Here is a 57,671-nt window from a genome sequence, read left to right on the forward strand (position 1 = left end):
ACTTGAATGGTGTATAAAAATCTGCTCGCCGTCTTTACTCTTACTCACTCCTGTGTAGTAGGTATTGTCTAGCTCTTCGTACACCAATTCGTCTTGCTCTTGTGAAGTGCCCAATGTATGTCTAAACACTTGAGTACCGAGCAAAGACACAGGGTCCTTCTTAACGTAATACAGTGTTTTATTATCATTGGCCCAAATCACACCACCTTGCGTTCCGGTCAATTCATCACTTAACAACTCACCAGTTTCAAGATTTTTAACCTTAATGGTATATATTCTACGGCTTAATGTATCTTGTGAATAAGCCATTAACTTAGCGTTTGGACTAACTTCAATATCTCCGATAGCAAAATATTCATAAGCTTTTGCAAGCTCGTTAATATCAAGTAACAGTTCAGGGTTTTCGCCTTTTACATTGATGCTGCGATAAACCGACGCATACTCCTGCTCTCCAACTGTTTCGTAGAAGTAAAAAAAATGTCCTTTTCGAACAGGAACCGAACGGTTGTCTTTAACAATTTTTGACTTAATCTCTGTGAATAACTGTGATTGAAGCGCATTACTTGGGGCTAATACTGAGTCAGTGTAGGCATTTTCCTTTTCAAGATGGGTAATAACTTCTGGTTTTGAACGAGTGTCATCTCTTAGCCAATGGTAGTTATCGACAATTTCATACCCATGTATTTTTGTTGTATGTGGTATTTTTACCGCTATAGGAGCTGTTGTGGCCTCAGCTTGAGTGAGGCTTGTATCATTTACTGGCTTAGTTAAGTGACATCCTGTAGCTAAAACAACCGATGACAGTGCAAACTGCCAAAGTATTAAACGTTTCATTATTATAATATCCTTGTTTGATATATTAGGTGTAACTGTTAAAAATAGAGTTACTTAATCGTAAATATAATTGAATTACAGGGGCATTAACAGTACCCTACTGTAAATAAAAGTGAACCATTTATTGTATATGAAACAACTAACTCTCAGTATTATTGCGCTGTTTATACTTGCAGCTTGTAAAACAACAAACACAGAAAACGAATCCAACATAAAACTGTGCGAAAAAACCGTACATGATTATATTCAATATCGAGATCTAGGGCCCGTCGAACACTATCAGTCACTATTCACTGACGATGCAACCTTTTTAGTACCCAAATTAAATATTTCGCTAAACTCTAGCGAAGCGATTGCCAACAGAGCAAAAAAAGCGCTTATGAGTAAGAAAAGTATTCATATGATAACCAATACGAATATCAAACAGGTATCACAAAATACCTATTCCAATGTGGCGCATTTTATTCTTCATTTAAGTGATAAAAACACTCCAAGTGCAGAGAAAAAAATATTCAATGGACGCTATGTTGATACCTTAATTATTGACAATGGCAAGTGTCTAATAAAAACGCGTGATGTGCTCATTGATAGAATGGACACATTACCCTAAATAGATTTGCTAGAGCGTTTGTGCCAGCGGATCAGTTCCGCTTGGTCTCTAGTAATGCCGTGGCCTTGTGATTCAAGGTCTTCGGCACTTTGAGCCAATTTAGCTTCAGCACGCAGTTCAATCCTCTCAAGCAAGCTCAGCAACAAACGTTTTTCTTCTTCTGTAACATCAGACAAAACATATGCTTCACGTTGGCGCATGTGCTCAATCACTTGCCGATATAAAGGCAAGCCCAAGTCACTCAACTTAACCAGCTTACTTCGCTGTTTTACATGATCATTATCTGGGCAGATCAAGCCTTGTTTGAGTAATGTATTAATAGCTCTATTCACCGAGTAAGGGTCTAAGCGTGATTGGTACGCTATATCTGCCGCATTTATTGGACCGTACGAACCAATATTCAGTAGCACGCGAATTTCACGTGTTTCAAGCCCCGTAAGGCTTTTGACATATGCATCCCGATCCATTGCCAGCAAGTTACTTGCTACGGCGATACGATAAGGAACATGATTATATAAATCATAGGGTTGCTCTATATTTTTGGATAGCTCAAAGGCCGCTTTTCGTGCTTTATTATTCATATACTGACCCTATTTTTATAATTCAATGTCTAATTTTTGTAGACAGACGCTTTAAAAGCCTTTAGATTATGTTGCATATGCAACACATAAATATCAACAGGAATACATTATGGCTTTAGTTACACCACTGGCACAAGATGCAAACGCTGAGGTTGCTGAGTTAGCAAAATTTTTCAATGAAACGTTGGGTTTTTGTCCAAATAGCGTACTGACCATGCAGATCCGTCCTCATATCGCAAAGGCTTTTATCAACTTAAACAAGGCGGTCATGGAAAACCATGGCAGAGTAACCAGTGAATTAAAAAGACTGATTGGTTACATCACCAGTGCAAACACTGGGTGCCGTTATTGCGAAGCGCATACAATTCTAGCGGCACAACGCTATGGAGGTTCTGACGAACGCCTCCAAAACATATGGCAATTCAGAGAAAATTCGCTTTTTAACGACGCTGAAAAGGCTGCGTTTGAGTTTGCACTTGCCGCATCTAGCGTACCAAATGCTGTTGATCAAACCATTGAATCGCAATTAAAAGCTCATTGGGATGATGGCGAAATCGTTGAAATTCTTGGTGTGATCTCTTTGTTTGGATATTTGAATCGCTGGAACGATTCAATGGCGACCACATTAGAAACAGGCGCTATTAATGCAGGTGAAAGCTACTTAGCACACAATCAATGGCAAGTAGGCAAACATCAAACCAGTAACTAATTACTGTAATTGAGCATACTGGGACATTCGCTTATTTTTAAGAGCACGCGCACATAATAATAATAAGCGCCGAATTATCGAGCCACTCGCATATCGTGCTTCCCAGTACGCTCACTCTCACATCATTTGCTTCTATAAAGTAAAGCTCCCCCTTCATCTGACTAACCACTTAATTATTTCTCGCTACAATCAATTGGTCGCATATTAACCAAATATGCGAAAATGATGAATAAATATTAATTTTGTAAAAAATACATGCAAAATTCCCTGTTAAATTATTAAAAAAAAAATTTAATTCAAAATTCCACTATATTTTTTTTATAACCCGCCCTAAAATGCATGAAATTTCAAATTTAAAGAATATAAATTCACACCTGTGTTTCTGCTTACTTGGCGCATTTCACGATTTGTGCTTTCTTTGTGTGCATAAAAACAACAAGGGTAACAATGGGAATGAAAATAATGTTTAAACCTAACATACTTTCACTGGCTGTATATGGCGCGCTAACTTCAACGCTTGGTACCTCATTCGCGGTTGTCGCAGATGAGGGAATTAACAAAGATAAGTCGCTTGAGGTTATTCAGATAACAGCAACGAGGCGTTCTGGTTCTATCCAAGAAGCGCCGCTTAATATTACAGCATTAGACAGCGACGTTATGCGCGACCAGAACATTGGTGAATTAGCCGATGTGGCACGCTGGGTACCGGGACTGACCGTCACAGATCAAGGTGGTCGTTCGGGGTCACCCATCATAGTCCGTGGATTGAATACTAATTCATCTGGCCCAGCCTCCGATGGCGGCACTGTTGCAACTTACATCAATGAGATCCCTGTCGCCATTGATATGCGCCTCACTGATGTTGAGCGTGTGGAAGTTTTGATTGGTCCACAAGGCACACTCTATGGTGCCGGAACACTAGGCGGTGCAATTCGATACATTTTGAAAGACCCAGAGCTTGATTTTACAACAGGTAAAGTCTACGGCGATGCATTCCAAAATAGTGAAAGTAATTCATTTGGCGGTGAGACCGGTTTTATTTTCAACACGCCAATTATCGAAGATAAGCTGGCTGTTCGAGCCAGTATCAACGTATTTAAAGACCCCGGCTTTGTTGACTACAACTATGTGGTGCGTGAAACAGGTGTCTCTAAACCAGACCCAGATTGGAGCGACTTAGACGATATCAATCATCATTTGCGCCAAGAAGAAGACAATAACGGAGAAACAACGACAACCGCTCGCATATCACTACGCTGGGTACCGAATGATTGGTTAGATGGCACCCTTAACTACTTCTATCAAAAACAAGACAGCGCAGGTCGCTCCATTGTTCACCATGGCGCTTTAAATTCTGAAAATGGCTTGAATAAACGTATCGGAAAATATGAATCTGCCTACCGCTATGAAGAGCCAAGAGAAAAAGAAGACTCGCTACTGAGCCTTGAAGTAAAAGCCGATTTAGGCTTTGCTGAGCTTGTCTCTGCTACTGGTTATTCTGAGTTTGAAGCCGATGGGCAACGTGACCAAACTGACTTATTGATACGCCTAGACTACGGTTATGAAGAGTTCCCCTCATTCTCATCATTTACTCGTGAACTGGATGAAGAAGAAAACTTTACTCAAGAGCTTCGTTTAGTCTCAAAAGGTGATTCTGACCTAAACTGGATCGTGGGTGGCTTTTACAATAAGAGCAAGAGCAATGGTTCTAGTAAAGAATATACACCTGGGTTTAGTCAGTTTGCCGTGGCAAACTTTGGTGCCACGCTAATACGTCCTGATAGTCTGGAGTATTACTCAGTAGATCGCAGTGAAGTTACTGAGCAAGCAATATTTGGTGAGGTCGGCTATCAGGTCAGTGATAAACTCACAATTACAGTGGGTGCTCGTTTCTACAAATACAAAGTAGATGCGGATTCTGCCGTTGACTTCCCGCTACTGAACACCGTTTTCGGTGATGCAGGACCGAATGACATTAGTTTGAACTTTAAAAACAGCTACGCAGAAGACGATGGTAGCCTATTCAAGTTTAACGCCAGCTATCAATTTTCCGATAGTGTAATGGCTTATGCAACAGTCAGTGAAGGGTTTAGAATTGGCGGTTCAAATGGTTTGGCTCCTTGCCCAGATCCGCTCCCTGCAAATCAGGCAGGTTGTGGTAAACCAAACGAGATGCTCTATAAAGACGATACCACCACCAACTATGAGCTTGGCTTGAAAAGCACTTGGATGAAGAACCGCTTACACTTCAATGCCGCTATTTTTAACGTCGATTGGGAAGATGCACAAATAAGTGGAGCAACCGAAGTAGGTCAGCTTCCTTATACTTCTAATGCGGGCTCTGCAAATGCAAAAGGGGTAGAAATTGCTACTCGTGCTATGTTGAGCGATTCGTTCACCGCCTATGCGACCTATGCATATACAAAAGTTGAGCTAACAGAAGATGCACCCTTTTTGTTTACATCACCAGGGCCTGATGGAACTGTTATTGGCATAACAGGTAAAAAAAGTGACAGACTGCCAGGCTCACCTGAACAACAGTTTTCGCTTGGTGTGAACTATCAAACTGAAATAATGGACAATAAGCTGCTAGATATTAACTATGGTTTAACCGCCCAAAGCGACGTTATTTCTAAAGTAGGTCTGCTTGATAATGGTGAAACACTACCTGGATATGCATTGAGTAATATTTCAGCGAAGATCACCGGAGATCAATGGTCAACCACTCTGTATATCAATAACTTATTCAACAAATATGCGTATACGTCTGTTCGTCGTAGCGATGCAGATATTACCACAGCCAACGGTGCTGAAATTCAGCGTAACTACGGGCATTACATCAATCGCCCACTTACAATCGGTGTTAAGTTCGATTACCAATTTGAACTATAACTAAGTTACCGTTACTCTAAAGGCTCAAACTTAGTTTGAGCCTTTTTATTTAATAATAAGAACAATCTCGTTATGACGCTCAACGTAAAACACCTTCATCAGCAGGCCATAAAGGCGTTTAATAAAGGCCAAGTTCAACAGGCGCACCAATGTTTAGTACAACTCATACAAACAACGGCTGAGAACAGCCCTGAGCACGCTGATGCTTACTTTTTGATGGCCATGATCAATGTCCAAGTTGGGCAAATTAAAAAGGCCATTAAACTTATAGAAAAAGCGCTAAGCTTGAGGCATACCATTGAGTATTCTATTCATTTAGCCAAGTGTTACGCATTAGACGGTCAACTGAATGTAGCTAAGAAAATAGCCCTATCGATTAACATTGATGATCTAGCATCTGCATTGAATGCCGACACTTTGGGTGTCACATTCAGCCATATTGGTCTACATGATAATGCCCTACAGTGCTACCAAAAGGCGCTAGAACTAAACACCTCCAATCCTCAGTTCTTTTACAACTATGGTGTGTGTTGCAAATTTTTGGGGTTATTTAAAGAAGCAGAAAGCGCATTTGAGCAAGCCATCACACTCAACCCAACCTATCATCAAGCACATTTTGCTCTATCTGACTTAATGAAAGTTAACGCGCAAAATAACCATATTTCACGTTTAAACACCGTATTTAATCAAGTTGGACACCCCGATGCCAAGCTGCACTTAGGTCATGCACGAGCAAAAGAGCATCAAGATTTAGGGCAGTATGACTTAGCCTTTAAGGCACTTGAACAAGGTAAATCAAGTAAGCTACAACAAACTCGCTTTGATGATGCAAGTTCACAAAAACTATTTGCTTTGATCCAACACTTAAGTGAAGAGCCTAAACAGAGTACGAAGCTGGGTGCTACGACCAATGAGCCCATCTTTGTGCTGGGAATGCCACGCTCGGGGACAACTCTGGTGGAGCGAATTCTATCCAGCCACAGTGATGTCACGTCCGCGGGAGAATTACAAGATTTTGGCATAGCCACCAAGCGTTTGAGCCAAACTTCTACGCCTCAAGTGCTTGATGAAGATACCCTCAAAGCGGCCTACACCTGTGATTTTAAGCAATTAGGACAAAACTATCTTGATGCCACGCGAGTAGTAACAGGGCAAAGCCAACATTTTGTCGACAAACTCCCCTTTAACTTTTTTTATGTGGATTTGATCCGCAAAGCGCTACCGAACGCTAAAATCATTTGTTTGCTGCGCAATCCACTGGACACATGCATCGGCAACTATCGTCAGTTATTTACTATAAATAACCCTTACTACAGGTACTCGTTAGATTTAATGGATACCGCTAAATTCTATGCGCGCTTTTATAAACTGATGCAACACTGGCAGGCTTTACATGGCGAACATTTTAAGTTGTTAGAGTACGAACAACTCGTTACAGAGCCAGAAGCACAGATAAGCAGTTTGCTCAGCTATTGCCAATTACCTTGGCAAAGCCAATGCGTTGATTTTCATTTGAATAACGCGCCGGTTTCTACCGCAAGTAAGGTGCAAGTCCGTGAACCACTGAACGCTAAATCAATTGGCCGCTGGAAAAATTTTGAGCCTTTCCTCAATGAAGTTAAAGCTTATTTTTATGAGCAAGGTATTCCTTATTAACCCTTGGCAAACAAATATGGCAAAAATGGTAGCCGAGTTAAATAACTTGGCTACCATCATTTTACTGGCAATAAGCTCGGGTATCTAAAGCTTGGTCAAATGCATTGAATATTGATTGAATAATCACGTCATCCTTTTCATTTTGTGTATTGGCCATATTCCAGTCTACGTCATTTCCTCGGAAATAACGTGCAGAGCCGTTTCCTTCCCAGCGAATGAGTACATTGCCAGATAACACTTGTGGCTTAAATATGATATACGCCTTTTCCAGTGTGACAGTGACCTGAGCATCATCTGACGTCGTATATCGATTTTCGATAGCAGTTTTAACGGCTTCTAAATCAACATATTCGTTCCTATCATACACCTGTCCACTAATCTTAAATTGCACAACGTGCTTACATGGAAGAGGTTTCATATGCGTTGTGGTTTTACAGGCTGCGAGTATCAAACAGCAAGTAATGCAACAGACAAACCTAATCAAAGTGTTCATTGATCACAAACAAGTTCGTTTTTCAGTTGTGCTGTTAGGTATCGAACACATTTTACCTGCCAGCATACCATGAGTTATGCGCAATATTTTTCGTTCAGGAAGTTCTTGTACTACCTGTGAGTGAACAGCAGTCAATGCTTTCGATTTAGGTGGTTCATACGTTGAAGGATCAGTTGTATCTTGTACATCAAGGTTGATCAAATCCACCAGTGAATCAATTGATGCGATTAGATTGCCTTTTAACTGACCTTGATAAGTTGTCGCCCAGGCGTTTGCTGTAATTAGCCTAGCTTCTTCAAAATCAGGCACTGGAAGCCTCGCTTTTTTAATTTTTCTTTGTAACTTAGCTTTATAAACTCTTTCTGACTTAACCGCCTCTGGTAATGCATCAAATTCAGCCTCTGCATTAGCTATCTGCTTGGCGATATACTCTTCGCTTTTTTCAGCTACAGGAAGCTGTTCACTCAAGACTGTGAACAAGTTGCGATAAAGCTCTGAATTTTCGGCCTTCTTATCTGAAGCTAAACGCTCCTTTATATAAGCGTTCGCTGATACTTTTACAGTTCTAAAGTCCATTAATAAACGATAATCTGCAGCGACAACCATATAGTTGTTACCAATTTCTGTTTTTTCGCCTAATTCGGCATGAGAATGAACTAGGTATGCATTGCCTAGCTTCTGATTTGCCAACTGAATTCTAGTTTTTATGGTTTCAAACAAGAGAGAATCAAAATCGAACGAATTCAATTCATTGCGTACAATAGTAAGTGGGTCTTGTGCTGCTTCTGTGTTGGCGCTGTTCGCAGCAGAATCAATAGCTATGCTGACCAGTGCACCTACAAGTCCAAACTGTGCCCCCACAGCTGAACTGTCCTGAACGGGGAAATCAGCTTCTAGTTCTTGCTGAGATATCATAACGTAGACATCTATTGGGCCATCAAGAGACTGTTCAGCCAAAGGGGTTTTATAAGGAGTTGCCTTACACGCAGCTAATGTGATCACAAATGCCGCCACAAAGAAATTTTTTAACACTTAATTTTCCTATTTTTTGTTTTCATTAAAAATAATTGCGAGCTTTTTACACGACACATGCAAAAATTGCAAATTTAGGAACAAATTATGTGACCATTCATAACCTTCACCAGCAGATTTGGGCTATCAATCGCTAACGACAGCTCATACGTTATAATAAAGTAGATAAACCTTAGCCACCTGATAAAGAAAGTAAAAAGCATCACTAATTTCAAAAAAGGCGTTTCGTGCTACCATGCAAAACTACCACCCTGCTGCCATGAACCTTTAAGTTATGTTTGAAGCCAATTTGGTCAATCTCATACAAGCGTTTACAATCGGTGTCGCGACATTGAGTATTGCTATATTAAGTGCCCATAAGCTCTATCGCACTGTAATCGCATTTTTTGTGATGGTCATTTTTTCAGCGGCATTTAACTTGCTCGAAGAGCTCAATATTACGCGCTCCATTCATTTAATTACCCCCATTTTTGTACTGGGTTTTGGCCCCATGCTGTATCTTGTTGTTAAGTCTTTAACCACACAGGTTAAAAAGTACGATCTACTCCACTTGCTACCCATGTTGCTACTTTTACCGTTTAGCCATCACACGCAAGCGGTGATTTTAATAGGCACTGTGTGGCGACTTATCTATGCTGGGCTTGCTGTTTACAGAATCTACCTATTTAACCAAGCGCTGGATAATTACCGTTCAGATGCACATGAGGTCACACTACGCTGGTTGGGCTGGCTGGTTGTGATTATGACCATGACCAACGCAGCGGACTTAGTGAGGCTAAATTTACAGACACTCTTACCTGTTTTTTGGAACATATTTGGGCAAGGACTGGCGACTCTAATCAACATCACAATCCTGATACTGCTCACGCTCAAACTAAACAACGAACATGCGATTTTAAAAACCTTGCCGCGTACGCAACCCGATGAGAGAGAAAATAAGGGCCACGAATGCGCTGATGACTACCAAATAATCTTTGCGTTTATCGACCAACAAATGAGAGAAAAGCAATGGTTTTTGCAGCCTCGCCTATCATTGTCGGAGCTGTCTCAACTAACAGGGATACAAATGAGAGAAGTATCGCGAGCTATCAACCTTGCCCGTCAACTCAGTTTTAATGATTACGTCAATTCATTTCGTGTTGAACATATCAAAACTGCCATGCGTACTACGCCTAACAAACCCATGCTGGTGCTCGCCCATGAGGCAGGGTTCAGCGCCAAGTCATCATTTAATTATTCTTTTAAAAAACAAACAGGTATGACTCCTAGCGAATTCAAAAATAGTCTTTAGCCACCTTTTTGAACGTACAAAAGAGCACGCTTATGCGTCCAGTTGCTTGTTTTTGGCCCTTTTAGTGACTCAAGTCTCATAAATTGTAGCCAATACGAATAACCAATGGACGATTGAACATGTCACTTTATCGCTATTTTAATTCCTTGTTGAAGCTTTCAACGGTCACTTTTGTGGCCATTACAATAATGCTCAGTGGTTGTCACACTCAAGTACAGCTTCCTCGCACACAGTCATATATTCTTAAGAATGTGAATATTATCGCACCTGTTGAACAGCGTATTATTAAAGATCAGACTATTGTCATTGAAAATGGAATTATAAGCAGTATTAACAGCAACTTGACTGAATATCCAGATAAAGAAATTGCTATTATCGATGGTCAAGGTGGTTATGTCACACCCGGTTTAATTGACATGCACACACACTTTTACGACCCCAGCGCATTTGTCACCAACTTATCCCATGGTGTCACTCATGTACGTATTCTAAACGGTATCGCACAGCACCTAACGTGGCGAGACCAACTTGCGCAAAATGAGAGGATTGGCAGCACTGTTTCAGTGAGCAGTCCAATTATGTCAGGGTATGTAAACGGCGCACTTCATCAATACATACACACTGAACAACAAGCCAAGCAAGCGGTACAAGATGCGAAGAATGCTGGGTACGACCTGATAAAAGCCTATGGTAACCTGTCGCCAGAAGCGCTAAGTGCGCTGATGCAAACAGCGCAAGCACTCGATATTCCTGTGGCAAAGCACGGCCCTCATCCATCAGCTGATATGCCTTGGTCAAGCCTCATTGGATTACAGTCCTTTGAACATGTAGAAGACATACTACAAGGCCCACTCAATCACACCTTCGAGCAAACCAAGCTCAGCCAAACGCTCAAAGAAATTAAAAAGCTCGGCGTACCCGTCACGCCAACATTAAACATATTTTGGCACCTCACTAAAATTAGTGAAGATAAGCAGGCTTTTCTAGATACCTTGCCACAACATTACATTTCACCCACAGTCGCATTCGCCGAACGACAGAACCAAGTGGCACGCTGGCTCAACACATCCTCAAAGCACGCTAAATACAACCGCGATACCTATAACACCTTATTACTCATTACAGGGCAAATGCATGAGCTAGGAATAGAGCTACTCGTTGGCTCAGATGCGGGGGTGCTGCTTTCGCCACATGGTTTAGCAACACACAATGAGATGGCGCAGCTTAAACGAGCTGGACTATCCTCCTTTGAAGTACTCAAAGCCGCAACCTACTCGCCAGCAAAAGCGCTCAAGCTTGAGAGTCAAATAGGACAAGTAAATGCAGGCTACACAGCCGATTTTATCTTTACCCTTAAAAACCCGCTTGATGACTTAAGCCACTTAAAAAACCCTACCGCAGTGAGCAAACACGGATATTGGCTGACACAGCAGCAACTCTTGCAATTAAAAGAGCAAGCCATTGACAACCGCAGTACTTTGTTGGAGTTTTGGCGATTATTAATAAACTACTAACTGTCTTTTGGTAAGAAACATTTTGCCGAGCTTTACAAGCTTCACTGCAAACAATAATAAGTAGACTGTTTACTTAATGGTGTTCAGTTATGAGATCCTGACCTTCGTCAGGAAGACGGCATGTGTGTTTGGGCAATGCCGTCTTTCTAATTTTGGTTTCGTCATTGTGAACGTGTTCGTCATTGTGAACTTGTTTCAGAATCCCTTCACCCTAAACGAGTGACATTAGCAAAAACAGCAAAACCTGTTATTTTGTCACCGCTTCACTGGGCTTAGAAATTTATAGACCTGCGAATATTTACTCTATTTCTGGTGAAAACCCATACAACCCCACCTCTTGATTAAAAAATATTCCAATTAATTTTGACGCCGATTTTACCTAATAATATCAATAATTTATACATCAGAAAAAAACACGAAGAACGGCTAAAACGCAAATGTCAACATTGAAATGTGCGGCACATCTCTTTAACCTTTATTTTTATTGAACGTTCAATTAATAAAAATATGCCTAAAGTCGGAATGGAACCTGTACGCCGAGAACAGCTTATCAAGGCCACAATAGAGTCGGTTGCTGAGCTGGGTTTACAAGGTACTACTATTAACAGCATTAGCAAGAAAGCGGGATTATCTTCAGGGATAATCAGCCACTACTTTGGTGGTAAGCAAGGTTTGATAGAAGCCACAGTCCGCTACTTGTTGTCGAGCCTTAAGTATTCATTGATGGCTCAAGTGACAGAATCGACGTCACCGCAGCAACGGCTAATGTTCATCATTGAAGCCAACTTTGCCCTCGTACAGCAGCGTAAAGATACCACACGTACGTGGTTGAGCTTTTGGGCGCAGTCAATGCATGACCCCGAACTACACCGACTACAAAACGTAAATAGCAAGCGCTTGTATAGCAATCTTGCTAGTTCATTTAGAAAATTGATGAGTGCCGATAACGCAAGACTAGCAGCACAGTTGAGCGCGGCCATGATTGACGGTTTATGGCTACGCGCCGTACTGAGCCAATCAGATAAAGACCAATTTAAATACAGTGAACAACTGGCAAAACAGTATGTTCGTTCACTGATAAGCCATTATGGAGCCTAATATGACGACAACGAGCAGCCAACAAAGCAATGCGCCTGTTTATCAAAATTTTATCCACGGTCGCTACATGGCAAACCAAAGTGGTGAGAGTTTTGCAGTAAAAAACCCTGCCACCGATGAAGTAATTTACCGTGTTGAAGTTGCCGATGAGTCAATCCAAACCGCCGCAATTGAAAGTGCCAAGCAAGGCTTTGCAGTTTGGTCAGCAATGGCTCCTATTGAACGTAGCCGCATTTTATTAAAAGCCGTGGCACTTTTGCGTGAGCGCAACGATGAGTTAGCTAAAGTAGAAGTGTTCGACACGGGTAAGCCTTGGCAAGAAGCCGAGTGTGTCGATGTACAAACCGGTGCGGATGTTATCGAATATTTTGCCGGCCTTGCGCCTGCACAAGTTGGCCAACAGCAAATGGTAGGCGATGACTTTTATTACACTCGCAAAGAGCCGCTGGGGATCTGTGCTGGCATTGGCGCTTGGAACTACCCACTGCAAATCGCCTGTTGGAAGTCTGGCCCCGCCCTTGCAGCTGGTAATGCCTTAATATTTAAGCCTTCGGAAGAAACTCCGCTGGGTGCATTGAAGCTGGCTGAAATTTTTGTTGAAGCAGGCGTACCTGAAGGCGTATTCAACGTGGTTCAGGGCGCAGCGCAAGTTGGTCAGTGGTTAACCGCCCATGCTGATATCGAAAAAGTGTCTTTCACTGGTGAAGTAGGTACAGGTAAAAAGGTCATGAGCAGCGCCGCAAGTACGCTCAAAGATGTAACCATGGAACTGGGTGGCAAATCTCCACTACTGGTTTTTGATGATGCAGATATTAGCGAAGCAGTCAGTGCGGCAATGTTAGGTAACTTCTACACGCAAGGTGAGATCTGTACCAACTGCACACGCGTTTATGTACATAAAAATGTATACGAGCAGTTCATCAATGAGCTTAAGACCCGCACAGAAAACAACATTATCGCTGGCGACCCAATGAACCCCGAGGTTAACCTTGGCGCACTTATCTCAAAGCCTCATCAGCAATTGGTTTTAAACTACATTGCTAAGGGCGTTGAAGAAGGAGCTAAGTTGCTAACTGGTGGTAATGCACTGCACCCTGAATCTGCGCCCAATGGCTACTTTGTTGCGCCAACGGTGTTCGTTGACTGTCACGATGACATGACCATCGTCAAAGAAGAGATCTTTGGCCCTGTGATGAGTGTGTTGGTGTTTGACGATGAACAAGACGTGATCAAGCGTGCCAACAACACCCATTTAGGTCTTGCCGCAGGCGTATTTACCAAAGACATACAACGTGCTCACCGAGTTATTCACCAGCTTGAAGCTGGGATCTGCTGGATCAATGCATACGGCAATTCTCCTGCTGAAATGCCTGTAGGCGGCTATAAACACTCAGGAATTGGTAGAGAAAACGGCATTGAAACATTAGATCAGTACACCCAAACCAAATCGGTGTATGTCGGTATGAACAAAATCGAAAGCCCATTTTAACAGGAGATACCATGAACCAAAAATATGATTACATCATAGTTGGTGCAGGCTCCGCAGGATGCGTTCTGGCCAACCGACTCACTGAAAATGGCCAGCACAAGGTGTTGTTGTTGGAAACTGGTGGCAGTGATAAGAGCATTTTTATTCAAATGCCTACTGCTTTATCGATTCCGATGAACACCGACAAATACGCTTGGCAGTTTCACACGCAGCCAGAGCCATATTTAGATAACCGAACAATGCATTGCCCTCGTGGCAAGGTGCTCGGTGGCTCATCCTCAATTAATGGGATGGTGTATGTACGAGGTCATGCCAAAGACTTTGATGAATGGCAACAACATGGCGCTCAAGGCTGGGACTACCAGTCTTGCCTGCCCTATTTCAAAAAGGCTGAATCTTGGTATTTGGGTGAGAATGTGCACCGAGGCTCTGAAGGGCCACTAGGTGTAAACAACGGTAATGAAATGGCTAACCCATTATACCGTGCCTTTATCGAAGCCGGTGAGCAAGCCGGATACGCAAAAACAAATGACTATAACGCCGCACAGCAAGAAGGTTTTGGCCCCATGCATATGACGGTGAAAAATGGCCGTCGTTGTTCAGCCAGCCGTGCATATTTAGACCCAATTAAACGTCGCGGTAACTTAACTATTGTCACAGGCGCACAAGCGCAACGGGTTTTATTAAACAATAAACAAGCGCAAGGCGTTGAGTTTAAAATTAAAGGTAAGGTTCAAAAAGCCTATGCGCGCAGAGAAGTTATCTTAAGTGCAGGGCCAATCGGTTCACCGCATTTACTACAGCTCTCTGGCATTGGCGATAGCAAAGTACTTGAGCAAGCGGGTGTTGAAGTACAGCACCACCTGCCGGGCGTTGGCCAGAATTTGCAAGATCATCTGGAGTTTTACTTCCAGTACAAATGCAAACAACCTATTACTCTAAATGGTAAACTAGGGCTTATCTCTAAAGGCCTAATTGGTGCGCGCTGGCTACTGACAAAAGATGGTCTGGGTGCTACCAACCATTTCGAATCATGTGCCTTTATTCGCTCGAAACCGGGCGTTGAATGGCCTGATATTCAATATCACTTTTTACCTGCAGCGATTCGCTACGATGGTAAAAGTGCGTTTGATGGTCATGGCTTCCAAGTTCATGTGGGTCATAACAAGCCTAAGAGCCGCGGTGCAGTCACGATTGCGTCAAGCAATCCCGATGAGCCACCTAAGATCTTGTTTAACTACCTACAAGCACAAGAGGACATCGAAGGCTTTCGAGCGTGCGTGCGCTTAACGCGAGAGATCATTGAACAAAGTGCCTTTGATGAGTTTCGCGATGACGAAATTCAACCTGGTAAAGAGATACAAACTGACGAACAAATTGATGCTTTTGTACGCCAAGCCGTTGAAAGTGCTTACCACCCTTCTTGCTCATGCAAAATGGGGGAAGACGACATGGCGGTGGTTGATTCACAAACCAAAGTACATGGTATCAATAGTTTACGTGTGGTTGATTCGTCAATTTTCCCAACCATACCAAACGGAAATTTAAATGCACCCACAATCATGGTGGCTGAAAAAGCGGCCGACCATATTCTGGGGAAAACACCTTTAACTAACCAAAACGCTGCGGTTGCAATGGAGCCCAAATGGCAACAACTACAACGCAGTTCGGAGATCTAGATTTGCCACTCGCTTAGGTAGTGATACCTAGGTGGGACTTGCAGTGGCGTGCGGGATAAATTGGTTATCCCAAGGGGGTTAGCTTGGCCTCAACCCCTTAAGCATTAATGCGAGACTAAGAAAAAAAACGGAGAAACAATGAGTTACTTTTACTTATTTTGGGAGGGTGACAATGACCTTATGGCTTAGTGCAGGTATCATTTTCACCCTATTGGCAATCGCTTTAATTTTGTTTAAATGGGGAAATTTAGAGTGTGTTGGCGTCACACCTGTTAAAACTTTTACCTTTATCGCCATTTTGTTTACGTCAGGCTTAGATGTCGGACTGATAATGTTTCCACTTACTGAGTTTGCGGGTTACGCAGACATAAAAGCAAGCCCAGAGTATGCGTTTGCAAACCCACTCGCCATCGAGTTTGGCTTTTGGGGGTTTTTAATCTGGGGATTTTATTTCCTTACCTGCTTTTATTTCTGCGTAATAGAACCCAAAGTGAAGTTCTTTGAAATTCCTTGGGTGAAATTAGTCAATAATGTGATCATTATTGGCACCTGTGCCTTTACAGCATATTTGCTGCTGACAAACCTGCCCTGGTATTTACCAGAGGTTGGAGATGGTAGTTCTATTATTCCAACATTTTATTTGTTGGTCTTTGCGGCAATTTGCTTTGCGGTTTATTCAAGCACCAGTTTGAAGTACGTTCGTTTTTTAAGTATTTCAACCACTTGGTTGTTTATGGCTTTAATTGCATATATGTGGTGCGCAGCATTCCTATTCGGTGACAGTGCCATGAGCAGTTTCGCTAACAAATTTGCGATGCTTGGAGACTACTTTACCCACATCAACGAGTTTGTATTACCGCTGAACGATTACCATGAGTTTTATCTGTTCTGGTGGTTTGCTTGGAGCATCATGATTGGTCAGTTTACATCTCGCTTTGTAGGTGGACTAAAAACTTATCAAGTATTGGCAGCCATGTTGGTGTTCCCTTCGATTCCTATCGCTATCTGGTTTAGTGTGCTTTATCACTACCATGAAGCGGGAATTTCGACTGCGGGTATTAAAAACTTCGCTATGGTATTTGTAGGGATAGTATTTGTGATCAATTCTCTTGATTCACTCATTCGCCTATATACCGATAACTTGAATCTAACGGTAAAACGTTTGGGCCTACGTAACTACATGTTATTTAATATTATTGCCCTATCATTGTTAACTTTACTGTTTAAACTCGAGTTTTTACAAATTCAATGGGTTGGTGCGTTGGTGATAGGCTTGTTCTTCTCTTGTGCAGCCTATATTGGTTACAACAAGTTCAAAACGGTTAGCCAAATCGACAGTTCACCCAAAGATAACAAAATTGACTACAGCAAAATTGAAACTGCTAGCTAAGGAATTCAACATGACAACAACTAGAACGCTTATTTTCAGTGCACTGGCACTCGCCTCAACACATGCGGCAGCAAATTGGTCTACCACTGTGACTGGCGCATCTGACTATACCTTTAATGGTGTAAGTCAAACGCAAAACGACCCAGCCCTTCAAGCTAGTTTAGACTACGCATTTGACGATGGCATTTATGCGGGTACTTGGGCCTCAAATGTAGATTTTGGTGGCGACACTAACCTTGAGTGGGATGCATACTTAGGTAAATACGTACAGCTTAACGATAGCTGGAGCGTAGACTATGGTATCGCTTATTACACCTATCACGGTGACAGCAGCTCAAGCGATGGTAATTACCCTGAGATTTACTCAAAGTTTGGCTATACCAATTCATTGGGCCACACCGAGTTTAACTTCTGGTACAGCTGGGATTACTTCGGTACTGATGCGGGCCACACCATTGCCATGGTTGCTCACAGCGTAGAAATTGCCAAAGGCCATACACTACGCGCAAGCTTTGATGTATCAAATTCATTAGATGGCGAGAAGTACATGTGGGATGCCGGTGATAAATCTTATCATCACTACCGTTTGGCTTATCAAACCAGCTATGAGGGCTTCAATTTTGAAGTGGCGGCTGAAAACACCAGTTTAGATTATGATACCGCTGATGAGCGTATCGTACTGAGCGTGTCACGCACCTTCAATCTGTAAATTTACAAGTCTCCTACTACTTGTAATAAAGGCCAGATCTCTATCTGGCCTTATTTTTTGTTTGATACTTGGTGTGGACGGGTTAACGAGATTTGACCGTCTGAATAGCTTGCTTAAGTTCAGCAGGCTTATCTGTGCCCAGGCGAATCACTGAGCCATCATGTAGAGCAATGTTAACGGCGTCAAAACCCGACACATTATATAATGTCCCGTTGTTGATTTTTCGAATTCCCCACCCTGTCACCCAGCGACTCTCAACCACGGTTACTTCTTTGATGTCATTGACGGCAATGCTGCCATTGATAAGACCAACCCCCATTTCCCAGCTTACAGAAGAAGCATCTACAGTGACTTTCAACTTATAGAAATTCAGCATCACAGCCAACACAATAAAGGCCGTGATATATAAAGCCACCGGCTGCGCTTTTACAAAATACACCACGAGTAATAAAACAATAACCAGCACCGCTATCATTGAATAACCGTACTGAACGTTTTCATACGCCATATTTAAACTCCTTTTAATAAACTCTTTTTTACCCCATATACCCGTATTTTTCAAACCCAAAAAGTGCTCATACACCGATATTAACCTAGCCACAAGGCGTAGCAAAAGTGACCAAAACATTGGCTCTATAGGTTCACCATTGAAAAAGACCGTGATTCAACACAACGTTGAGTGACGCTAGTTAGAACGCAAAGCACAGCGACAATACAAAGTTTGAAGAGCACAAACTCAACCAAGTAAAGCGGTAGCTAACATCACCAAACTCGTTGATTTATAGGGGTAATAACACTCTGCTTCTTGAACCATAAGCCAAACACTCACAGGGTAAAAGCCGCCGAACATAGCAGACATAAGCATTGTAGAGCGTTGGGTTAAGTGGGTTCTGATCGACATAAACGAACGTGGAACGAGCACTGATAAAGATAAAGTTTGTCTGCTTTTATACCAAACGCCAGATTTTGTCCTATAACATTATGAACCGCCGTTTTGGTGGAAAGATAAAAGCACGTAATACAGCCCGTTATGTCTGTTTTAATTTGGATATTTTGGGGGATAAGTTGTTATGAATTTTCAACTAGGGAGTTGTTTTGAACAGAGGTTTAATTACTGTCGCTGGGAATATTCAGTTCCAAATGCAAGGATTTAGTTTAAGCTCAAACTTGACGCCTGAAGATATCCGTTTCTACTTAATGTATTGGGATAAAATTATAATTCCGACAAATAACCTAATACATTTTGGTATCCCAGATGAGGAAGACTTGATTAACTGTAAAGCCTTATGGCGACCAAGAACAAGTCATATTGGTAGTTTTTCTGGTCACGAGGTAGGTGAAGCTATAATTAAAGGGCAAAGCGAAATTGCCGAGTTAATGTTAAAAGACTCCAACACCGATTGGGTAGTTCACCAACCCGGTAATCAAATCTTCTTACCTAAAGAAACGTCAAAATATAACAACACAATTCGTGTTGACTTGTCTGGTGCACTGCCAGTTCCAAATAAAGACACAAACATCAATGAGATACTTGAATTTAAGGAAAGAAGAAGCGCGGAACTTGAAGCTTTGCATTCTACACTTGATGAATTGTATAAAGAAATTTTAATCTCACCAGATCCTTCTTTAGAAGCTAAATCCATTTTCTCAAGGCTAAAAAAGGAAATTGAAGGACTTGAAAAGGTTTCTGGTGAAAAGTACAAAACAACAAGTAAGTTTGATTTGTCAGTTGAGCTAAATCTAAATGGTACAGATATGGCTTTGGCTGGAACATCAGGAGCGCTTATAGATTTTCTATCAAATGGTTTTACTATGCCAATAATGACTACTCTGGCTGCTGTTGGTTCTTGTATTAAAGTTTCAGGGAAATCTACAAATACATTTTCAGCTGCAGATGAAAGATTAAAATTAGGATATATTTCTAAAGCTACTGAAGTGGGTTTAGTGTAATAAATTTATAACGAGAAAACTGTTTAAAATATGTGTTTAGACGGACACCCACCCCAACTTGAATGCTGGGAAGGGTTGTCTAAGCTTTTAGTTCTTCAAAAAACATTTCAAATTCTTAAGTTCAAGGAGTGAACGATGGGATTAGCAAGGAAGCGGCAAATCAGTTTGTCAGATACTCCGTATTATCACTGTATGTCACGCTGTGTCAGGCGCGCATTTTTGTGCGGTGAAGATAAACTCACAGGTAAATCGTATGAACATCGCAGAGGTTGGGTTGAAGAACGCTTGTTGTTTTTAGCGCAAGTATTTTGTATAGATGTGTGTGCATATGCGGTAATGAGCAATCATACCCATGTGGTGTTGTGCTTAAATGGACACCCACCCCAACTTGCTGGTCAATTACAGGTACATTTTTGGTAATATGATCACAAAGTGGATATCGCCAATAGAAAAAGGATCTCACTAGCTCGTTTTTAAAGTAGGTGTTCTGTTTAGTACTTTTAGTACTGTTTAGTAGGAATTGGTAAGGTTCTTTATACTTACCGATAGATACAACTTTTCAAGATATTTAAGCAGGCTTGCGCTCATTCTTAGTTTATTTTAGCCAAGCTTATTACTCTTCATTGCAGCGTTAAGAATATAAGGAGGTTAGGTGCCGATTTACATCAAAGTTGAAAAATCTAATGAACGGCTAGCACACCTTGCGAGAGAAAGCTGGGATCTTCCAACTCAAATCATAGAACTTGAAACGTGGTTATTCGAAAACCCTTTAAATTTAACTCCTGCTAATTACGTGGCTGATATTGGTTTCAGTATTAGAGAAAATGCTTGTGGTGGTGGTGCGATTTTATAACCTAAAGCGATGACAATTATGGGAAACTTAGGAATAAAGCTGTACTTATCTGAGTATGGTGATTAATGTGTACCTGACAAGCGAATTGACGCTCGGATTGATAAAGTTTGACTTGGTTCGCTGCGCTCAATGGTGAAGCCAAGCAATATCAACACCTAACTGAAACGTTATAAGTACATAGATGAATCGACTATTTGGTAAAAATGTAATAAAAATTGCAGCACCTCAAGACAGGAAAGAGCTTAAGTTTGAGGTGCTTCACGACCACGATGGTTTCAACTCTATCAATGTTCGTTTTTTCAACGCTGACAATTCACCTATCACTATCGACTTTTCAGATTTAGCAATTCAAATGCTTTTCGATCCAGATACAGAATCAACCAGTTTAGGTGAGTTTGAGTACGTAAAAGCAATTGAAAATGGCTTTGAGGTGTGTGGTGATTTTGGAATTATTTGGGTGTATTGTGATTCAAGCTCGCCCAAACTGTAAGCCTATCAGACTAGTTATGAAAGAGTAATCTAACAAATCAGTTAGCTCCTCCCTTTGGCGCCAGAGAAAAGCGGCGTTGCGGGTGTTGTAATCGTTTAATAATAAATTGGTGGTATTTAGGTTGATTAAAAAGATTCTGTTGTTTTTAGTCGTTCAGTCCTGCTTCTTTTCTCAGTTTGTTTTCGCAGATGAAGCAAGTGTTCTCTATCTGAAAGTATTCTCGGTAAATGAAAATATTGTAGTTAAAGCTAACCTTATGGGTGAACATCTAACCTATAAAGTTAAAGAGTCTAAAACTAAAATCAATCTAGATTTTAGCCATTTGTGGAATGAATTAGATACTTGGGAAGTAACAAAAGAAAGTGTAGATAAGCGGATTTCTCACTATGAAGATTTATTTTTAAAACCCATTAATGGGTTGCTAAAAAAAGCTAAACAAATACATTTTATTGTTGATGAAAATTCTGTTCGCTATGCTATGGGCTTAATCCCATATGAAGGTAAACCTCTCTTCCTTCACTATCCTATTTCATATAGCTATAACAACGTTGTTGTAACACAAAAAAGTTTTTATTCAGAGAGTTGGAGCGGTTTATCAATTTCTGATCATACTGCAGATCCAGAAAATGCCGCTTCATATTTAAGTAAATTTATCTTAAATAACAGCCACTATAAAATGGAGGACTTGAGCTATAGTAAATTTGTCGAGTCGGGTCCCTTTGACGTATTGTTATTTAGCCTTCATGGTGTAAGAACTGACTCAAGCGCCAGAATGACTTTTAACGAGCAGTGGCTTAGCGCCAACGATTTTTCACACTTTAAAAGTAAACTTATTTACTTGGACTCATGTCAGATGGGCTCTTCAATTGATTTTTTAAAGAAGCTACAAGATTACGGAAATGAGTTTTTTATAGCCCCACTATTTAGTAACGAAGCTGGAGGCTCTTCAAGTGCAACAATAAAAGGGTTCTTTTCAAACTTGAAATCAGGGGATTCCCCAGCAGTTTCAATGTATAAAGTTCGTAAAGAACTTTTTGAAAAATATAGTAAAAGTGATGGCGTTGATGTAGCTTACTGGAAGGCATTTCCGTTTAGAGTATATCAACAAATATAGTGGGCAAGTCACCTTGAAATCACTTAAAACGGAACAAAACAGTTGATTAGGCTCCCCTGTACATTTTAACCAAATATTTTTGTTCGCTTAAGTGGGCATGGGCGGTAAAGCATGGAGAGATCATGATAAAGTTTTTATTCGTTTTTTGGGTTCTGGTTTTATCTGGCTGTACCAGTATACCCATTTCGACCATGCTGGAGCTTCGCAATTTCAATGAACAAAGCTTTGTAGCTTTAAACCCTGTAGAGATCCGCTCAAAAATAAGGTTGTCTGAGCCGCTCTCATTAGATTTAGCAAAAATCACTTTATCCCTTAGCCTAGAAAATGAAAAAGGGTTTAGAAACTTCACATTTCCACTCGTGCTTGAAAATGAAAATAAAATCGCTGCGCTAGACGGCTTCTTTTCATCACAACCTGCCAACACAGAATACACCTTTAAGCTATCTGACATCGCTATTAAAAATTTTGTGGAAACACAAAAATTATTTTCGGATGGCATCAAAAGACAAGCGTCTTTTTCAATCGGAGCGAGTTTCAACCAAGAGCCCCAAGAAGTACAAGTAGCCTACATCTCAATTTTGCTACAGCTCAAAGATGAAGAAGGCTTTTTTACTCTGCTTGATAATGCCGAAGCTGATTTTGGGCAAAAAGGCTGACACCAAGCTTTTACTTGACAACGGCACTTCAAAGCAGCTTAAGTTCATAGCACAGTGCTACCCGTAAAGTACCAATTAAGGTAAGCTGTGACACCTTTGTTATAGTTGGGTTATCAATGAAAAGTTGGGTATTTGCTGTAATTGGTGGATTACTAATATTAGGCTCGTCAGCCATTTCTGGTATTTGGGTCACGAGTTTAGAGTCATCTTTAAATAAGTACTCTGAGAAAATCGCCGAAAAGAAGTTAGCTCTAGCGCGTGCTGACAGCGCTTATACACAAGCGCAGATCCGTAGCGAGTTTGCAACTTTAACCCGTACGGTTGTCAGGTACAGTGATTTTCAAAATGAAGAAATTCAGCAACAATGGGATGCTGTTTACTCTGCATCACTATATCCAATCATCCTGATGCTAAGAGAGGCTAATGGGCTAAGTATCACCAAGCCTGAAATTTCATCACTCATCACGTTGCAAGAAAACGCAAGTAGTGGCGACAAGCAGGCCTATAAAAAATTACAAGCGCATCAGATTGAGTTAGTACGTACCTCTGGAACTTATAGAGCAGGACTCGTTCTAGAGATTGGACAGCTAGAGGCCAAAAAAAATGCAGAGTCTTCAACCATTGCTAAAATTAAAGAGTTCGCCATATTTATTCAGCTTTTAGGCCTGATCATATTGCTCATGAAAGAAGTGCCAGAAAAGACACTACGAAAAACGTCTGATGACGATCAATCACAACCGCAAACATAAGCTTCTGTCTTTGAAACCCATTTAAATGTTTAACTGAGTGGCCAGAAATTCGCTGTGCATATAACTCAATGCCACCTGCAAAGCTCTCCCCCCCCCTTTTTTTTAGGGCTTAATCCTATTTGCACACCAATCTCGCTGATTTATTATAGAAATAATACATCACTCATTGCTAAAAATACCAAATACTCACAGGGTAAATGCCGCCTAATATAGCAGATATGAGCACTTTAGAGCGTGACCTAAGTAATTGAGTAATCCTAACAAATGCATAAAAATGGACGTCTAACAGTTGGCTTTTCTCACTGCGTTCGTTATTCTAGCCAACAATTAAAATCCCTTGAATGGGGCATTATTCGATCATATTAACAGAGGAAGTAAAATGAAAATTAGGGATTGTATTATAGGGGCATGTGTTGTTATTTTGTCTCCTTTGGCACATGCTGACATCAGTCATGCTGATAAAAATAATATATTAAAATCGCTTACAGACAATATTAAGCAACAATATGTTGAAGTAAAAAAGGTAGATAAAATTTCAAGCGCTCTTGAAAATTTTAAAACTAGCCCTGCATTTACTAATAGCCAGTCACAAGAACAATTAGCCTCTTCACTTACCACAGAATTACAAAAATTTGACAAGCACTTTACGGTGCAATGGCGAAACCCAAATGAGATAAAAAATGATAAAACAACGCGTGAACCTTGGTTTGACAAATTAAGCCGAAAAAACTCAGGCTTTAATCGGGTTGAAATACTCGATGGAAATATAGGTTATGTAGACTTTTGGGGATTTGATGCATTATCAGAGGATTCAAAAAAAGTAGTAAAAGGCGTAATGGGATTTGTCTCTAATGTAGATGCTCTTATATTTGATCTGCGTAAAAACGGTGGTGGCAGTGCTGAAATGGTGCAGTTTATTAGTAGCCATTTTTTAAAACCTAATACCCATTTAAACAGTATTTATTGGCGAACCACTGATACCACCCGTGAGTTTCGTACCTTTGATGACGTTAATGGTTCAATCAATTTAGCTACACCCATATACATACTAACTAGCAGTGATACATTTTCAGCGGCAGAAGAGTTTGCTTATAACTTAAAGCACCTTAATCGAGCCACTTTAGTGGGCGAAACAACGAAAGGTGGAGCAAATCCTTGGCAGTTTTATGAATTAGGAGATGGTTTTAGAGCGGGTATTCCTATAGCTAAGGCAATCAATCCAATAACAAAAACAAATTGGGAATCAGTTGGCGTTAAGCCTCATATTGAAGCGTCACGTGATGATGCCTTAAATGTAGCGTATAAAATAGCACTTGATGAAGTTAAAAATTCCGTAAATGATGAGTTCCAACTAAAAGAAATCAATGACAAACTTGTGGAATTATCGCGTAACAAGCTACTCATCGGGACGCCAAAAAGTAGCGCACAATAGTAGTGTGTTATATTGCTTTGTAAGGTTAAGTATTGAATAAAAAACAATACCAGGAAAGCGGTATATTATATGCGGTGTTCACTACCGTTTTATTGTATTTCCTTTTTAAAATCACGTTATTTTCTTCTATGGTGTTAGACAAGAAATCAACGTGTCTAAGCTCTTTTTGGGATAACATTGATACTGTTATTACACCTTTCTTAGCATTTTTTATAGTCGCACTAATGAGCTGCGTTTGGTTTTTTTATTGCGCCATAAAATACAAACGAAAAGTAGGTAAACCTGTATATCTTTTACTAATCGTTGGAGCTGTGTTCTATTACTTTTGGTTCAAAGGATTTTATGGCTTTTGGTATTTAATGAGCTACGAGCAAAAGGAAATTACATTACAGGAGTTTTTTGAAAAAACGGGTGGTACAGACAGGTTAAAGTTGTATGGTAATGAGCGCAGCCAAAATGTATTGTGTCAGTAGCAATATTACAAGGAAAATTAAAAGTGCGGCGATATATGCCTGTCGCACTTAACACTTAGGAGTTTTTGTGAATCGATTAATAACCCAACCCATCTCAATGCTATTTTTTATTCCATTAATAACCGTTTTAGCTTCTTGCAAAAGTTATGATGCAATGAATTTTGAGTCAAATACGAAATCTGAAATTATTGAATTTATTGATGGAAATGTCGGTCAGGTGGTCTCAATCTCAATTGTAGATGCAGAGAATACTTACCAATACCATTTAGGGAAATTAAGTAATGGAGATATTCCGAACAACCAAACAATTTACGAAATTGGCTCTATTACCAAAACGTATACTGGGTTAGTTGTTGCTAAAGCCATGCTAGATGGAAAAGTTGAGCTTGATAAAGATATTCGTCATTACCTCAAAAATAACAAATACGAAAATTTAGAGCTGTCCAATCAATATATTACATTACGACATCTTATTACTCATACCAGTGGGCTTCCAGAAGAGTTTGCAACCAGTCGCGAAGATATTGCGCAAGGCACATATTTTGAAAAAATATCAAAATATTCCAGAGACAATTACTTTGATGACCTTAGCAAAGTGAAACTCAACTCGATACCGGGTGAGAAATATCAATACTCAAACTCAGGTACTAATTTAGTTGCGTATATTCTGGAATCTGTTTACGAAAAGTCTTTTGAATTACTTTTATCTGAAATCATAACAACCAAGTCTGGAGAGAAGCTGACCAGGTTTAGGGGTACTAACTATGAACCAGGTGAAATTGCTCAAGGGACTGACGGAGATGGTAAGAAAATGCCTTTGGCCAGTGCATATTGGTTTGCAGATGGCGGGCTCACCTCATCAATAGAATCTGTCACTCGTTATATGCAGCATCAACTATCTTCAGAACCTGAGGTGGCTATTTCTCATAAACTTCTGGATGAGAGTTGGAGTGGTCATGGTGCAGCATTTTATTGGCACACATATAAATATGATTCAAATGAACAAATACTCTACCAAAGTGGCGGTTCAATGGGTACGTCTTGTTGGCTTGCCATTTATCCGAAGAAAAACATGGGTATCTTCATAGTTACAAATGTCGCAAGTGGAAATACTCAGCAAGAGTTAGGAGACATTGCCGACAAAGTTATTGACTATTTAACGGCCTATAACAAGGCAATAAAGTCGGTGATGTAAAAGCTTGGCTACATCACCGACGCCAGATCCTTTTTCGATTACTTGTCGAACGGGTTCACCTTTAAATGCTTGGGGATATTGATTTGTCAAAACAACTAGACATCTTTATTTCATTTTGAAAGTAAAAGGTATCTAGTTGTTTGAGGGAAGATCACACTTAGGTAAGCGAGTTAGTATTAAACATTTACAGTTTTCGATAGTCACACGTGTGTATGCCACCGTTTGAGGTTTCAACAAACCTTACATACTCACTCTCAGGGAACATCGATTTGGCCAAAGCAGTCAGCTCACTATTTGGAAATCTTCTTTTATAGGCTTCCAAAGCCGACAGTAAAAACTGATTGGTTTCTAAATCAAAATTCTCATAGGTTTGGTTATTCCAATTTTTTATTTGCTCAGGCGAGGCGAAAAATGGGTTCTGATATTGAGTATATTGGTGATACAACTCGTTGTCAGAGTAAGCCCTTAAATTGAAGTCAATCATCGTCTCTATTGATTTTCCATCTATCTCAACCGAATACAAGTCATAACCTTGCATCGCTGCAACCTCTGCCATCATAATGACAGACGCTAGCGCAGATGTAGAATAACCTAGTGCTGAGTCTCCACGCTGCGATTCGAAAACTATCGAGCCATCAGCTCTAACTTGTTTATCTAAAATCATGAAATAACGCGCGATACCTCTTCTAAAATAATCATCGTTATTTTCTGTCACTCCCAGCATCATCAGACCTAAATCACCTAGCCAGCCTATATTACCTTGCTCTAATAATGTCGGCGTATCTGAACCAATCGCATATGCTTGAGATACATATATTTTTTGAGCCCATTGCTCGAAGAAGCTTTGTATCGCTTCGAGCTGGTGTAATTCAAGCTCTCGGTGAGATTTTAATGAATGCCAAGCTATAACAGAAGAAGGAAGGGCATATCTCAAATTTACCCTCTCAACGCCGTCAACCGCATCAATATCAGACATAGGCGCATTATTGGCCCATACAGAAAAGTTCGCCAGCATGGTATCGAATGAGCTTTCCTGTGCGCGATAAACAGCATTCACTCTCTCAAAAGTCATACTGTTCGATAATTCAGATAAGCTGTGGCTAAATACCTCTGTATTGTTTTGTGAAACATCTGAGGACGACACCAATCTGCCTATTGGAAACAAATCAACTGGGCAAAGGTCAAACATTTGCTGCTCGGTTGCACTAGATAACTCAACCTGTCTGGCACGTTCATCAACATGAAGTACGTCAGAGTTCACAACGGTATAATCTGTTAACCTGCCGTAGCCATAGTTTGAGAATTTTTTCAATTCGCAGCCATAATTGGTATTGTTAACCTCTCCTTCAAGACCACACACTGCCACCCAGTTAGAGCCTGGTTCTAAAAACGTACCATGGTATTCGTCAACAAATATCTCAACCGACGCTGTTGCTTTGTTGCCACTTGGATCCGCAGCAGTGAAAACAGCCTCAAACGTGCCAAATGGAATAACCTGCGGAATGTTATGCGAAATAGTCACTGTACCGCTGTCGTCTGTTGCCGTCACTGAGTTAACAAAATCAACAATTTGTTGTGAACTCACGGTCATCCCACTTTGCGTATCTGCATCTACAACAAGATCGCTAGGCGCTGTTATTGTCGGAGCCGATGTATCTTTTGTGCTCGGGAGAGTTGTTTCAACACCGCTATCACCGGTGCCACTATCGCTACCGCCACCACAAGCGCCAAGTAACACACTTGCTACGAGCAATAAGTAACTCTTATTCATTTGCTAATCTCACTCTACTTTTCTAAGACTTAAATCGCGGCTATTTTATACGACTCACTTAAAATGAGCTATTTTTAGAGTATGTTTGTTGCATTTTATAAAACAAAGTACGTATTAAAATCCAAGAAACAATGAGTTAATTGGAACTTACAGAGCTCCACACTTAAAAGTTCATTCTTATTTCCTCAACAAAATTAAGCCTTTTACTTCGATTTTTCAGCTTTGATTTGCTGATGTCGAGGTTTACTGTCCAGTTAAGTGACTTCGCCACTTAACCGACCTACCCGCTAGATTAACCCACAGATGGCTTGCCAAATAGAATAAACACTTTAACCTGCAATCGGGTTTTGTTGCTTTTGGTATTGCCTGCATTGGGCCCAAGGAGTTATCCAACTTATGGCTCACCACTTCTTGACTATCAAGCTCGCGTGTAAGTCGCTTAAATATAAAAAGCTTATACTTTTTATTATTCGTTAAAATTGCTCTATGGCTAGGTCGGTATAAGCGACGCGCCATCCGACGTTTAAACAATTCTACACAACCAGAGTATGCCCAGCCTTTGCCCTTTTTATTTGAACATCCGCTTTTGATACTTATACGACCATCTGAATGACTTAAAGACCAACACTAACCTTATCCTTTGATAACGGTAACTTATGCCGAGCAGCGTGGCTTCGCTACTTATTCAACCTACTTTGAAACACACAGAGGTTGGTGGCGTAATACCATGTAATAGATAAGTTATGACCACTGCTCTACCATGCACGCAGAAATTACCGGTAATATTAACTTAATGAGTACTCGCTCATCTGTTCGCTTGCCTAATGTTGTTTACTGGCGCATAAGCGCCCTAAGGAATAAGAATGCGTTGCATACGCAAAATACTATGTTGCAGTATCGTGATGGTAGCGATGTTATGTTCTATCAGTTTTGCACAATCAAAAAGCGAAAACCCTATTTTAAACTTTATTGGTGGTGCGTTTGATAGCTGGGGTAAATCTGAGTTTTTAGGCTTAATTGGGTTAGGTGGACACGGTGCGACCAGCGCCCAAATTGGTCAAGTTATTGATATGCTTAACGACATAGAGCAGCAGATAGGAGAAGAACAGCAAGAACTTGTTGAATTGCAGGGTGAATTTTTCCAGTTAGAAAGTAAAATTGATAACAACGAATTAAAGTCACAACTGCAAATGATTTTGACATTGGAAGAGTCTGTTAACACACACTGGACTGGGTTCAGTAATGATGTTGGAGGGTTAAGCACCTTTGCAGATATCGCCAAATCACAGTCCACATTGGCCAAGTTACAAAAGTTTGCTGATCAGAACTTGATGTGTAGCCTAGGAGAAAACTCGGATCTTTTGAGCAACCTAAACGCAGACGGCCACTTTGCGTCGGGTTTGCAAGCATACAAAACGGTACTTGGTGATAATCTAGATACATTAACTAGTCAAAGTAATTACTCACAAACATTAGAGTCATACAATAACTCCTTGCAGATGTACTTATTTAAAGTCGTAGCATCACTGCAAATGAGTTATACAATGCAAAACACCTATTTGTACCTAAGTTATAATGCCTCCGGCTTTGAGGATTTAACATTCTGTATTCCTGGGATAACCGCAAAGAGTTACACGGCAGATTTAAATGCGCTTAATTCATACTATCAAAAACAGATCAACAACTTGGTACTTGCAGTTATCCCAGAGTTAATTTCAGATGATTGGAGCGCATTAACCTACCCTCGCGGTACCGATATAAACCCGCAAATGGCGAACACCCTATCATGGACTGGGCCTGATGGTAGCAACAAGCACATTATTGGTGGTGGATGGGCAAACTCGTGCCGTATATACAGTTGGGTTGGCGTGGATAACTCCCCTTATACTAAAGGTATCTATACATCCGAAACCCTTGCAGCTCAGTGCCATGGTGAGCAACAACAAATAGATTATAAACAGTACTGTGTTGTCGATAGTCACAATAACGCCATCAGTGCCTTTATAGGTAAAGACAAACAAGGCAGCACAAAGACCGCATTACAATGTGTAAACTACCAAGCAGCTGACTACGACTCTGATTATAAAACAGATGTATTAAGCCCAACCCCTTGGTTTTTTACTGGTGACACTGATGCTAAATTTTATTATTACCCCGGTGGCATGGAGTCGTTTCCAACGGCACCTAGCATCAACTTTAATGGTCTTGGTGATCATATGCACCAACATAATGATGGCGCATATGTAGAAACTGCAAAAATAATCTATCCAGACACTATAGGGCCACAAGGGAGATACTTATTTTATTTTCAATATAATGGTACCGAGAACTCAGAGAAAACCTCTACTCATAGCATCTTGTATATCAATGGGGAGATGCACCAGAAAGGTTTCCACTACCACTGGAACATGACCTTGAGCTGCCAGGTTAACGATGATTTCTGTTGGGTGATGGATTCAGATAAAAACTCATTATGTGTAGGTGGTGATCAACTAAAACTTACCATTAAAAGCAGTGGAGATGATAAAGCAAACATCCAGTACGTAGGAGACAATTGCTCTTAAAACCAACACTGTAGCCTTTTATGATTAAAACAGCCCATCAGCCAGTGACAAAGACGACTTTGGCATTTGGCTTGATGCGGCTGCCAGGCGATTAGCTTGATCTACCAATTATATTAAACTATCTACAACAGCCTTTGAGTCATACGACGATTGATAGGCCACATAAGAAATACCGCGGTTACGATAAAACTAACATTTGAGCTAACAATCAATATTGATATTGCTAGCGAGTAAGTGTCCATAATTCGCCCTTATGCTTGATAACAAAATTAAGCACCGAAAACATCCAACGTAAACACAAAAAAACAGGTACAACACTTTGAGTTTTTACTTTAAAGTAAAGCCAGAATACAAGGTAAAACTCATGGAAAGACTGTTTGAACATTATTAAATATACCGAACTCACTGCTTTATCTTATCTCGTGATAAGCGCTCCCGTATTTGCTTTGTTAGCCGTGCTATTTGGTGTGTCAACGTTTGATATCTATTCCATCACCCTGCTTATTTTTATCGACTTAGTCGCCAAAGCCGTACCCTACTTTATTTTATACCTAGGTACAAAGGTGCCACACAACCAATACAGTAAAGTATTCTTCTATGCATTTTTGGTATTTACCTCACTGATAATGGCGCTAATGTACTTTACGCTGTTCATCCATGATTTTGTTGACGCCACCAGCGGGCCGCTGTCTGGTGTGGTGCTCATCACCCCCTATGTTTTGCTGATCCCGTTATGCGCAGCCATCGGTGCATTGAGTGTGATCGCAGTGAAATTTACCCAAAACAAATTCTCACAGTCAAATTAGTGTGAGCTAGAAGATGCCTCGTTCGGTTACTCGGTACACAATCGTCGATCAACCTGTTGAAAGCGACTAAACTACACTTAAGGTACATAGCAGGTGACCTATTGCTTTTATGGCTTGTTATCACACGATGAAAAAACAGCCAGAACGTTATCATAACTCATTGAAAAGTATAATTTGTCATGTTGGTGGCTCAAAGCTGACGTTACTATTTTTGCACATTTACCTTAGGCTCCGTTCAAACACAACAGCAAGGACTAGAACAGTGATTATTAGAAAATTAAGATTACAAAGAGGTTGGTCTCAGGAACAATTGGCGCAATTAAGTGGCCTCAGTTTGAGAACAATTCAGCGCATCGAACGAGGTCAAACGCCAAGTTTAGAATCGCTTAAGTCTTTAGCTGCTGTTTTTGAAACCACAGTTGCCAGTCTTCAACAGGAGCTAACGATGAAAACCAACACAGATACAGCCGCTTTTAGCGACCAAGAAAACAAAGTTATCGAGCAAGTATGGGCAATTAAAGCGTTTTACAGTCACTTGATACAGTATGGGGTAACCATCATTACGTTGTTTATCATTAACTACTTCGTATCACCTCACTATTACTGGGCTTGGTGGGTTGCCTTGGGTTGGGGTGTGGGTGTCATCAGCCATGCGCTCGATACGTACGAAGTATTTAATCTATTTGGCGCCAAGTGGGAAAAACATCAAATAGAGAAACGCCTAGGCAGAAAGCTATAAAATATATTTAATGATTTCTGCTAGTTACACTAACAACACCGTTTCAGTAACCACATGCATACTGAGACGGTGTTGTTGCTGAACGCTAGTTATTTACCTTACCGGGTAGGCTGAAATCCATATCACTAATACCAATAATTACAAAAAGGTATACAGACATACCAGCTCGGTCTCAAAACTTAGATAACTAAACGCATTGTGTTGCAATAAATAATTCAATTTCATACTATGTTATCGATTTGTTATCTAAGGAAGTGTCGTCAAGGAAAGAGCACTAAAGCCTCCACGGCTTCATTCGCTTAAACTCCTTTAAGTTGCGTTATTCACGTCTCCTTTGCACCCCTGTATAGCAATACCCGTTTTAGTGTTAAGGGCACTTCATTGGAAGAAAACGTATGACAGAAAAATATGAACCACTTTCGCCTGATTTTGACAAATTGATAGCCGATTATTACGAACATTTTAAAAGCCAAGCTGCAAAGTATTACCAGCCACATAAACTAACTCGCCGAGCGGCCACAAGCGCCAGTTTTTTTATTCTTATTAGCGCCTGTTACATGCTCGCATCTTTGAGTCTATTTCAAAACACACCTGTTGGGAGTCTAAGTCGGCTCGGCGATACTCTTTTTTTTGACATTCCCTATCCAAAGATAGCGACAGCACTACTTAGCCTTGTAATTTTCGCCGTAGCTCAACTAATTTGCAAAAGCACACTATGTGACCGTTATCGCGTCTACTTTTTCATTGTTTCAACAGGTTTAGCCGCGCTGGTATTTTTCGAATGGCAGGAGGTAATGCCAATCTTCTTTGCTTTGGGGTTAGTCATTTTTATTCTCTCTTACTCTATCAATCGCAAGTTTGGTTACACGCGCGCTTGGTCAAGAAACAGGCTCTACGCCGAAAAGGTACGCTTCCTTGATGCACGCTTCAAGTCCGGAGTCATTTTTAGAGACAAAGCCCACGAAGAGTTGTTCAAGCTTTTAGAGCAATTCGAAGAACAAACCCATCTAGACACCATGAATGATTATATCAGCTACGGTAACTCGGCATTCAATGTCTTGAAAGGATTAAGGAAATAACTATGAGCCAAACCCATATATTAAACCTCGATAAAAGCGAATTTAGAGACGATTACGTTACTGAGGGCAATCTGGATGAGTTTTGGCAAGATGAGGCCAGAGAGGGCTTAATAAGCCGGCTACAAACCTGTTTAGCTGAAGCAAAACACTATGCACAAAGCAGAGCTGATAATCCAAATGAAACCTGGCTCTCTCATAACGCCATTTTAGTCTCAGGGCAACGAGGTACGGGTAAAACCGTGTTTTTAAGAAACAGTCGTGCGATATGGAAAAATGCTAACAGACAACCCCGTGCTGGCAAAAATTCACTGTACTTTTTAGATGTTATAGACCCCACCATGCTGATCAATGAAGATACCTTCGCCAGTGTGGTAATTGCGCGAATATACAGTGAAGTAGAGCGACATATGCGCAACCACGCATACACGGAAAACGTCAAAAATAGTCGAGGCGATAAAAACCGATTTACCCAAGCATTAAAAAATCTGGCTGATTCGTTAGGCAAAGCGCAAGACTTTAACGGCTGCACCGGCATTGATAAAATTCAGCAATACAAATCTGGCATACAGATTGAATCTTTTTTCCATGAATTTGTTGAAATATCAATTAAAATTCTTGGCTGCCAAGCCATTGTGTTACGCGTTGATGATGTTGACATGGCACTGGAACGCGCCTTTGAAGTGGTGGACGATGTACGCCGCTTGCTTGGCTGTCCTTACATCATCCCGATTGTAAGTGGCGATATGCGCCTGTACGAGCATATGACGCAGGTGCATTTTGACGACAAATCCTATAAAAAACACCGTCACAATCGCGCGTTAATCAATGAAGGTAAAGCCGTTACCAATGAACTAACAACCGCTTATTTGACCAAAGTCTTTCCCAATCAAATGCGCATCTCACTACTGCCCATTAGCCGATTAATCAATGACTTATCTATTAAACAACAAGTTGGCAGCGAATGCTTTACCTACCCAATTAAAGAGTATGATCGCCTATTGTTTACAGCCTTCTATCCGCTGTGCCATAACCAAGAAATATTACAAAACTGGCCCGAGCCGGAATCATCGCGAGAACTGGTGCAACTGGTAAGAACAATTCCCCCAAGCCACGTAATCGGCTCGAAAGGGCCACATACAATGTACAGCCCTGACAAACAAACCTTATGGGGTAGCTTTGCGAGTTGGGCCGAACAAAAGAAGAATGGAGTTGCCTATACCAATGCCGCTTCTTATCTAACTCTAATGAGCCGAGGGACCAAACAACTATTTGATATTCAAAAATTGCTAGCATTTAACCCAAAAATGCAGATGAATAAAGAACTCTACCCATGGGCCAAAGCTGATTTTTATAAGCAACAAACCTCTGAAATTAACCAGATCGAAAGCGAAAAGGATCGAACTAACAATAGAGATATTCTTGACTCTGTATTTAACCGATATTCTGTAACGCTAAGAAGCATGCCGCCACTAGAGTTCTTTGATATCACTAAGCTCTATATTAGTCGTAGAACTATCAAATATATGCTCAAAGCGAGTACACAAAACGTCCAAGATAAAGGTAAAAATGAAGGGCCAATTACAGAGACCCCTATCGTGCCAACAGAGCAACTGCTTCTGGACGTATTCACCCATGGTGATTTTTATTCCACCCTGTCCAACACTTACCAATTTGTATTTATGAGTCGTGCCTTTGAGCTAATCGCCTATTCATTTTTATCACCCACAGCTGATGAAGAAAACTTAAAGGAGAATATACTGGCGATACTTAATAGGGCCCCTTTTTATTCAATTTTTAATATCAATAAGACCAAGGCCGTATTTGCCGATGAGATCGAATCAGATATAGATGAGCTAGAACACAATCACACAACTAAAATGTCAACAGCAACAGAGCTCAGTGCACGAATCGCCAAGTGGCACACCGAGCATAAAGCGTTATTTGACAAAGTTGACACCAGTCAGCTCACCGCGCTATTTGCGTATATGTTTAATAAAACCTTTACTGCATTTAACTTATTTAAATACCATAAGTTATTGAAGTCTAAAAAAGACTATGAAGATGAACATCTCTCCGATTTGGTAACCCGCTTTAGCTATATGTTACTTAATTCAGCTTATAGTGCGGGCATACAAGGGGAAGCAATTACAGCGAATGTTGCTCAAACGGTTAAGTATGAAACAATCCGTGACAAAGCAAAACTTGCACAAACCGATAGAACTTTAATGCGCAATAAGCCTTTACTCGAACTTGAATCTCAAGATACAGACTCTAAAAAAGCTGATATGTCAAAGCTAGCACTGACATTTTGCCTAGCGCTTGAGCAACATCCAATAATGACACTAGGTCACCTAGATAAAGGCAAAAGCCTTATTCTCGGAAAATACCAAGAGCCAACAGTGGCGATAAATGAACCGCTTGTTACGATAGCTCCAGGAGATGAGAACACACCTAACAGCATCGATATAGCTTTAGATAAACTACTGACAATCTACAAAAAAGAAAAGCCAAAGGGTACCGCAACAGCACTCGATGTAATGCAATGGCTCGCTTCTAACAAATTTCGCGTTATCAAACAATCACCGGATCTAAGCTGGCTATTTAAAGTACCCGGAATCACTTTAAGGCGACACCGCGAAAAAGGTGACAGGGAGATAAAAAACAAAAAGTCTTATAAAGGCAAACTCCTTGCAGCCCTTATAAGTGGCATATCATAATGATCTGCACCTCAGACAAATCTGTTGTTGCAGCGGCCGTGCTCACCTCGGATCGTTTACTACAACCTGAGGCGGTGTTTACTGACGATACTGTACTTATCCATGCTGTGGCCGATTATCAAAAATATGTAAGCCATACTCTGCGTAGTGATGATATTACACATATGGTTAAGTTACACAGTGTTGGGGCGGATAGCGAAAACTCCGAGCCGCTGCTCAGTGCTCTGGCGGATTACTATTTGCAATGGCAAGGTAACCGCTTTGAAGTTAGCCCCAAAAAGCTTGACCAATGGCTGGAGCTGCTCACCTTACTTGACCCCAGCTGGGTGATAGCGCAGGCATATAAAGATATAGCTGAACAACACGCTGTCAGCAGCCACGATATTATAGCTGCAATCAGCCATTATCAGTGCCCGTTCGCACTGTCAAATGATAGGTATGACCGAGCATATGCCGACAACCACGTACATTTGGGTGGTCATGGCTCTTTGAGCCCTTCATTGCTGAGCTTTTCGCTGTATGGACAACAGCTCGACGATAACATTAAGTGGCCAAGACGCAGCGAATATACCTTATTTGAAAGTAAGGTATTTAAAAAGCAAGATTTACCCATTTGGTGCCATCATTTTGGCAATGAAATTATTGAGCAAGCATTTAATGATTCTGCAGCCTCCCCTAAGTTATTTAACGCCAACAACGAATTAGACATACAAACCGACAGAGATATTTTTGTTTACCTACAACAAAAGAAAATTCTTACCAAAGAACAACAGTATTTTGTGGCGGCTCATGATCAGTTTACATCGTCAGCCAAACGATGGCTGTTATATTGTATGGGTGTACTCACATGCACTGATAACATCAGTCAGCTCAAAAACCTATTTATACGCGTAAGTAGCATATTGAGAAACTATATGGTGGTGTCGGGCGTGGGGTTAACGCAATTTGTTAGTCACTATAGCTTCAAATCAAGAGACATGCGTGACACTAAGCATCAAAGCCCAAGTAAGATAGATGCGCTGTTCGCCGATATGCAAGGCAATTACTACCGTGAGTTAAGAGCAACTCCCTCTTTGTTACTGGGTAGCGACGACTTTCCTACTGATGCTAAATCACTCACCAAAGCGCTACACAGTTTGTATAAACACAGTCTTGAGGAAAATATTCACTTTGTGTTGCACTTTACCCGCTCAGGAAATACAACGGATAAGTTTCAAGAGCAAAGACGTAAGATAGTAAAAAGGCAAGTCAATGGGTTACAGGCATTCTCTTGTTCTAGCACCTTCTCTGATTATGAATTCAAACAGTTGGGTTTGGCTGATAAAACACCACCAAAAACCTTTGATTTACGCAAAGCCATACGCGGTTTTGATGTAGCAGGTAATGAAAACGAACTACCTATTGAAGTGTTTGCTCCTGCACTAAGAGTACTACGAGAAGCCAAGTATCAGTCCAAGGGCATCATGTTCAACCGTATGCAACGACCCTTTTTAACCGTACATACTGGTGAAGACTTTAGCCATTTACTGTCTGGCTTAAGGGCCATTGATGAAGCCGTTTATTATTGCGATTATCAAGCTGGAGACCGTCTAGGCCACGCTCTGGCGCTGGGCGTATTCCCAAGAACGTGGGCTAAACGTCAACGTGTTGCCTACCTGACGTTAGACGAACACTTAGATAATCTAGTTTGGTGCTATCAAAAAGCGCTTGAAGTGGTACAACAGGTGCCGCAATTTACTGGGGTACTGCAATTGCTTAATGAAAAAATTCAGTACTGGTGTGCACTTTTATACGGGCAAGAATATACCTGTCGAACACTTTATGAAGCGTGGAAGCTGCGCAGGAATTGTCCTCTAACTGTAAACAATAAAAACCTTATGGAGCCGGGTTGGGCCATCGACTTTGACGAATCGGGACGGACAAGTGGGTCGGAGAATGCTTTTGCCCTTTGGCAACAGTATGTGGGTGATGGCGTGCTACCCAGCCGTTCCAAAGAATCCGTGATGATCCACTGTATACCTAAACCCGGTGAAGAACCTTTTGGCACGGAAAAAGGCATATTTTTTGATTCTATCTCTGCTGCAGAGCTTGAGCTTTACGAAGCCATTCAAGACTTGCAAATGGAGAAATACGCTGCGCAGGAAGTTATTATTGAAGCCTGCCCCACCTCAAATATTTACATTGGTCGCTTTAAGCATCATCGAGAACATCCAATTTTCCGTTGGGATCCACCCGAACAAGAATGGATAAGATCAGGTGAGAAGTTTAATCGTTTTGGCCTGCGCAAAGGAGCAATTGCGGTCTGTGTTAATACTGATGATTCGGCATTAATGCCCACCACGATTCAAAACGAACACCGCATATTACAGCAAGCGGCCATTGAATATTACGAAGTAGGCGTTAACAAAGCCGAAATATGGATTGAGCGAATACGAAAAAAAGGCATTGATGTGTTCCAAAGTAACCACTTACCTTGGGTGAATGAATAATGTTTCTACAATAACATCATTCAAAAGGAAGACTCCGTGAAAAACACCGAACAACACCATTTCAGTAACCACATACACACTGAGACGGTGTTGGCTTAAACCCATTCAAGCGCAGCTATTTATTTACCTTACCCGGTAGGCTTAGGTTTCCTGATGCAATATCCATGACGTTTACCACGCATAGCAATGGCGCATGAACGCTTTGGTTGACTCTTAAACCCGCGGTTACACCATCAAACATCGTATTTTCAACTATCCCGATGTTTTCAAATGGAATTTGTACTTCAACTACATCACCATTGAAGATGGGATCCCACCCTGGGCTATCTAACAAAATAGGTAACCCTGGCCAAGTTTTTGGTAATCGTGGCTTGCTCCCTTTTGGTATATCAACAACCCCCAAGGCATCTTTTCCACATTGCTCATTAGGCGTTAAAACTACCCAGTGACTGTGCCAAATGTTGCCATCATTACTGGTATTGCCATCACCATTTTCATCAAACAGTGGCGTATCGTCAAAATCTGGGTGTGCTGTTACAGCCAGTGCCAAAATGCCAGCATTGCGCTCAAAACCAACTTCATAGCTGTCAATCGCAGTAGGCCAAACGTAAGAAAATACCTCACTCCCTGCAAGCTTTCCACTTGCTGTGGGCTTATGTTTACCCGCTTGACCTGAAACCGCCATATGAAACGTTGCCACATTCCCTTTAGAAGTGATTTTTGCGTGAATAATATCAAAAGGCGCTAATGTGGCTTCATTGGTTGAAGTCTTTATCCCACCTTGATGATGTTGATGACTCAATGTGGGTAACGACAGGCTCACAGCTAACAATGAAATAAATAAATTGAATTTACGCATGACAACGCCCTTTTACCTCTTCAAGCGAAGCCCCAAAGTTAATGTGAAAAACAGCGCCATCCAACAATAGAGCAGGCACAGATTTCACTCCCGCTTGTTCTGCAAGCGCTATAGCAGGCTGATTTTCCATTAAATGAACTACCTCAACCTCATAACGGTTTTTGTCCAACGCCCATAAAACTTGCTGCTCGGCTTCCACACATATCGCACAGCCCGCATGATAAAAAATAGCCTTGTTCATGATGATTCCTTTTTCGTTAAATTATTTGTATCGACTCGATACCATTTAAACTGTAAAGATCAAAATCAGGGTTGTCAATATAGTATTTAGTCGATACTATTTAACTATGAAACAAAATTACATCTATAACAGCGTTGAACGTTTGGGCGATCTCCTCAAAGTGGGAGCCCGACAAGCAGGTGCAGAGCATGGGCTCCAACCCGTACATGTAGAAGTATTGCATTATCTATCAATCTGTAATCGCTACTCAGACACGCCAATGGCGGTAACAGACTATTTGGGGTTAACCAAGGGCACGGTTTCTCAGACACTTAAGGTATTGGAAAAAAAAGACTTACTGGTCAAAACGATAGATAAGAATGACAAGCGTATCACTCATTTGAAGTTATCTGATAGTGGTCAGAAGCTGGTCGCTGATTTGCTCCCTACCAGCTTATTTATGCACGCCTGTGCACAACTATCACCCGAGCAGCAATCAGATATTGATTCGTCACTTAAGTTACTACTTAGGGCGTTATTAACAGCAAATAACTTAAAGACCTTCGGGGTATGTAAAACATGTCGGTACAACCAACAAACAGACGATGGCAATTACTTTTGCGGTCTTGTTAAGCAGCCGCTAACCTCGGACGACACACAGCTGATCTGTCGAGAACATGAAGATATTTAGCGGTGTCCCCCAGGTGAAATCTCCCAATGTTTAATCGCGACACCGATGCTCATTTTAAGGAAAAAATGTAACACATTGATTTTAAAACTTTGATTTTACCTTCCATGTGCATTTTCGGTTAGTTTACAGGTGGTGTTTTATGGGGCGTTGTTACGTGAAGGGGTTCTCAAGTCTTTAACTATCAAGCTCGCATGCTGCTATTTAGCTGAATAACAACGGGGCTCACCCCAATCAAGTAAATAAAAAAGGCCAGACAATATTATCTGGCCTTTTGTGTTATTTTACCGCACTTACAGTGATAAGCTGTTTAATATCTCATCATCAACACGATTTGCTAACGTCACTTTTAGCTTAGGTGTACGCGCCATTTCACGTTTAATAGCAAAATCAGCTTCTTCGTTGCGCGCCCAACTACGACGAGCAATTCCGTTATTTACATCAAACAACAGCATGGATTTAAGGCGGCCTTCGGCCTCGGGAGTACCATCAAGCAGCATACCAAAGCCACCGTTGATCACCTCACCCCAGCCCACTCCACCACCATTGTGGATTGATACCCATGTTGCACCACGGAAACTGTCACCAATCACATTATGAATCGCCATATCCGCAGTAAAACGACTACCGTCATAAATGTTTGACGTTTCACGGAACGGTGAATCAGTACCGCTCACATCGTGGTGATCACGACCAAGCACAACCGGGCCAATTTCACCGCGGGCAATGGCATCGTTAAATGCTTTAGCGATTTCTGCACGGCCTTGGGCGTCAGCGTATAGAATACGTGCTTGCGAGCCGACCACCAGCTTGTTTTGCTTAGCGTCTTTTATCCAAGTGATGTTGTCTTGCATCTGCTGCTGAATTTCTTCTGGAGACTCAGCCATGATCTTGTTCAGTACTTCAGCAGCAATCGCATCGGTTTTGTCCAAGTCTTCAGGTTTGCCTGACGTACATACCCAGCGGAACGGGCCAAAACCGTAGTCAAAACACATAGGACCAAGAATATCTTGAACATATGATGGATATTTAAAGTCGATGCCATTGTCAGCCATCACATCACCGCCAGCACGCGATGCTTCAAGCAAGAACGCATTACCATAGTCAAAGAAATAAGTGCCTTTAGCCGTGTGCTTATTCACCGCATCCGCATGGCGCTTGAGTGTAGCTTGTACTTTTTCTTTGAACACTTCAGGCTCTTCGCGGATCAAACGGTTTGATTCTTCATAGCTGATATCAACAGGGTAATAGCCGCCCGACCATGGGTTGTGTAGCGATGTTTGATCCGAACCAAGGTGAATAAAAATATCTTGCTCGTAAAAGCTTTCCCACACATCAACCACGTTACCAATGTAGGCGATTGAAACCACCTCTTCGTTGTGTTGTGCTTCTTTTACACGGGCGATTAGCGCGTCCATGTTGTCGATAAGCTCATCAACCCAACCTTGTTGGTGACGTTTAGTCGCGGCTTTTGGATTTACTTCCGCACACACAGTAATACAGTTGGCAATGTTACCCGCTTTAGGTTGAGCACCACTCATGCCGCCTAACCCAGCGGTTAGGAATATCTTACCCTGTGGACTTTCGCCTTTGTTCAGTACTTTACGGAACGCATTCATCACGGTGATCGTCGTACCATGTACGATGCCCTGTGGACCAATGTACATGAAAGAGCCCGCTGTCATTTGCCCGTATTGCGTCACACCTAACGCATTGAATCTTTCCCAATCATCTGGCTTTGAGTAATTAGGGATCATCATACCGTTGGTTACAACCACGCGTGGCGCGTCTTTTGATGATGGGAATAAACCCATTGGATGGCCTGAATACATGTGCAGCGTTTGGTCTTCTTCCATTTCGCTCAAATACTTCATCGCCAACAAATATTGCGCCCAGTTTTGAAAAACAGCACCATTACCGCCGTAGGTGATCAGCTCTTCTGGGTGTTGCGCTACAGCTGGGTCTAAGTTGTTATCAATCATCAACATAATGGCAGCAGCTTGCTGACATCTTGCTGGATAATCTGAAATTGAACGGGCTTTGAGGTCATAGTTTGGCTTAAAGCGATACATGTAAATACGACCAAAGTCTTTTAGCTCTTGTGCAAATTCCTGTGCCAGCTCTTGATGCCACTCTTTAGGGAAATAACGCAAGGCATTGCGAATCGCTAGTTGCTTTTCATCTGCCGATAAAATGTCTTTACGCTTTGGTGCGCGGTTAGCATCCGCAGGATACGGCTTCGCAGCAGGTAACTCACTTGGGATCCCTTGCTTTATTTGCTCTTGAAAATTCATCATGACTCCCTCTTAGTTAACTTTAAATGCTTGTGATTTAACTAATGCTATCATGGCATCAATATCAGGCTTCAACAGTCTGTCTTCTTCTAGCTTGGCTACTTTTTGACGAATTAATGCGAAGTTTTCTTCGATTATGTCTGAACATTGATTAGGTCGTCTAAACTCAATTGCCTGCGCTGCATACATCAACTCAATTGCCATGATCTTTTCTAGATTGCCAAGAATTTGATTAAGCTTTCTACCTGAAATACTACCCATAGATACATGGTCTTCTTGGCCCATCGAGGTAGGTACACTGTCCGCTGATGGCGGGAAGCATAATGATTTATTTTCAGTCACGAGCGCTGCTGTCGTGTATTGTGGGATCATCATGCCTGAGTTTAAGCCGCCGGATGAGGTCAGTAACCTTGGTAAGCCATGTAAACCTTCTAGCAGCAAGTAACAACGTCTATCGGCGATGTTGCCTAATTCTGCCGCCGCAATAGATGTGTAATCCAGTACCATAGCCAAAGGCTGACCATGGAATCCACCACCAGAAATTGCTTCTTCACTGCTAATCACAATTGGGTTATCGGTGACTGAGTTCATTTCAATTTCAGCCAATTCTTTGAGGTGGTTGTACGCGTTACGCGACGCTCCGTGTACTTGCGGAATACAACGCAATGAATATGGGTCTTGGACACGATCACAGTCCGTGTGTGCGGCCATATTTTGCGAACCTTTGAAGAAGCGCCTCATACGCGCAGCCACTTCTATGTTTCCAGCAAACGCTCTGATCTGATGAAGCTCTTCTCTAAATGGCGACTGACTGCCTTGCATCCCTTCGATACTCATGGCGCCTGCCAAATCAGCCAAGTCTAATAAATAACGCATTTTTGTCAGCGCGGTAATAGCATGAGACAAAATAAACTGCGTACCATTGATCAGCGCCAGCCCTTCTTTTGCATGTAATTCTAGCGGTTCTAAACCGTGCTCTTTCAATGCATGTGCTGCGGGGATTGTGCTATCACCATGCCAAAATTCACCTTCACCAATCAAAGGTAAAAATAAGTGCGAAAGTGGCGCAAGATCGCCAGAAGCCCCTACAGAACCTTGTTCTGGTACAACAGGGATAAGATCAAGTTCGATAAACGCCAACATACGCTCAACCACTTCTAAACGAATGCCCGAATAACCTTGACTCAAGGCGTGTACCTTAGTGATCAGCATCAATTTAGAAATCGGCTTCGCGATTGGCTCACCCACACCAACAGCATGCGTGATCAGCAGGTTCTTTTGTAGCAAATGCGTTTCTGCTGGTGAAATTTGCGTATCACACAAAGGGCCAAAACCTGTGTTGATCCCGTATATGGCTTTGTCTGAGTTCGCCATAATATCGACATTCTGACGGCTAGTATTTATTTTATCTAGCGCTTGCTGGCAAAGTTCAGCTTTAATACTGCCATTTGCAATACCATTTACGATATCAAGATTTAGCTGGTCAACACCATATCTAAACGTCATCTTTTTCTCCTAAGCGTTTGTCTTTTCAGAGCAACTGAGTGCTTCAATAGCTTAATGCTAACTTGCCGATGATGTTTTATAAATGCATAATAATCGTAATTCATTCCGATTTTATCAAACAAAGATAGAAGCAACTAAGGCGGGGCGAAATGCAAGTTCATGACGTTGATTTACGATTATTACGGATCTTTGTGGCCATTGTTGAATGTGGCGGCTTATCCGCTGCTGAGTCACGCCTCAATATTGGCCGCTCTACCATCAGCTCTCATCTGTCCGACCTTGAAGTGAGGCTTGGTATTAAACTGTGTAAACGCGGTAGAAGTGGTTTTGAATTGACCGAGCCTGGGCGCATTACCTATCAAGCGTCTTTAGAGCTACTGCAACAATGCGAAGCATTTGCGACGACCGTCGCAAGTTCCAAGGACCAACTCTCAGGTCGGGTAACAATTGCCGTCATTGATACTATGGTCAGCGATCCACGCTGTGGTGTGGCCAGTGCGATTGCAGCCTTAAAGGCAAAGAGCAGCAATATTCAGTTTGATATCAATGTATGTGAAGCGCGCGAAGTGGAAACATCGGTGGTCAATGGTCGGTCTTTGGTTGGACTGGGCGTAAGTAGGCACCATTTACGTGGGCTGGATTATTTCCCGCTACATAACGAAACCAACTACTTGTACTGTGGTGTCGCCCATCCACTGTTTGATTGTGACCCTGCACAAATCGACAAGTTACTGCAAGATGCAGAAGTGATCACCAGCAACTATATGCGCGACAAAGAAACCCGTAACGATGGACTGAACTATCAAAACAGCGCCATCGCTTATCACGATGAGGGGATTGCTCACTTAATTTTATCCGGCGCGTTTATTGGCTATTTACCCGAACACTATGCCAGCTTTTGGGTAGATAAAGGGTTGTTTAAGCCTATTCTGCCAGAAAAATACTGTTATCAAATCCCCGTAGTGCTGATCTCTTCCAAAAGCAACGCGGCATCGCCACTGGCTAATGCGCTCATAGAAGAAATCAAACGCTGCCATGGTAGGAGCTATTAATCACATAAATACGGTTATGAGTTTTGTCCAGTGCTTTTCAAGCTGAGCAAAGCTCTTACCCGTCACCACACTAATATCCTCACCTCGGTATATTTTCAAATAGGCGTCCAAGCCATAATTTTCAATTAAATACTGAGTAAATGCACCTTCTTGCAAATACGCCAACTGGCGAGCTACGCCGCTTTCCGCAGCGTTTCTAGTGCGCTCAGCATCGGTAAGTGGAATTAACCCTCCATGCTCTTGAGATTTTTGCGCAACCATACGGTAAAGATCCGTACCAAAGTCTGGGTATTCGGGTGATTCGCCAAATCTGTGCTGTAGAAGTACCGCTAAGCCATCATCGTAGAAGCGATCTTCTCGGTTATGCTTTAGTTTTTTACGATAAGCGCTAACGGCATAAACATGGGTGAGTTCATGAACAATCGCCATACCGCTCTTTTCTTCTACATTTTGTGAGAATGCTTTAAGTACACGACTTTGTGGAATATGAACCGTATTCCAATCTTGATAAGGGATACGATGCTTCTTTGAGATATAGACAGTCAACTTCTCTTTGATCGGTGTACCTTGATATTCTTTAGATTGTTTTAAGTAGGCCAATACCACCTGACGATTATCGCTAACGCGCTGAGCCAATTGCTCTACAACATTTTTAGGAACATCATCATCGTATTCAATATTGAAATCATCAGTTTGATGCGTTGCCGCTAAGCCAGCGAAAGAATATAACCCTGCGATCAGTAAAAGGGATTTTTTAAACATACCTGTTATCCTTGTTCTTTTTTGTATTTTTGTATTTTTGTATTTTTTGGCGTGAAAGTGCTGAGCAAAACGATAAAGCCAACATGCTCTAGGTTCCTATTAAAGAGACGTTATACCAATACATTCGATAAATCTTCCAACTAACCCGTCATTTCTGTGCTCATAACTATTATCCTATTCTTGTACACTTGACGACTCGTAAAAGACATAATCTTAACTAAACTGAATAAAGTGGTAGCTTGACGTGAGCATTACAGTTAATGAAGAAGTGTGGGTTGTTGATTTTTTTTATCACCTTTTTAATTCAAGGCACAACGCTTGCTAAACTCCCCGACGACACATTTACTCAGTTACGTGCGCAGGTTACCGACGCAGGTCAAAAGTCCCCCTCAGCGGGTATTGCAAAAATAGAAGAGCTTTTAGCGCTTCACAAAGACACGCTGGCCAAGACACAAACCATTCGCTTACTGTATATCAAAGCTTGGTACCAAATAAACTCAGATCTTATCGAACAGGCCATGGATACGCTAGGTCAAGCCCGATTAATGGCAAGAGATATAGACGAACCTGGCATTTTATATAGCTATTACAGCATTTCAGCCAGTGCGCTATCAAATGCAGAACTCTATGAGTTGGCGCTGGAAAACAATCTCAAAGCCTATCAAGAAGCCCCCAAGCTCAATCGTCCTGAATTTATTAGTCAAACTGAAAATAATATTGGTCATATCTATTTAAAATTGGGGCTTTTAGACGAAGCAGAGCATTATTTTCAACGCTTTTACGACTTTGCCTTAGAGCAAGACTTGATGCCACAGCAAGGAACAGCCTTGAACAACTTAGGAGAAGTTGCTTTGCTAAAGGGTCTGATAAACAAAGCTCATACGCTTCATAACCAAGCACTCGCTATTCGCCAAGCACATGGACTTACCTACCATGAAGCTTGGTCGCACTTTAATCTAGGTCGGGTCTACGCAGCTAAGCAAGAAGTTGATTTAGCAGAGCACTATCTTCTGCAAGCCATTGCAAGTTGGGAAAACAAAAATGCCGCCTCTAAGACCCTTCAAGCGAAGATTGAGCTAGCAAAAATATATTCCAATGAGCAACGCGATAATGAAGCAATGCGCTTGCTTGAAGATGTCATCACACTAGGGCATGAGCATCGACAGCTCACCTCGTTACTCACTGCGCTAAAAATGCACAGTGAACACTTAAAACAAAAGGGTGATTTAGAAGCAGCATTGACAGCTCAGCAACAGTATAACCAAGTTGCTGACAAGTTAGCTAAAAAACAAGCCGCTATTGGCCTAGCCTATATGGTGTCTCAAACTGAGTTACAAACCAAAGAAATGGAGCTCAAGCAGCTAGAGCAAGCTCATCAAGTGACGCTGGCCATGGCCGAAGCTGACCGTCAACTCGGTTGGTTTATCCTCTCCAGCGCGGTTTTGATCATTATCATCACCTGGTACTTTATGTATCGACTCAACAATAAAAAGCGCCAGTTACAAACCCTACTCACACAACTAGAACGTACTCAAGAAAAACTTGTAGAGTCTGAAAAAATGCGCGCAATGACAACTTTGGTATCTGGTATGGCCCATCAGCTAAACACACCGCTTGGTTTGGTTATAACAGCAGACTCAACACTGCAATCATTGGTAGAGAAATTGGCTGACAGTTTTAGTGACAAAACACTCACTCAAAAACAACTCGCGCACTTCATTAATGAGTCCACAGAGTTACTGGCATTAAGTCAGAAAAACAGCGAAAAAGCGGCTAACATGGTTCAAAGGTTCAAAATGATGTCCGCCAAGCTACACATGAGTGAATGCTCCACATTTCTCTTACTAAGCTTTTTAAAAGAAAATATCCACCGGTTGGCTGAATCACACAATCAAACAATCAACTTTAATTTATCAGGTGAAGATATCCAAGTAACCAACTATGCACCTGTTTTACTGAAAGTTATTACGCAGCTTATCGAAAATTCAATTAAACATGGCTTTGCGCAAACACCCACCCCTGAGGTCGACATCACCATTGAGCATAACAAGGACGAAGTTATCATACATTACAAAGACAACGGCTCAGGTATTCCTGTAGATAAGCACAAACAGGTGTTCAACCCATTTTACACCACTCGTTTGGGGGAAGGGAATTTGGGGCTCGGTTTAAACATTATTTATAACTCGGTCGTTCACATTATGAATGGTCAGGTGGAGTGTGTGGAGGATCCACAAGGCGCTCACTTTGTTATTCATTTTCCCCGAAAAGTAACCAATACAGAACCGTAAAAAGTGCTAGCGCTTACTAGCCTATTACCCTTATTGTGCATTAGAGAGCAGTACTATTGTCATATCCCCCCCCCTAAAACTGAGTATATTTATTTCCAATAAATAAACATTAAGTTGCTACACAATCACCTAAAAATAGGTACAATCCTTCCGTACACTCTGTTACAAAACCACAGCTTTATAATAACTAAATAAACAATAAGTAACGCTACTACTTATTTATTAAGGACAATAATATATGAAAAAGAGTACATTATTTGCAGCGATTGGGTCTGCTTTAACATTCTGCGCAAGTGCCCAACAAGTAAATTTAAATGAAGACACTCTACTGGACGGCAACTTAGATAGGATACATCAACAAACCCCTCTAGATATTGCTTTTTCACAAAATGATTTTTCCGCACAAACAGATAACATAACCTTGAGTGGAAGCTTTATCGAAAATGATACTGTTGTACAGTTTCGTAAAGAAGAAAATGGTAGTAATACTTACTACCTAGGTAAACGAGTTACCGATACGCTCTACCAAGGAACCTGGTATACCGGTGCACAAGACTCTGGCGATTTCCAGCTAGACTTAGCGGCTGCTAGTACCCCTGCCTTGAGATCATGTTTTGATGTGGCAACTCAGGACCAAACTGCAACAAGCGGCATATACTTCATTGAGTCAAATGATAATCCTGCAAAGCCTGTTTACTGTAATATGGACATCGCACAGGGTGGATGGACTCTTGTAGATACAAGAGCCAGATATGGTCTAAATAGCCATACCGCCGTTACGGAATTAACTGATCCAACGACACAGACTAACCATTATCTAACATCAGATGTCTGGCAATTCCTAAAAATGGGTGCAACCCAGCTGATGGTCACCGACGGCAATAATGACAATTACGCTGTTTTTGATCTTTCATTATTGGCAACAGCAAGTTGCCAAAATTTGTCTGAAGACTTATCTGCGATCCCTTTATTCCACAGTGAGGAGGACAGCTGTACATTTGCCGGCTCTGACTATACATACCTAAGCCACCCAGCAAACTCCTATTTATTTAGTGCAGTTTATATGTATAACCTGAACTTCTTGCCAATTGACAGAAGTGGCCGCTACGGCTCTAATACTTCAACAAACAAGATATATTACGCAGCACCAAAGATTCAGATTTACTTACGCTAAAGTAAATCTGCCCCTAGCATCATGCTTACACTAGGGGGCTGATGTATCACCACTGGCAAACCCTGCCAGTGGTGTGACTTTCCCTGTAGCAAACTCTAATCCCGCTAACCTACTGTTAGTTAATTAACATTCGCATATAGAACGGGCACTTAATACGAGCGCGAGAAAATGTTTAGGATTTAGGTAACCAAATCAATGTATCATGGAGTCCACCATTCTACCTTTAATTAACAATCACAAATCTTAAATAATGCAAAGCTTGCGCAACTAACTCATAAATCAAGAGAAATACTCAGTCAACCTAAGCTAATTTCTGCTGCTCGATTTATCATCTAAAACGGCAAGCTGACTAGTTAATTGGCGAATTGCCTCCGTTCTTTCTTTGGTCAAATAAGGGTTAGAGGTTTGCCCTGCTAACTGCTGTAATGCCATCAGGTAGGCTCGCGACTTTGCAAGTTCAACCTTTGTGTTGACCTGTGGTATTACCCCTTTTCCTTCCCAGTTTTTATCAGTGATTGGACTAATAACCATACCAATTGCTACAAAGCCAATAAAATCATGAGATAACTTAAATTGCCTGATCGGATTTGCCCCCCCTTTTGACGGTTCACCAATCACGGTTGCTCGTTGGAGGTGTTTCATCGCATAAGCAAACCCCTCTCCAGCAGAGAAAGTCTCAGGGCCTATCAATATATACAAAGGTATATCGCGCAATTGACTATCCCCTAGGGGCTGATCACTGTGAAAGGGGTAACGGCCGCCATTTCGAAATTGGTAGGAATGCAGTAAAGTAGGTTTCGCTAAGAAGTAGCTAGCAAAGTGGGAGACCATATAGCCATCCCCTCCACCATTTTTCCTAAAATCTAAAATAAGCGCATCGGTTCTGTGTAATAAAGCCATCGAAGAAGCAATCACTTCTTTGGCTTGCGAAGATACAGAATCAAAACCCCACATCTCTAAATAACCAATATTTCCAGCCAGCACCTCCACTTGGCGTACCCCGGAATTCTTGCGTTTTAACTCGCTAAACCAAGGCTCTCTGGCATCTTTACTATGTTGACCATTGTTGTCAACTCGAGTGACTAGCGCGAGGTGTTTATCGTATTGACTCACTAAATCCGTGACTCGCTTCGACAAACCATGTCGTGATTGCACACCGTGAAAAGTTAATGCCCGTAATTGGTCTGCAACTTTTTTACCTGTGTCACTAAGCACGTAATTTTGCTCAATAGCTTGAGCAAACTCTTCCACTATTAACTTAGCTTGCGCTGGTTGTAACTGTTGCGCAGCGTCAATTTCAACGGCTTTCGCGTGTAACTTGTTTACGCCCATAACACACAAGCTTAAGCACAATAAAAATCTAGCGATCATAAAACCAATATTTCCTTTTAGTCGAATGAACCCACTTGCCAAAAACAACAAAAAGCTCAGAAAAATACGTGTCGCAGAATTGACCGTCTGCCTGTCACTGCAACCATTGAAAGTAGATGATGTAGCTAACAATTATGGCCTCCACTATGACCCTCTCAATTTAAAGGTTGTCACGGCGAAAGCCATACCTCTATTAATTCCCTAACACAGGCTCATTTTCAGTTTCAGAGTCATGTATCAACTGTGATTGCTTACTAAATATAGAAAGTGACAATAAAGCTGACATAAAGCCCAAACTAAACAAAGCACTGAACGACATACCGCCAACGATTACAGCAGCTAAGCCGCGATATATCTCCGAACCGTCTCCGGGACTGAGCATCAGCGGCAACATACCAAAAACACTTGTTCCCGTACTCATATAGATAGCACGCATACGATAGCTAGTAGACTGAATAATGGCTTGCTGTTGGCTTTGCCCAGAAACCATCGCCGAACGATATTGACTCGCAAGTAGAATGGCATTATTTATTACAAGCCCCATTAAAATAATAAAGCCAATCATAGTGACAATATCTAAATTTTGCGGTGCAAAATAATCGACTATTTTCAAGCAGAGCATGCCACCAAATATTGCCAACGGCATCGATAACATAACCGCTAGCGCTAAAGACCAAGAGTTAAGAGCGACCCGTATCAATAAAAATAGAATCAACAAGGAAACGAAGAACATCTGGAAGAACTCTGTTAAAAAGCCACTCAATTGATCTGCGCTACCACGGTAATTTATAAATAAATCTTGATTTGGTCGTTGTGCTAAATATGCGGCAACTTCAGCCTTTACTTGCGTAATAAACGGGCCAACAGGTTGACCGTTAGCAGGCACTAAGTTTATTGACATGCTCACTTCACGATCAGTGCGATATATCGCACTTGGCGCCAAGCTTAGCTGGGTTTCGACTAAAGAGCGCAGCGGGTGTAGCCCATGGTTTGGTATCATCACTTCTGTTTGCAATAATTGCTCAAGATGCTCAGGGGGTTGCCCTTTTAAGTAGAAAGGCAAAGTATCACTGTCTGCATAAAACTGACCGAGGTAAGCGCCATCTGTTAAAGTCACTAAAATCTGATTCAACTGAGCTTGAGACATTCCCATAAAAGCAAGCGCGTCAGCTTTGGGGCTAAATTCTACTCTAGCCACCGTATCCCTCATCGGAATAACTTCAGTGATCCGGGCTTCAGGGAAGGTTTTGACTAAATGTGCCAGTAATTCTTGTCCAGCTTGTTGTAACTGCGCCATACTCAGTCCTTTTAAATCGAGCTGACTGGTACGCGCATCAGGTAATGCTAATCGAAGTAAAGTACCTTGATAGACATAGGTTCTCGCATCAGGCAAATCTTGCACTATCTGTGTATCCACCCACTTTTTAAATACAGGAAAGTCCCAGCTACCCTCTGGATAAAAATACACTAAACAATAAGTCGAGTTACAAAACGAGCCGTGAATATCAAAAGCAGGGTGGTCACCAAGCTGCTTTTGGACAGCAATACGCTGCTCTATCACATCGCCTATCTGTGCTTTAGCAGCAGTAACAGAAAGCGGTTCATCAAATGCGGTGTATACCATCACAATATTTTCTTTTGGGTTGGGTAATAAGTCTAACTCAGGCTTTATCCACCAACTGATTAGAAGGGCACCGGGGATCGCCAAGATCAGCCACACCCTCCCTTGCAACTTTGAGCGAGATGGCGCCGTGACAAACATAGTCCATTTATTCGACAGCTCTTTACCTTTCACGACTTTCTGGCCTGGTAACAACTGTCGAGATAATGCAGGCAACAAAAACAGCGCAACCATAATTGAGGCCACCAAGGCACTAGAAATCGTAAATGCGAGATCACCAAATAGCTGACTTACTTCCGAGTGCATTAAAACGATAGGCACAAAAATCACAATACTTGATAAAGTAGAAGAAATTAATGCTGCCCGTACCTGCAATACGCCTTGGCGACAGCTTTCTAATAGCGATAGCCCTGTACTTCTCAAGCGTTGAATGTTTTCAACGATAATAATTGAAGCATCAAGTAATAACCCGACGGACAATGCCATGCCTGCCAAAGAAATTAAGTTCAGGCTACGCCCGCCCAATTGCATTCCCAACAGCACCAAAGACAAGCACACGGGAATACTTACAAAGATTAAAAACACGACTCGTAAATTGCGTATGAAATAATACAAAAAGCCGCAAGCAAGCAGAACGCCTAACAATAAATTGCCATACACCAGTAGCAAAGCCTGTTTTATTGGTAGTGAGTTGTCACGGCTCATCACAACCTTGAGGTCAAGTGACGACAAAGGTCCTTCGTTTAGCTCGGCTAAGGTCGCTTTGATAAGATCAATAGTTTCTAATACATTGATATCTTTATCTGGTTGTAAGTAAAAGTAAATTGCTTGGTTACCTTTAAAAGCCGAGTATGACCAATCATACACAAATCGTTTGTGCACACTCGCTACTTCACCTAAGCGCACAACCCGAACGCCAGTAACCGCAATCGGTAAATTGCTTAACTCAGACAGTGCCATCTGTCCTTTAAAGTGCAAATCATACTCTTTGGAGCCCAACAATAGACTGTCTCCAGAGCGGTCTACCAAACCTTGTAGCTTACGAGTCACTTGATCTATGCTCAGTGAATACTGAGTTAACTTTTGTGGGTCAAATTCAATATCTACCCGTTGTGCCAGTAGATTGTTATCCATATTAATGTTGGTGATACCTGGAATATCTGTCATAGCAGGCTCGACATAAGCGCGATAAGCGTGCATAAAATCTGCTTGTGACTTTTGTGTATCAGAATACAAAAACAAGGAAGCTAAAGTTGAACCAGCACCATTGCTGTAGTCAATAACTCTAGGTTTAGCAACCTGAGAAGGCCAGTCAGGAACCTGATTAATCCGCGCCAAAACCTCCATATACGTTTGTTCCATATCAGCTTGATAATGGAAGTTTAAGGTGGTCCAAGCTTGGCCGTTTGCAATATTAGTTTGTAAATTTTTTAATTGCCCCAAACCAGAAAGCTGACGCTCAAGGGGTGAAATTAGACTCTGTTCAATCTCGGCGGCTGTTTTCCCCGGCCAAGATGTAACCACGGCAATTTGGGCTCTATCGATTTTAGGTAATAACGCATTAGGAAGCTTTAAACCAGCTAAAACACCTAAAACGACAAGTAAAAATGAAAAGGCTATGATGATAGAGCCATATTTTTCAAATAATCTCATAATTTAACCTGACTATTAATAGTGACTTCAGTATCATCTTTGAGTGCTAATTTCCCTTTAACCACCACTTTATCACCAGCCTGGAGCTCCCCTTGGATCACTGAATAATTTTTGTCAGTGTCAATAATCTGTGCAACAACTTTACTCACTTTGTTGTCTTGACCTACACGCCAAACGTAATATTCATTATTGTTAATGGTCAAGGCATCATATGGCACCTTGGTTAAATTACTCGCTGCCATTGACACATCAACGACGTAACGTTGACCAATAAAAAAGTTTTCAGGACGATTATTTTTGAATTTCAAATGTAAATTGATGGTCTGATCTTGACTACTAACCAGGCCTGCATCGCGGTCTAAAAACAGCTCAGTGCCATCGGCCAACGATAGTTTGACATCTTTAAACTGGTTGAACTGCTGATACAACTCCAATGCAACTCGACAAGTAACTTCCTGTTGATCGGCTGGCAAGAACACTAAGATACTCTCTCCTTCGCCAACCCATTGTCCAGGCTCTCCAAAGAGCGATAGAACAACGCCATCAGCAGGGGCTCGATGCGTTAAATTATTTAACTGATGTTCAACCAAACGGAATTGTTCAGCATAAATTTTATTTTGTTCTGATGCGGTTTGATAATCTCTTTTGTGTTGCTGTAGTTCAGAGCTGGAAACAGCCCCCTTTTCATCTAATTTACTCAGGCGCTCATACTCATTGAGCGAGTAAACATAGTTTGCATGCGCGGCTTTGGCGTTTGCATCCAGTTGAGCGAGTTGACGTTTTAAGTAAAAGTCATTTTGTTTCGCTAATAGTTCACCTTTTTTGACTCGACTACCAGCCGGCAATAACCAAGTCAACTCAGCAGATACGTGACTTGATATTTGCTGGCGAAAAGGAGCGTCTGCTTCACAATACAACGGCTTTTGAATTCCCCGTTGCCACGGCTGAGCTTCGCCAACTCTCACAGCAGGTGTTGAATTAGCTTGCACTGATAAGATTGAAGATACAATTGCTACAGAAGAAAAAATAAAATATCGGAAAAAATATGGCACTAAAATTAACTCCCTTGTTATATTTTTAATTTTTGGTTTGCATTGCTTTGCCTTATAAAAAACGGCTCTGCCAACCTTGGCACTAATTACTATTTGTTTGGATACATATTGCTAAAAGCATTCATTGCTTTACCGCCACAGCCCTAGGAGCGACACCTATCTGCTATGGTCAAAAATGGTATTAAGACAGTCTTTGATGTTCTGTATATCAATAAGTTCAAGCCATTTGTCATTTTAATTAAGAATATAAAAGCATTCCTCAATCTGTATCGCATTAAAATGTAGTTATGCTTTGAGCTTGCGAAAAAGCATTTTTATGAAGTTCGATAACTTTAAAGTGATTTTTTGCCTGCTTTACTAAACACTCTAGAATCCATGCCCTCATACATTCCTTATAATAATAAAAACATTATAAAATCCATTAATTAACTGTGCAGTAAAGCCTAATAGATATTTATTAAAATACTCTAGACTAAACTAACACCCACTGTCATGACTGAAGATGTAATAAAATATGTCATAATTTTAGTCGAGATCATTGTTAACGAAACAAGCATCCCAAGGTGGGAGCGAACTATAAATTGACTCGTATTGGCTAAGCCAACATCGCCCCTTTGAATGTGGCATTGCGAAACGCCATTGTATTGCTGCCATAATAAAAGCTTTAGACCCCGATGGCTTACTCAAAGTGCAGCTAGGTTAATTCTCGTCGTGAACAAGCCCAATCACAGCACATCGCAATTGATAGCAAAGTGCTTCTAGGTTATTGGAAAGGCAATGTTTACAACACCTTGAATGTAGTTGTTACGGTTAAAAGAGGTCGTAAATTAGGCCAAAGCGATACGAGAACATTGCATATAGAGAACAGGCTTCATTGGGTCTTAGATGTTAATTTCAAAGAAGATAAACTAAAGATATCAGACCCTGATGGTGCAGCACACAGGACCTTATTCAACAAAGAATGCCTAAACATAAACAGGCAACACCAAGGTAATAAAAATAGTTTATCAACGAAACGAAGAAGAGTTGCTTGGAACAGTGTTTTAAGAGCATAATTACTCTTTGGTCAATCTGTGAGTAAAGCATGCTTCTGCCCTAGTTTTAAGCGGTCTCTTTAAATTAAAAAATGAATTTATTTATATCATTTCATGGTATTTACAAAAATTTTAAACAACCCCTATGATTTTTAGTTTCCCCCTGCAATGGAAATTAACCAATAGAGATTATACTCCTTATTAAGTGTCAATTAATTTCAAGAAATAGAATTTTGACAGATAATGTAAAACGAAAAAACTCTCTTAATTCACTAATAATAAAAGCCATCATTATGTAACAATTTATTTCACATAACGTTTATTGTAGTGTGACAATATAAAAGCTTTGCGAAATGTAATAACACAATTGCCGCTATCATGGATTCAAAGTGTCATTAAAAGCAAAAAAGCACAGATGATTATTTAATCATCTGTGCTTTTCTAGCGAGGGTATTTAGCCGACTATTTAACACCAAATATTAGCTCAGAAGTTTGCTCATCGCATTGATAAGAGTATCAATGTCATCCCGCGTGACATCTTTATGGGTTACAAAACGCATCCCCTGATAACCTGGAGTAATAACAATTCCTTGCTCTTTTAGCGCCGCACTGACGGTAAAAATATCAATGTTTTCGTCAATATCGGCCAGCACAATGTTGGTATGTACTGGATAATTCTCCGTGCTGAAGCCCGGTAAAGTATTTAATTGATACGCCAGATACTGTGCGTTCTCATGATCTTCGCTCAATCTACTCACATTATGAGTTAACGCATAATATCCGGCAGCAGCAAGAATACCCGCCTGACGCATTGCGCCACCGAGCATCTTGCGTAACCGCCGTGCTTTTTTAATAAAGACTTCATCCCCGAGTAACAATGAACCAATAGGTGCACCTAGCCCTTTTGACAAACATACTGTCATCGAGTCAAAGTGCTGAGAAATATCAGTAATATCGACATTTAGGGCAACTGCTGCGTTGTAAACTCTGGCACCATCTAAGTGCAATGCCAAATGATGCTTATTGGCAAAGGCACGCGC

General features: G+C 41.3%; 45 protein-coding genes and 1 pseudogene (2 of these 46 cut by a window edge). 31 read left to right on the top strand and 15 right to left on the bottom strand.

The annotated features are described in order from the left end of the window. A protein-coding gene (locus BIW53_RS18815) for a S9 family peptidase (RefSeq protein WP_070993570.1) crosses the window boundary here: on the bottom strand, positions 1-834 show its beginning. The gene continues 1,329 nt to the left of window position 1, outside the view; only the first 834 of its 2,163 coding nucleotides appear in the window; its start codon is at positions 832-834; its stop codon lies off the left edge, out of view. Between the two features lie 130 nt (positions 835-964). On the opposite strand from BIW53_RS18815, the gene BIW53_RS18820 reads away from it, so the two are divergent. Beyond that, a complete protein-coding gene (locus BIW53_RS18820) occupies positions 965-1,444 on the top strand; it encodes a nuclear transport factor 2 family protein (protein ID WP_070993571.1) in 480 nt (159 codons plus the stop codon). On the opposite strand, the gene BIW53_RS18825 is transcribed toward BIW53_RS18820, so the two are convergent. Then, positions 1,441-2,025 (bottom strand): MarR family winged helix-turn-helix transcriptional regulator, encoded by a 585-nt coding sequence (locus BIW53_RS18825; protein WP_070993572.1) that lies wholly within the window; start codon positions 2,023-2,025, stop codon positions 1,441-1,443. The genes BIW53_RS18820 and BIW53_RS18825 overlap by 4 nt on opposite strands. Positions 2,026-2,134: 109 nt before the next feature. Here BIW53_RS18825 and BIW53_RS18830 point away from each other — a divergent pair, with 109 nt between their 5' ends. The 3 genes from BIW53_RS18830 to BIW53_RS18840 all read left to right on the top strand — a co-directional run bounded on the left by BIW53_RS18830 (position 2,135) and on the right by BIW53_RS18840 (position 7,282). Continuing rightward, positions 2,135-2,734 (top strand): carboxymuconolactone decarboxylase family protein, encoded by a 600-nt coding sequence (locus BIW53_RS18830; protein WP_070993573.1) that lies wholly within the window; start codon positions 2,135-2,137, stop codon positions 2,732-2,734. A 462-nt stretch (positions 2,735-3,196) separates the two neighbouring features. Continuing rightward, positions 3,197-5,626, top strand: a complete 2,430-nt coding sequence (locus BIW53_RS18835) for a TonB-dependent receptor (protein ID WP_070993574.1) — start codon at positions 3,197-3,199, stop codon at positions 5,624-5,626. Between the two features lie 72 nt (positions 5,627-5,698). Next, positions 5,699-7,282: a tetratricopeptide repeat-containing sulfotransferase family protein gene (locus BIW53_RS18840; RefSeq protein WP_070993575.1), complete on the top strand. Its 1,584-nt coding sequence runs from the start codon at positions 5,699-5,701 to the stop codon at positions 7,280-7,282. 61 nt (positions 7,283-7,343) lie between these two features. On the opposite strand, the gene BIW53_RS18845 is transcribed toward BIW53_RS18840, so the two are convergent. Next, entirely contained in the window at positions 7,344-7,673 is a 330-nt protein-coding gene (locus BIW53_RS18845) for a hypothetical protein (RefSeq protein WP_139158888.1), read from the bottom strand. Between the two features lie 105 nt (positions 7,674-7,778). Beyond that, positions 7,779-8,807 carry a hypothetical protein gene (locus tag BIW53_RS18850; protein WP_070993577.1) on the bottom strand — a complete coding sequence of 343 codons (1,029 nt, stop codon included), beginning with the start codon at positions 8,805-8,807 and terminating at the stop codon, positions 7,779-7,781. Positions 8,808-9,081: 274 nt separating this feature from the next. Here BIW53_RS18850 and BIW53_RS18855 point away from each other — a divergent pair, with 274 nt between their 5' ends. From BIW53_RS18855 to BIW53_RS18885, 7 genes are all read left to right on the top strand, one after another. After that, positions 9,082-10,098 (top strand): helix-turn-helix domain-containing protein, encoded by a 1,017-nt coding sequence (locus BIW53_RS18855; RefSeq protein ID WP_070993578.1) that lies wholly within the window; start codon positions 9,082-9,084, stop codon positions 10,096-10,098. 119 nt (positions 10,099-10,217) lie between these two features. Further along, positions 10,218-11,612: an amidohydrolase family protein gene (locus BIW53_RS18860; RefSeq protein ID WP_070993579.1), complete on the top strand. Its 1,395-nt coding sequence runs from the start codon at positions 10,218-10,220 to the stop codon at positions 11,610-11,612. A gap of 507 nt (positions 11,613-12,119) precedes the next feature. Beyond that, complete coding sequence (betI, locus tag BIW53_RS18865) at positions 12,120-12,710, top strand: transcriptional regulator BetI (RefSeq protein ID WP_084228288.1); 591 nt, start codon at positions 12,120-12,122, stop codon at positions 12,708-12,710. Further along, the gene (betB, locus tag BIW53_RS18870) at positions 12,700-14,199 is read left to right on the top strand and encodes a betaine-aldehyde dehydrogenase (protein WP_070993581.1); all 1,500 of its coding nucleotides are present in this window, start codon (positions 12,700-12,702) and stop codon (positions 14,197-14,199) included. Before betI ends, betB begins: the two co-directional genes overlap by 11 nt. Before the next feature lie 11 nt (positions 14,200-14,210). After that, entirely contained in the window at positions 14,211-15,878 is a 1,668-nt protein-coding gene (gene betA / locus BIW53_RS18875; RefSeq protein ID WP_070993582.1) for a choline dehydrogenase, read from the top strand. Between the two features lie 172 nt (positions 15,879-16,050). Further along, positions 16,051-17,268, top strand: coding sequence for a choline transporter (locus BIW53_RS18880; RefSeq protein ID WP_070993583.1), 1,218 nt, complete (start codon positions 16,051-16,053; stop codon positions 17,266-17,268). A 10-nt stretch (positions 17,269-17,278) separates the two neighbouring features. Next, positions 17,279-17,977, top strand: a complete 699-nt coding sequence (locus BIW53_RS18885) for a TorF family putative porin (protein ID WP_070993584.1) — start codon at positions 17,279-17,281, stop codon at positions 17,975-17,977. A gap of 82 nt (positions 17,978-18,059) precedes the next feature. Here BIW53_RS18885 and BIW53_RS18890 read toward each other — a convergent pair whose 3' ends face one another. Next, entirely contained in the window at positions 18,060-18,485 is a 426-nt protein-coding gene (locus BIW53_RS18890; protein ID WP_139158889.1) for a hypothetical protein, read from the bottom strand. A 587-nt stretch (positions 18,486-19,072) separates the two neighbouring features. Here BIW53_RS18890 and BIW53_RS18895 point away from each other — a divergent pair. From BIW53_RS18895 to BIW53_RS18940, 10 genes and pseudogenes are all read left to right on the top strand, one after another. Continuing rightward, positions 19,073-19,927 (top strand): DUF6236 family protein, encoded by an 855-nt coding sequence (locus tag BIW53_RS18895; protein ID WP_070993586.1) that lies wholly within the window; start codon positions 19,073-19,075, stop codon positions 19,925-19,927. A gap of 135 nt (positions 19,928-20,062) precedes the next feature. After that, a pseudogene (locus BIW53_RS18900) lies at positions 20,063-20,290 on the top strand (transposase); the annotation flags it as partial. Positions 20,291-20,579: 289 nt separating this feature from the next. Further along, entirely contained in the window at positions 20,580-20,780 is a 201-nt protein-coding gene (locus tag BIW53_RS18905) for a hypothetical protein (RefSeq protein WP_245699484.1), read from the top strand. 181 nt (positions 20,781-20,961) lie between these two features. After that, a complete protein-coding gene (locus BIW53_RS18910) occupies positions 20,962-21,270 on the top strand; it encodes a hypothetical protein (protein WP_070993588.1) in 309 nt (102 codons plus the stop codon). Positions 21,271-21,391: 121 nt separating this feature from the next. Further along, the gene (locus BIW53_RS18915; protein ID WP_070993589.1) at positions 21,392-22,384 is read left to right on the top strand and encodes a hypothetical protein; all 993 of its coding nucleotides are present in this window, start codon (positions 21,392-21,394) and stop codon (positions 22,382-22,384) included. Between the two features lie 122 nt (positions 22,385-22,506). Beyond that, on the top strand, positions 22,507-23,040 hold the full coding sequence (locus BIW53_RS18920) for a hypothetical protein (protein ID WP_070993590.1): 534 nt from the start codon (positions 22,507-22,509) through the stop codon (positions 23,038-23,040). A 116-nt stretch (positions 23,041-23,156) separates the two neighbouring features. After that, on the top strand, positions 23,157-23,789 hold the full coding sequence (locus BIW53_RS18925; protein WP_070993591.1) for a hypothetical protein: 633 nt from the start codon (positions 23,157-23,159) through the stop codon (positions 23,787-23,789). Positions 23,790-24,168: 379 nt separating this feature from the next. Beyond that, positions 24,169-25,221, top strand: a complete 1,053-nt coding sequence (locus BIW53_RS18930) for a S41 family peptidase (RefSeq protein ID WP_070993592.1) — start codon at positions 24,169-24,171, stop codon at positions 25,219-25,221. A gap of 32 nt (positions 25,222-25,253) precedes the next feature. Beyond that, positions 25,254-25,694 (top strand): hypothetical protein, encoded by a 441-nt coding sequence (locus BIW53_RS18935; protein WP_070993593.1) that lies wholly within the window; start codon positions 25,254-25,256, stop codon positions 25,692-25,694. A gap of 67 nt (positions 25,695-25,761) precedes the next feature. Next, entirely contained in the window at positions 25,762-26,889 is a 1,128-nt protein-coding gene (locus BIW53_RS18940) for a serine hydrolase domain-containing protein (RefSeq protein ID WP_084228260.1), read from the top strand. A 184-nt stretch (positions 26,890-27,073) separates the two neighbouring features. On the opposite strand, the gene BIW53_RS18945 is transcribed toward BIW53_RS18940, so the two are convergent. Then, positions 27,074-28,660, bottom strand: a complete 1,587-nt coding sequence (locus tag BIW53_RS18945; RefSeq protein ID WP_070993594.1) for an alginate lyase family protein — start codon at positions 28,658-28,660, stop codon at positions 27,074-27,076. An 863-nt stretch (positions 28,661-29,523) separates the two neighbouring features. On the opposite strand from BIW53_RS18945, the gene BIW53_RS18950 reads away from it, so the two are divergent. The 6 genes from BIW53_RS18950 to rdrB all read left to right on the top strand — a co-directional run bounded on the left by BIW53_RS18950 (position 29,524) and on the right by rdrB (position 39,054). Then, a complete protein-coding gene (locus tag BIW53_RS18950) occupies positions 29,524-31,224 on the top strand; it encodes a hypothetical protein (RefSeq protein ID WP_070993595.1) in 1,701 nt (566 codons plus the stop codon). 377 nt (positions 31,225-31,601) lie between these two features. Next, on the top strand, positions 31,602-32,030 hold the full coding sequence (locus tag BIW53_RS18955; protein ID WP_070993596.1) for a hypothetical protein: 429 nt from the start codon (positions 31,602-31,604) through the stop codon (positions 32,028-32,030). Between the two features lie 262 nt (positions 32,031-32,292). After that, complete coding sequence (locus BIW53_RS18960) at positions 32,293-32,769, top strand: helix-turn-helix domain-containing protein (protein WP_070993864.1); 477 nt, start codon at positions 32,293-32,295, stop codon at positions 32,767-32,769. 395 nt (positions 32,770-33,164) lie between these two features. Further along, a complete protein-coding gene (locus BIW53_RS18965) occupies positions 33,165-33,848 on the top strand; it encodes a hypothetical protein (RefSeq protein ID WP_070993597.1) in 684 nt (227 codons plus the stop codon). A 2-nt stretch (positions 33,849-33,850) separates the two neighbouring features. Continuing rightward, on the top strand, positions 33,851-36,565 hold the full coding sequence (gene rdrA / locus BIW53_RS18970; RefSeq protein WP_070993598.1) for an antiviral RADAR system adenosine triphosphatase RdrA: 2,715 nt from the start codon (positions 33,851-33,853) through the stop codon (positions 36,563-36,565). Further along, complete coding sequence (rdrB, locus tag BIW53_RS18975) at positions 36,565-39,054, top strand: antiviral RADAR system adenosine deaminase RdrB (protein ID WP_070993599.1); 2,490 nt, start codon at positions 36,565-36,567, stop codon at positions 39,052-39,054. The genes rdrA and rdrB overlap by 1 nt, the downstream gene beginning before the upstream one ends. A 115-nt stretch (positions 39,055-39,169) precedes the next feature. Here the strand turns inward: rdrB and BIW53_RS18980 are convergent, their stop codons facing one another. Next, the gene (locus BIW53_RS18980; protein WP_070993600.1) at positions 39,170-39,913 is read right to left on the bottom strand and encodes a hypothetical protein; all 744 of its coding nucleotides are present in this window, start codon (positions 39,911-39,913) and stop codon (positions 39,170-39,172) included. Then, the gene (locus BIW53_RS18985; protein WP_139158890.1) at positions 39,906-40,154 is read right to left on the bottom strand and encodes a thioredoxin family protein; all 249 of its coding nucleotides are present in this window, start codon (positions 40,152-40,154) and stop codon (positions 39,906-39,908) included. Before BIW53_RS18985 ends, BIW53_RS18980 begins: the two co-directional genes overlap by 8 nt. Positions 40,155-40,260: 106 nt before the next feature. Here BIW53_RS18985 and BIW53_RS18990 point away from each other — a divergent pair, with 106 nt between their 5' ends. Further along, positions 40,261-40,824 carry a MarR family winged helix-turn-helix transcriptional regulator gene (locus BIW53_RS18990; RefSeq protein WP_070993602.1) on the top strand — a complete coding sequence of 188 codons (564 nt, stop codon included), beginning with the start codon at positions 40,261-40,263 and terminating at the stop codon, positions 40,822-40,824. A 290-nt stretch (positions 40,825-41,114) separates the two neighbouring features. On the opposite strand, the gene BIW53_RS18995 is transcribed toward BIW53_RS18990, so the two are convergent. After that, on the bottom strand, positions 41,115-43,115 hold the full coding sequence (locus BIW53_RS18995) for a urocanate hydratase (RefSeq protein ID WP_070993865.1): 2,001 nt from the start codon (positions 43,113-43,115) through the stop codon (positions 41,115-41,117). A gap of 12 nt (positions 43,116-43,127) precedes the next feature. Beyond that, a complete protein-coding gene (hutH, locus tag BIW53_RS19000) occupies positions 43,128-44,621 on the bottom strand; it encodes a histidine ammonia-lyase (protein ID WP_070993603.1) in 1,494 nt (497 codons plus the stop codon). A 149-nt stretch (positions 44,622-44,770) separates the two neighbouring features. Between hutH and BIW53_RS19005 the strand changes: the two genes are divergently transcribed. Next, entirely contained in the window at positions 44,771-45,673 is a 903-nt protein-coding gene (locus tag BIW53_RS19005; protein WP_070993604.1) for a LysR family transcriptional regulator, read from the top strand. On the opposite strand, the gene BIW53_RS19010 is transcribed toward BIW53_RS19005, so the two are convergent. Then, on the bottom strand, positions 45,674-46,435 hold the full coding sequence (locus BIW53_RS19010) for a hypothetical protein (protein WP_070993605.1): 762 nt from the start codon (positions 46,433-46,435) through the stop codon (positions 45,674-45,676). Between the two features lie 275 nt (positions 46,436-46,710). Between BIW53_RS19010 and BIW53_RS19015 the strand changes: the two genes are divergently transcribed. Both BIW53_RS19015 and BIW53_RS19020 read left to right on the top strand, forming a co-directional pair. Further along, positions 46,711-48,726, top strand: coding sequence for an ATP-binding protein (locus tag BIW53_RS19015; RefSeq protein ID WP_175442170.1), 2,016 nt, complete (start codon positions 46,711-46,713; stop codon positions 48,724-48,726). 238 nt (positions 48,727-48,964) lie between these two features. Beyond that, complete coding sequence (locus BIW53_RS19020; protein ID WP_070993607.1) at positions 48,965-49,900, top strand: fibrinogen-like YCDxxxxGGGW domain-containing protein; 936 nt, start codon at positions 48,965-48,967, stop codon at positions 49,898-49,900. A 306-nt stretch (positions 49,901-50,206) separates the two neighbouring features. On the opposite strand, the gene BIW53_RS19025 is transcribed toward BIW53_RS19020, so the two are convergent. The 4 genes from BIW53_RS19025 to ltaE all read right to left on the bottom strand — a co-directional run. Further along, positions 50,207-51,271, bottom strand: coding sequence for a S41 family peptidase (locus BIW53_RS19025; protein ID WP_070993608.1), 1,065 nt, complete (start codon positions 51,269-51,271; stop codon positions 50,207-50,209). A gap of 193 nt (positions 51,272-51,464) precedes the next feature. After that, positions 51,465-54,545 carry an efflux RND transporter permease subunit gene (locus BIW53_RS19030; RefSeq protein ID WP_070993609.1) on the bottom strand — a complete coding sequence of 1,027 codons (3,081 nt, stop codon included), beginning with the start codon at positions 54,543-54,545 and terminating at the stop codon, positions 51,465-51,467. Further along, positions 54,542-55,597 carry an efflux RND transporter periplasmic adaptor subunit gene (locus tag BIW53_RS19035; protein ID WP_070993610.1) on the bottom strand — a complete coding sequence of 352 codons (1,056 nt, stop codon included), beginning with the start codon at positions 55,595-55,597 and terminating at the stop codon, positions 54,542-54,544. The genes BIW53_RS19030 and BIW53_RS19035 overlap by 4 nt, the downstream gene beginning before the upstream one ends. Positions 55,598-57,110: 1,513 nt before the next feature. Then, positions 57,111-57,671: the 3' portion of a low-specificity L-threonine aldolase gene (ltaE, locus tag BIW53_RS19045; protein WP_070993866.1), read on the bottom strand. It continues 453 nt past the right edge of the window; the window shows 561 of its 1,014 coding nt (coding positions 454-1,014); the start codon falls outside the window, past its right edge — the gene reads right to left on this strand; the stop codon is at positions 57,111-57,113.

The organism is Pseudoalteromonas byunsanensis (genome assembly GCF_001854475.1).
Classification (GTDB): Bacteria; Pseudomonadota; Gammaproteobacteria; order Enterobacterales; family Alteromonadaceae; genus Pseudoalteromonas; species Pseudoalteromonas byunsanensis.

Bases quoted from the DNA above. Each gene is read 5' to 3' on its own strand.
- BIW53_RS18890 (WP_139158889.1), bottom strand. From the start codon at position 18,485: ATGGCGTATGAAAACGTTCAGTACGGTTATTCAATGATAGCGGTGCTG.
- betI (WP_084228288.1), top strand. From the start codon at position 12,120: ATGCCTAAAGTCGGAATGGAACCTGTACGCCGAGAACAGCTTATCAAG.
- BIW53_RS18980 (WP_070993600.1), bottom strand. From the start codon at position 39,913: ATGCGTAAATTCAATTTATTTATTTCATTGTTAGCTGTGAGCCTGTCG.
- hutH (WP_070993603.1), bottom strand. From the start codon at position 44,621: ATGACGTTTAGATATGGTGTTGACCAGCTAAATCTTGATATCGTAAAT.
- BIW53_RS18830 (WP_070993573.1), top strand. From the start codon at position 2,135: ATGGCTTTAGTTACACCACTGGCACAAGATGCAAACGCTGAGGTTGCT.
- betB (WP_070993581.1), top strand. From the start codon at position 12,700: ATGGAGCCTAATATGACGACAACGAGCAGCCAACAAAGCAATGCGCCT.
- rdrB (WP_070993599.1), top strand. From the start codon at position 36,565: ATGATCTGCACCTCAGACAAATCTGTTGTTGCAGCGGCCGTGCTCACC.
- BIW53_RS18860 (WP_070993579.1), top strand. From the start codon at position 10,218: ATGTCACTTTATCGCTATTTTAATTCCTTGTTGAAGCTTTCAACGGTC.
- BIW53_RS19010 (WP_070993605.1), bottom strand. From the start codon at position 46,435: ATGTTTAAAAAATCCCTTTTACTGATCGCAGGGTTATATTCTTTCGCT.
- BIW53_RS18835 (WP_070993574.1), top strand. From the start codon at position 3,197: ATGTTTAAACCTAACATACTTTCACTGGCTGTATATGGCGCGCTAACT.
- betA (WP_070993582.1), top strand. From the start codon at position 14,211: ATGAACCAAAAATATGATTACATCATAGTTGGTGCAGGCTCCGCAGGA.
- BIW53_RS18920 (WP_070993590.1), top strand. From the start codon at position 22,507: ATGATAAAGTTTTTATTCGTTTTTTGGGTTCTGGTTTTATCTGGCTGT.
- BIW53_RS18995 (WP_070993865.1), bottom strand. From the start codon at position 43,115: ATGAATTTTCAAGAGCAAATAAAGCAAGGGATCCCAAGTGAGTTACCT.
- BIW53_RS18880 (WP_070993583.1), top strand. From the start codon at position 16,051: ATGACCTTATGGCTTAGTGCAGGTATCATTTTCACCCTATTGGCAATC.
- BIW53_RS18950 (WP_070993595.1), top strand. From the start codon at position 29,524: ATGCGTTGCATACGCAAAATACTATGTTGCAGTATCGTGATGGTAGCG.
- BIW53_RS18820 (WP_070993571.1), top strand. From the start codon at position 965: ATGAAACAACTAACTCTCAGTATTATTGCGCTGTTTATACTTGCAGCT.
- BIW53_RS18965 (WP_070993597.1), top strand. From the start codon at position 33,165: ATGACAGAAAAATATGAACCACTTTCGCCTGATTTTGACAAATTGATA.
- rdrA (WP_070993598.1), top strand. From the start codon at position 33,851: ATGAGCCAAACCCATATATTAAACCTCGATAAAAGCGAATTTAGAGAC.
- BIW53_RS19020 (WP_070993607.1), top strand. From the start codon at position 48,965: ATGAAAAAGAGTACATTATTTGCAGCGATTGGGTCTGCTTTAACATTC.
- BIW53_RS18855 (WP_070993578.1), top strand. From the start codon at position 9,082: ATGTTTGAAGCCAATTTGGTCAATCTCATACAAGCGTTTACAATCGGT.
- BIW53_RS18825 (WP_070993572.1), bottom strand. From the start codon at position 2,025: ATGAATAATAAAGCACGAAAAGCGGCCTTTGAGCTATCCAAAAATATA.
- BIW53_RS18930 (WP_070993592.1), top strand. From the start codon at position 24,169: ATGAAAATTAGGGATTGTATTATAGGGGCATGTGTTGTTATTTTGTCT.
- BIW53_RS19030 (WP_070993609.1), bottom strand. From the start codon at position 54,545: ATGAGATTATTTGAAAAATATGGCTCTATCATCATAGCCTTTTCATTT.
- BIW53_RS18885 (WP_070993584.1), top strand. From the start codon at position 17,279: ATGACAACAACTAGAACGCTTATTTTCAGTGCACTGGCACTCGCCTCA.
- BIW53_RS18985 (WP_139158890.1), bottom strand. From the start codon at position 40,154: ATGAACAAGGCTATTTTTTATCATGCGGGCTGTGCGATATGTGTGGAA.
- BIW53_RS18990 (WP_070993602.1), top strand. From the start codon at position 40,261: ATGAAACAAAATTACATCTATAACAGCGTTGAACGTTTGGGCGATCTC.
- BIW53_RS18925 (WP_070993591.1), top strand. From the start codon at position 23,157: ATGAAAAGTTGGGTATTTGCTGTAATTGGTGGATTACTAATATTAGGC.
- BIW53_RS19005 (WP_070993604.1), top strand. From the start codon at position 44,771: ATGCAAGTTCATGACGTTGATTTACGATTATTACGGATCTTTGTGGCC.
- BIW53_RS18840 (WP_070993575.1), top strand. From the start codon at position 5,699: ATGACGCTCAACGTAAAACACCTTCATCAGCAGGCCATAAAGGCGTTT.
- BIW53_RS18910 (WP_070993588.1), top strand. From the start codon at position 20,962: ATGAATCGACTATTTGGTAAAAATGTAATAAAAATTGCAGCACCTCAA.
- BIW53_RS18945 (WP_070993594.1), bottom strand. From the start codon at position 28,660: ATGAATAAGAGTTACTTATTGCTCGTAGCAAGTGTGTTACTTGGCGCT.
- BIW53_RS19025 (WP_070993608.1), bottom strand. From the start codon at position 51,271: ATGATCGCTAGATTTTTATTGTGCTTAAGCTTGTGTGTTATGGGCGTA.